Origin of the sequence: Specibacter cremeus (assembly GCF_003946885.1) — a bacterium.
GTDB lineage: Bacteria > Actinomycetota > Actinomycetes > Actinomycetales > Micrococcaceae > Specibacter > Specibacter cremeus.
Map to the genome: position 1 here is coordinate 1 of NZ_RWKQ01000024.1, position 56,942 is coordinate 56,942.

The 56,942-nt window shown below is 68.5% G+C and carries 50 protein-coding genes, 4 tRNA genes and 1 riboswitch (1 of these 55 running past the window's edge); of the genes, 12 read left to right on the forward strand and 42 right to left on the reverse strand.

The features are described from left to right. Positions 1-79 precede the first annotated feature (79 nt). From EJC77_RS10755 to EJC77_RS10840, 18 genes are all read right to left on the reverse strand, one after another. On the reverse strand, positions 80-793 hold the full coding sequence (locus tag EJC77_RS10755) for a hypothetical protein (protein ID WP_125612465.1): 714 nt from the start codon (positions 791-793) through the stop codon (positions 80-82). Positions 794-930: 137 nt separating this feature from the next. Next, complete coding sequence (locus EJC77_RS10760; protein WP_240630121.1) at positions 931-2,652, reverse strand: UvrD-helicase domain-containing protein; 1,722 nt, start codon at positions 2,650-2,652, stop codon at positions 931-933. A 12-nt stretch (positions 2,653-2,664) separates the two neighbouring features. Beyond that, complete coding sequence (locus EJC77_RS10765; protein WP_125612569.1) at positions 2,665-4,524, reverse strand: ATP-dependent nuclease; 1,860 nt, start codon at positions 4,522-4,524, stop codon at positions 2,665-2,667. A 4-nt stretch (positions 4,525-4,528) separates the two neighbouring features. Further along, positions 4,529-4,729 (reverse strand): type I restriction enzyme endonuclease domain-containing protein, encoded by a 201-nt coding sequence (locus tag EJC77_RS21350; protein WP_125612571.1) that lies wholly within the window; start codon positions 4,727-4,729, stop codon positions 4,529-4,531. After that, a tRNA-Ala gene (locus EJC77_RS10775) sits at positions 4,690-4,765 on the reverse strand. The genes EJC77_RS21350 and EJC77_RS10775 overlap by 40 nt, the downstream gene beginning before the upstream one ends. Position 4,766: 1 nt before the next feature. Then, a tRNA-Ala gene (locus tag EJC77_RS10780) sits at positions 4,767-4,839 on the reverse strand. 124 nt (positions 4,840-4,963) lie between these two features. Further along, positions 4,964-5,725: a histidine phosphatase family protein gene (locus EJC77_RS10785; RefSeq protein WP_240630113.1), complete on the reverse strand. Its 762-nt coding sequence runs from the start codon at positions 5,723-5,725 to the stop codon at positions 4,964-4,966. Further along, entirely contained in the window at positions 5,722-6,111 is a 390-nt protein-coding gene (gene rsfS, locus EJC77_RS10790) for a ribosome silencing factor (RefSeq protein ID WP_125612469.1), read from the reverse strand. The genes EJC77_RS10785 and rsfS overlap by 4 nt, the downstream gene beginning before the upstream one ends. A gap of 24 nt (positions 6,112-6,135) precedes the next feature. Continuing rightward, on the reverse strand, positions 6,136-7,830 hold the full coding sequence (locus EJC77_RS10795; RefSeq protein WP_125612471.1) for a hypothetical protein: 1,695 nt from the start codon (positions 7,828-7,830) through the stop codon (positions 6,136-6,138). A gap of 7 nt (positions 7,831-7,837) precedes the next feature. Next, entirely contained in the window at positions 7,838-8,533 is a 696-nt protein-coding gene (gene nadD, locus EJC77_RS10800) for a nicotinate-nucleotide adenylyltransferase (RefSeq protein WP_125612473.1), read from the reverse strand. Continuing rightward, the gene (locus EJC77_RS10805; RefSeq protein WP_125612475.1) at positions 8,496-8,744 is read right to left on the reverse strand and encodes a hypothetical protein; all 249 of its coding nucleotides are present in this window, start codon (positions 8,742-8,744) and stop codon (positions 8,496-8,498) included. The genes nadD and EJC77_RS10805 overlap by 38 nt, the downstream gene beginning before the upstream one ends. A gap of 58 nt (positions 8,745-8,802) precedes the next feature. Further along, positions 8,803-10,110, reverse strand: coding sequence for a glutamate-5-semialdehyde dehydrogenase (locus EJC77_RS10810; RefSeq protein WP_125612477.1), 1,308 nt, complete (start codon positions 10,108-10,110; stop codon positions 8,803-8,805). A 126-nt stretch (positions 10,111-10,236) separates the two neighbouring features. Then, the gene (gene proB / locus EJC77_RS10815; RefSeq protein WP_125612479.1) at positions 10,237-11,367 is read right to left on the reverse strand and encodes a glutamate 5-kinase; all 1,131 of its coding nucleotides are present in this window, start codon (positions 11,365-11,367) and stop codon (positions 10,237-10,239) included. Continuing rightward, on the reverse strand, positions 11,357-12,964 hold the full coding sequence (gene obgE / locus EJC77_RS10820; RefSeq protein WP_125612481.1) for a GTPase ObgE: 1,608 nt from the start codon (positions 12,962-12,964) through the stop codon (positions 11,357-11,359). The genes proB and obgE overlap by 11 nt, the downstream gene beginning before the upstream one ends. Before the next feature lie 105 nt (positions 12,965-13,069). Next, positions 13,070-13,327: a 50S ribosomal protein L27 gene (gene rpmA / locus EJC77_RS10825; protein WP_125612483.1), complete on the reverse strand. Its 258-nt coding sequence runs from the start codon at positions 13,325-13,327 to the stop codon at positions 13,070-13,072. 65 nt (positions 13,328-13,392) lie between these two features. Then, complete coding sequence (rplU, locus tag EJC77_RS10830) at positions 13,393-13,701, reverse strand: 50S ribosomal protein L21 (protein ID WP_125612575.1); 309 nt, start codon at positions 13,699-13,701, stop codon at positions 13,393-13,395. A gap of 356 nt (positions 13,702-14,057) precedes the next feature. Beyond that, positions 14,058-15,569: a bifunctional hydroxymethylpyrimidine kinase/phosphomethylpyrimidine kinase gene (locus tag EJC77_RS10835; RefSeq protein ID WP_240630119.1), complete on the reverse strand. Its 1,512-nt coding sequence runs from the start codon at positions 15,567-15,569 to the stop codon at positions 14,058-14,060. Beyond that, positions 15,564-15,662, reverse strand: a riboswitch (TPP riboswitch). (Overlaps the previous gene by 6 nt.) Positions 15,663-15,934: 272 nt before the next feature. Further along, positions 15,935-19,486 (reverse strand): Rne/Rng family ribonuclease, encoded by a 3,552-nt coding sequence (locus tag EJC77_RS10840; RefSeq protein ID WP_125612485.1) that lies wholly within the window; start codon positions 19,484-19,486, stop codon positions 15,935-15,937. A 378-nt stretch (positions 19,487-19,864) separates the two neighbouring features. Between EJC77_RS10840 and EJC77_RS10845 the strand changes: the two genes are divergently transcribed. Further along, positions 19,865-20,518 carry a vitamin K epoxide reductase family protein gene (locus EJC77_RS10845; RefSeq protein ID WP_125612487.1) on the forward strand — a complete coding sequence of 218 codons (654 nt, stop codon included), beginning with the start codon at positions 19,865-19,867 and terminating at the stop codon, positions 20,516-20,518. Positions 20,519-20,624: 106 nt separating this feature from the next. Here EJC77_RS10845 and ndk read toward each other — a convergent pair whose 3' ends face one another. The 7 genes from ndk to EJC77_RS10880 form a co-directional block, all read right to left on the reverse strand. Further along, the gene (gene ndk, locus EJC77_RS10850) at positions 20,625-21,041 is read right to left on the reverse strand and encodes a nucleoside-diphosphate kinase (protein ID WP_125612489.1); all 417 of its coding nucleotides are present in this window, start codon (positions 21,039-21,041) and stop codon (positions 20,625-20,627) included. A gap of 61 nt (positions 21,042-21,102) precedes the next feature. After that, complete coding sequence (locus EJC77_RS10855; RefSeq protein ID WP_125612491.1) at positions 21,103-21,855, reverse strand: maleylpyruvate isomerase family mycothiol-dependent enzyme; 753 nt, start codon at positions 21,853-21,855, stop codon at positions 21,103-21,105. A 252-nt stretch (positions 21,856-22,107) separates the two neighbouring features. Continuing rightward, a complete protein-coding gene (locus EJC77_RS10860; protein ID WP_125612493.1) occupies positions 22,108-22,536 on the reverse strand; it encodes a DUF4233 domain-containing protein in 429 nt (142 codons plus the stop codon). Positions 22,537-22,538: 2 nt separating this feature from the next. Continuing rightward, on the reverse strand, positions 22,539-23,936 hold the full coding sequence (locus tag EJC77_RS10865; protein ID WP_125612495.1) for a bifunctional folylpolyglutamate synthase/dihydrofolate synthase: 1,398 nt from the start codon (positions 23,934-23,936) through the stop codon (positions 22,539-22,541). Continuing rightward, positions 23,933-27,301, reverse strand: a complete 3,369-nt coding sequence (ileS, locus tag EJC77_RS10870; protein ID WP_125612497.1) for an isoleucine--tRNA ligase — start codon at positions 27,299-27,301, stop codon at positions 23,933-23,935. The genes EJC77_RS10865 and ileS overlap by 4 nt, the downstream gene beginning before the upstream one ends. A gap of 408 nt (positions 27,302-27,709) precedes the next feature. Further along, entirely contained in the window at positions 27,710-28,492 is a 783-nt protein-coding gene (locus tag EJC77_RS10875) for an SDR family oxidoreductase (RefSeq protein WP_125612499.1), read from the reverse strand. A gap of 4 nt (positions 28,493-28,496) precedes the next feature. Further along, the gene (locus tag EJC77_RS10880) at positions 28,497-28,853 is read right to left on the reverse strand and encodes a DUF488 domain-containing protein (RefSeq protein ID WP_125612501.1); all 357 of its coding nucleotides are present in this window, start codon (positions 28,851-28,853) and stop codon (positions 28,497-28,499) included. Between the two features lie 37 nt (positions 28,854-28,890). Here EJC77_RS10880 and gluQRS point away from each other — a divergent pair, with 37 nt between their 5' ends. Both gluQRS and valS read left to right on the forward strand, forming a co-directional pair. Next, positions 28,891-29,802 carry a tRNA glutamyl-Q(34) synthetase GluQRS gene (gene gluQRS, locus EJC77_RS10885; RefSeq protein WP_125612503.1) on the forward strand — a complete coding sequence of 304 codons (912 nt, stop codon included), beginning with the start codon at positions 28,891-28,893 and terminating at the stop codon, positions 29,800-29,802. Positions 29,803-29,814: 12 nt separating this feature from the next. Next, positions 29,815-32,433 carry a valine--tRNA ligase gene (gene valS / locus EJC77_RS10890; protein ID WP_125612505.1) on the forward strand — a complete coding sequence of 873 codons (2,619 nt, stop codon included), beginning with the start codon at positions 29,815-29,817 and terminating at the stop codon, positions 32,431-32,433. 396 nt (positions 32,434-32,829) lie between these two features. On the opposite strand, the gene EJC77_RS10895 is transcribed toward valS, so the two are convergent. The 6 genes from EJC77_RS10895 to EJC77_RS10920 all read right to left on the reverse strand — a co-directional run bounded on the left by EJC77_RS10895 (position 32,830) and on the right by EJC77_RS10920 (position 38,184). After that, positions 32,830-33,459 (reverse strand): mycothiol-dependent nitroreductase Rv2466c family protein, encoded by a 630-nt coding sequence (locus EJC77_RS10895; RefSeq protein WP_125612507.1) that lies wholly within the window; start codon positions 33,457-33,459, stop codon positions 32,830-32,832. A 69-nt stretch (positions 33,460-33,528) separates the two neighbouring features. Beyond that, complete coding sequence (gene clpX, locus EJC77_RS10900; protein WP_125612509.1) at positions 33,529-34,815, reverse strand: ATP-dependent Clp protease ATP-binding subunit ClpX; 1,287 nt, start codon at positions 34,813-34,815, stop codon at positions 33,529-33,531. 222 nt (positions 34,816-35,037) lie between these two features. After that, positions 35,038-35,709: an ATP-dependent Clp protease proteolytic subunit gene (locus tag EJC77_RS10905; protein ID WP_125612511.1), complete on the reverse strand. Its 672-nt coding sequence runs from the start codon at positions 35,707-35,709 to the stop codon at positions 35,038-35,040. Between the two features lie 33 nt (positions 35,710-35,742). Next, positions 35,743-36,363: an ATP-dependent Clp protease proteolytic subunit gene (locus EJC77_RS10910; protein ID WP_125612513.1), complete on the reverse strand. Its 621-nt coding sequence runs from the start codon at positions 36,361-36,363 to the stop codon at positions 35,743-35,745. A gap of 270 nt (positions 36,364-36,633) precedes the next feature. Further along, on the reverse strand, positions 36,634-38,022 hold the full coding sequence (gene tig / locus EJC77_RS10915) for a trigger factor (RefSeq protein WP_125612515.1): 1,389 nt from the start codon (positions 38,020-38,022) through the stop codon (positions 36,634-36,636). A gap of 89 nt (positions 38,023-38,111) precedes the next feature. After that, positions 38,112-38,184, reverse strand: a tRNA-Pro gene (locus EJC77_RS10920). 162 nt (positions 38,185-38,346) lie between these two features. Between EJC77_RS10920 and EJC77_RS10925 the strand changes: the two genes are divergently transcribed. Continuing rightward, a tRNA-Gly gene (locus EJC77_RS10925) sits at positions 38,347-38,420 on the forward strand. 88 nt (positions 38,421-38,508) lie between these two features. On the opposite strand, the gene EJC77_RS10930 is transcribed toward EJC77_RS10925, so the two are convergent. The 3 genes from EJC77_RS10930 to EJC77_RS10940 all read right to left on the reverse strand — a co-directional run bounded on the left by EJC77_RS10930 (position 38,509) and on the right by EJC77_RS10940 (position 40,923). Then, positions 38,509-39,390 carry an Fpg/Nei family DNA glycosylase gene (locus tag EJC77_RS10930; RefSeq protein ID WP_125612517.1) on the reverse strand — a complete coding sequence of 294 codons (882 nt, stop codon included), beginning with the start codon at positions 39,388-39,390 and terminating at the stop codon, positions 38,509-38,511. 3 nt (positions 39,391-39,393) lie between these two features. Next, positions 39,394-39,873 (reverse strand): ribose-5-phosphate isomerase, encoded by a 480-nt coding sequence (locus EJC77_RS10935; RefSeq protein WP_125612519.1) that lies wholly within the window; start codon positions 39,871-39,873, stop codon positions 39,394-39,396. Between the two features lie 69 nt (positions 39,874-39,942). Next, positions 39,943-40,923: a hypothetical protein gene (locus EJC77_RS10940; protein WP_125612521.1), complete on the reverse strand. Its 981-nt coding sequence runs from the start codon at positions 40,921-40,923 to the stop codon at positions 39,943-39,945. Positions 40,924-41,175: 252 nt separating this feature from the next. Between EJC77_RS10940 and pepN the strand changes: the two genes are divergently transcribed. The 5 genes from pepN to EJC77_RS10965 all read left to right on the forward strand — a co-directional run bounded on the left by pepN (position 41,176) and on the right by EJC77_RS10965 (position 46,427). Next, the gene (gene pepN / locus EJC77_RS10945) at positions 41,176-43,737 is read left to right on the forward strand and encodes an aminopeptidase N (RefSeq protein WP_240630127.1); all 2,562 of its coding nucleotides are present in this window, start codon (positions 41,176-41,178) and stop codon (positions 43,735-43,737) included. A gap of 113 nt (positions 43,738-43,850) precedes the next feature. Then, positions 43,851-44,669 (forward strand): SGNH/GDSL hydrolase family protein, encoded by an 819-nt coding sequence (locus EJC77_RS10950; protein ID WP_125612525.1) that lies wholly within the window; start codon positions 43,851-43,853, stop codon positions 44,667-44,669. Positions 44,670-44,692: 23 nt separating this feature from the next. After that, positions 44,693-45,163 (forward strand): OsmC family protein, encoded by a 471-nt coding sequence (locus tag EJC77_RS10955; protein WP_125612527.1) that lies wholly within the window; start codon positions 44,693-44,695, stop codon positions 45,161-45,163. A 29-nt stretch (positions 45,164-45,192) separates the two neighbouring features. Next, on the forward strand, positions 45,193-45,795 hold the full coding sequence (locus tag EJC77_RS10960) for a mechanosensitive ion channel family protein (RefSeq protein WP_125612529.1): 603 nt from the start codon (positions 45,193-45,195) through the stop codon (positions 45,793-45,795). Between the two features lie 239 nt (positions 45,796-46,034). After that, complete coding sequence (locus EJC77_RS10965) at positions 46,035-46,427, forward strand: globin (protein ID WP_240630130.1); 393 nt, start codon at positions 46,035-46,037, stop codon at positions 46,425-46,427. Between the two features lie 162 nt (positions 46,428-46,589). Here EJC77_RS10965 and EJC77_RS10970 read toward each other — a convergent pair whose 3' ends face one another. After that, on the reverse strand, positions 46,590-47,270 hold the full coding sequence (locus EJC77_RS10970) for a DUF8185 domain-containing protein (protein ID WP_125612534.1): 681 nt from the start codon (positions 47,268-47,270) through the stop codon (positions 46,590-46,592). After that, positions 47,270-47,788 carry an acyl-CoA thioesterase gene (locus EJC77_RS10975; protein WP_125612536.1) on the reverse strand — a complete coding sequence of 173 codons (519 nt, stop codon included), beginning with the start codon at positions 47,786-47,788 and terminating at the stop codon, positions 47,270-47,272. Before EJC77_RS10975 ends, EJC77_RS10970 begins: the two co-directional genes overlap by 1 nt. A gap of 114 nt (positions 47,789-47,902) precedes the next feature. On the opposite strand from EJC77_RS10975, the gene EJC77_RS10980 reads away from it, so the two are divergent. After that, the gene (locus EJC77_RS10980) at positions 47,903-48,811 is read left to right on the forward strand and encodes an acyl-CoA thioesterase (protein ID WP_125612538.1); all 909 of its coding nucleotides are present in this window, start codon (positions 47,903-47,905) and stop codon (positions 48,809-48,811) included. Between the two features lie 192 nt (positions 48,812-49,003). Here EJC77_RS10980 and ettA read toward each other — a convergent pair whose 3' ends face one another. Continuing rightward, entirely contained in the window at positions 49,004-50,686 is a 1,683-nt protein-coding gene (gene ettA, locus EJC77_RS10985; RefSeq protein WP_125612540.1) for an energy-dependent translational throttle protein EttA, read from the reverse strand. 73 nt (positions 50,687-50,759) lie between these two features. Beyond that, complete coding sequence (locus tag EJC77_RS10990; RefSeq protein WP_125612542.1) at positions 50,760-51,266, reverse strand: DUF6993 domain-containing protein; 507 nt, start codon at positions 51,264-51,266, stop codon at positions 50,760-50,762. Between the two features lie 127 nt (positions 51,267-51,393). Here EJC77_RS10990 and EJC77_RS10995 point away from each other — a divergent pair, with 127 nt between their 5' ends. Then, positions 51,394-51,861, forward strand: coding sequence for a hypothetical protein (locus tag EJC77_RS10995; RefSeq protein WP_125612544.1), 468 nt, complete (start codon positions 51,394-51,396; stop codon positions 51,859-51,861). Between the two features lie 33 nt (positions 51,862-51,894). Here the strand turns inward: EJC77_RS10995 and ssb are convergent, their stop codons facing one another. Continuing rightward, positions 51,895-52,515 (reverse strand): single-stranded DNA-binding protein, encoded by a 621-nt coding sequence (ssb, locus tag EJC77_RS11000; protein ID WP_164520384.1) that lies wholly within the window; start codon positions 52,513-52,515, stop codon positions 51,895-51,897. Between the two features lie 527 nt (positions 52,516-53,042). Between ssb and EJC77_RS11005 the strand changes: the two genes are divergently transcribed. Then, positions 53,043-53,348 (forward strand): carboxymuconolactone decarboxylase family protein, encoded by a 306-nt coding sequence (locus tag EJC77_RS11005; RefSeq protein ID WP_125612548.1) that lies wholly within the window; start codon positions 53,043-53,045, stop codon positions 53,346-53,348. Positions 53,349-53,480: 132 nt separating this feature from the next. Here EJC77_RS11005 and EJC77_RS11010 read toward each other — a convergent pair whose 3' ends face one another. The 3 genes in view from EJC77_RS11010 to EJC77_RS11020 are tightly spaced (at most 22 nt apart) and all read right to left on the reverse strand, a layout consistent with a single transcriptional unit that may run on beyond the window. Beyond that, positions 53,481-54,203: an SRPBCC family protein gene (locus tag EJC77_RS11010; protein ID WP_125612550.1), complete on the reverse strand. Its 723-nt coding sequence runs from the start codon at positions 54,201-54,203 to the stop codon at positions 53,481-53,483. Positions 54,204-54,225: 22 nt separating this feature from the next. Beyond that, positions 54,226-55,080, reverse strand: coding sequence for an FAD binding domain-containing protein (locus tag EJC77_RS11015; RefSeq protein ID WP_125612551.1), 855 nt, complete (start codon positions 55,078-55,080; stop codon positions 54,226-54,228). Further along, positions 55,077-56,942: the 3' portion of a xanthine dehydrogenase family protein molybdopterin-binding subunit gene (locus EJC77_RS11020; protein ID WP_125612553.1), read on the reverse strand. It continues 504 nt past the right edge of the window; the window shows 1,866 of its 2,370 coding nt (coding positions 505-2,370); its start codon lies off the right edge, out of view — the gene reads right to left on this strand; its stop codon occupies positions 55,077-55,079. Before EJC77_RS11020 ends, EJC77_RS11015 begins: the two co-directional genes overlap by 4 nt.

The following is a 56,942-nucleotide window of genomic DNA, read 5'->3' on the forward strand; positions in this document are numbered from 1 at the left end:
GACCGCCGAATCCATCCTCGAAAAAGTCAACCGCGGCCGCGTCGCACTTCAAGCCGCCAAGCAAAACTGAGACACTACACTAGTTGAACTGGAAATCGCGGTAAGAGCTGCGCACGTTGAAGCGACGACCATCTTTCCTGCGCTGGAGATAGCCAGCGATCGTGTCGATGTCGTTCGGTCGCATTCCGAGCTCACGGCACTTGGCTCGCACCTGCTCAACAGTGATCGGCACCCATCGATCCGGACGGTTCATCATGTCCGCCTTGAGCTTGTCCTCCTCGTTCCACTTCAACCCCGAAGAGTAGCCCGCCGCCATGCTGGCGACGTAATCGAGGATCCCCTCAACGCCGTTGGGCAGCGATTCACTTGCGCCCGGTCCTTCTGCTTCAGCGGCGGGCTGCACTGCGTGACCGTTGAAGAGCTGGACGGGGTTGGCCTCGCTGATCCACTCAGCAGTATCCTGATCGTCCCACTCGATGACAACGAGCGCATCCGCTCCGACGTCCCAGAGGTCGTTCAGGTGCTGGCGGTCTGGCCAGGCGTAGAGCACTCGATGTCCAGAGCGCGAACCGGTCGAGAATCCACGCCAGCTCAGGTGCATGACTCGCGGATCCGCCACCAGTCTCTTGAGGCTCGCGCCATCGAAGTCCTTCCGCGGGGTCACCACCACGATCGAACCGCCAGACTGGTCAAGCAACCACTTGATAGCGCGCGCGTTCTGAGGTTCGCGTGAAGTCTCACCCTCACTGAGCCGAGAGACCGCCACAGGGTAGGGGTAGCTGTCAGATGACATCGTGTTCCTCTTTCACTCGTGGTTGATGCTCTGACGGTACAGGCGACTTCCGACATCCAATCCCGATCCAGCGCCGGGTCATGCTGCCTGGATCGATGATTCACGGTGCCACCGCCCGCTGACCAGCTTCGCGATATCTACGCGGATGCTGATACTCCCTCTTGATAGACGAGAGCCGGAGCACCCTGGGGGCGAATGAGCGCGACTCGGTGCCGTGCACGTGTAATGCCGACCCGAAGCAGGCGGCGTGCTGCCGCCCTATCAGCTTTAGTATCGTTCTCGCGGAAAAAGCTGCCCTGGAATTGCCCTTCAACAAGCAGGACACCGTCGAATTCCTTACCTTTCGCTTTGTGGATGGTCATGAGCATGCAGCCTCTGGGATCACGATGATCGGACTGGAGTTTACCTACCTCAAGCGCCCGGCGCACGAGATCGATGGCGGATCCATAGCTACCGCGTCGATCCCACGCCGAAGCGAGGCGGCTACCAATCTCGTCGGTAGCACGGAACAGCCGAACAAACTTGGCGTTCGACAAGAGGTCAGACAGGTCTTTTCCGGCGTCGAGTAGATCACGCGCCTGAAGCCAATCTCTGGACGGGTCGCCTTGTAGCTTCAATCCGTTCTCGCAAGCAGCAGTGAGAACTTTGGTGCTGGTCAGGCGCGGCTTCTCGCCACCGCGAGCTCGCTCTGCAGCCGTTCTATATTTTTCGCTGGCTTCCCGGGCGGACTTGCTCGGGTTCGATGCGTTCTTCGCGTCGAAGTAGTTTGCGATTCGGTCGAATGTCTGGCCGAGCGCGGCATCTTTTGGCTGCCCTGGCCATTCCAGGATAGAAGCTACAACCAGCGCGGCGGCGGCGGTGAGATCGGCGTCCCAGAGGACGTCGTGATCGACGGGCTTGATCGTCTTCTTTTGGTAGGTATGTTCCTGCCCAAGAATCGTTGATAGCTGCCCCACGAGTAGGTTGGTCCGTGCGAGCACGACAACTGACGGGTGTGCGATGCCTGCTTTGCGCAGCGAAGAGAACATCCAGATAACTCCCGCGTGCACAGTGCTGTCAAAGGCTTTACCCCAGTAGAGATGCGTGGTTACGTCCTTCGTTTCTGGAAGAGGACGGTTGGTGAGGACCGCGTTGGCGTATTGCAGGATGCCCGCGTCTGGGCTTCGGTGGTTCTCCCCGGTGAGGTCAAACTCGGCAAGGCTGAGGTGTGCACGTAGTTGGTTGAGGCGCTCCGGATCTACCCGGTCGTCGTAGTCGAAGATCCGCTGATCAGGATCGGCCAGGAATACCGTCTTCGACCGCTCCGAAAGCGCTTTAACGAGCGCCCACTGTGCGTCGTCAGTGTCCTGAAACTCGTCCAAGATGATCACTGGGTACTTATTCGCGATCAGGGATGCAACCGATGTAGCGCTCGTGACCAACCGGGCAGCAGCCTCAGCGAAATGACTGAACACGTAACGACCTTCGTCGCAAGCAAGTCGTTCGGCCTCGACATCCCAATTTCCTTCGAACGAGGCCTTCGCCAGATTCTCCTCGCCGGGATAGATGATGCGAGGGGTGTGTCCCGTAAGCAGGCGACCATGAGCTCGCAAGATATCCAACGCGAACGCATGGTAGGTGCGGACAGCAATCTGACGTCGCTCTTCGGAACGCAAGATGTCCTTGCAGCGGATCTCGACCTGTCGAACAGCGGCACGGGAGAAGCTAATGAAGAGGATCTCCTGACCGGGCTGTAGATCAGGAAGCATCGCTTGAGCCTTCAAGAGCGACAGCGTGGTCTTCCCGGAACCAGGCCCTCCTAGCACCAGTACCGGGCAGTCATGGCTGAGGGCACCCTGAGCCGTCTCAGAGAGCTGCATCTCCACGAGGGCCTACTCCTCTGGCTCCGCAGAGGCTGACTGCATTGCATGACTCTCATCGTCCAAGGCGAGTTCGGCTTCTGCGCTGAGCTGCTCATCGATAACGAGAAGGGCGTCCCGAATGAAGGCCGGCAGATCGGCTTCAGACTGACACTGGTCGATGAGGATGCCCGTGTATCCGAAGCCGAAGTTATCCCCCTTGCGAGCCTTCAGTACTTTTGCCGCGACACTAGCCAGATCGGCATCGGAAACATGGCCAGCCTCATAGGGGCAGTTGGCCGGGTAATCGTCGCGTTGTACGACTTCGTCAAGGAAGCTTCGTAGCACTCGCGCAGGAACCTGCTTCACAAGGATCTGCTCGATACCTAGCTCTGGCGATTCCCAGAACTCGTCAAAGACCTTCATATTTTCGGCGGCATCCGCTGGGTCGGGCGCGTTCGGCTGATCTCGCATGCCGTATACCCGCTTGCCGAGTGACTTGAAGATCGGTCCGAACTTCGGAGCTTCACGGTCATTGCCTGCGTTAAAGAGGGAAACCCCAGTGAGGTCAATATGTGAGTATCCATCGTGGAATCGTTCAAGCGCGGACGACACTGCCTCCACCGTGACCAGTTCCGTCTGCCCCTCGAGAACGAACACAGCACGGCTCAGAATCGCCTCAGCGAACTGGCGGCGCTGCGCACGATACGTCTTGGGCTTCACGTTCGTGGTGTCAATGGGGGTGCCCGTGAAGGACTCGCCGTCACGGGAGAGAATGACTACGTTCTCCGGGTCGAACTGCTCGATGACGTACGGCGAGTGCGACGTGACGATCGATTGGCCCATTTGCTGCACGACGTACTTCGTGACTCGCCGCTGGGTGTGGGGCGGGAGCGCGATCTCCGGTTCCTCCATCACGAAGATGACCGATTGGTCCTCCTTGAGGTCCGCGATGATCGTGAGCAGCGCAAAGACCAGCAGGTTGATAGAGCCAGTGCCTTGCTTGGCGAACGGCACCGAGTGATTGCTTGGCTGGGTAGCAACGAAAAGCCTGACAACTTCGCGCAGGTGTTCACGTGTGAGATCTGATGCAAAGAAGGCTGCCGAGTTATCTCCGGGAGCCAGGTTGACGAACTTGCCGAGACGCGTGCGGATATTTTCTCGAATGCTCTTGAGCTGCTCGATTTCTCCGATCGCGGGGTCAAGATCTTTCAGCGCGCCAAGTGCATCACTCCACATTTCAGCGGCTCCCTCACCACCGAGCCGGAGGATGGTGTCGAGCAGGGAACCACGCTGCATACTGAGCGCTCGCGACCCGGTGCGTAGGGCGCGGAGGTAGACGAATCCGCAGAGGCGCTTGTGTGCGCGGGTGAACGCTGCCCGGCCTTCTCCGAGCGATGTGCGTTCTTCATCGTCGAGTTCGTCCAGTTCAGGAACCGGATGGTCGAAGAACGTTTCACCTACGAAGTCGTCTTCTTCACGGTCGTAGCGCCCGATGAAGATGACGGGGAGCGCCCAGACCGTTCCCTCGTCATCAGCGGCCTGGAGACCGCCGGATTCCTCGTCAACGAAGGAGAGCGTGGTGTCGTCCCATCGCCGGAGATGCTGGAAGAAACGGAGCAGCTGTTCGTTGGAAAGGTCCGTCAGAACAGCTCGAACACCGATCTCTCGTGGGTTTTCGGCATCACTCAGGTAGTCACCGTGAGTAAAATCATGCTCGTCGATAACCGGACGACGGTACATACGTTCCGGTCCCAACACCAGTTCAAGCGCTTCACAAACCGTCGATTTGCCGATGTTGTTCCCGCCAACCAGCAGCGTGTGCCGCTGGAAGACGACACGCCCTGTCGCAACGCCACGAAAGTTTTCGATCTCGAGTACTCTCACACGCATTCCGCTACGCCCCCGTTCCATTCGCAGCAAACAGCTCCGCCTGTTCCAGCACCAACTCGATCGCTTTTGCCTCGGCATCCGGTGGGTAGTCATAGCGGGCAAGCAAGCGGCGAACCTTGGACCGCATTGCCGCACGAACTGAGTCCTTAAGGTTCCAGTCAATCGTGGTGGAGGTAAGGGGATTCGAACCCCTGACCTTCTGCATGCCATGCAGACGCGCTACCAACTGCGCCATACCCCCGTGGAGCTGAGGGGACTCGAACCCCTGACCCCCTGCATGCCATGCAGGTGCGCTACCAGCTGCGCCACAGCCCCTCACAGTTGCCCGGTCCGGTGTTCGCGGCCGGAGCAACTTGTCTATCTTATGACACGATAAACGCCGCTGCCAAATCGAGTCCCACACGACCGCCGCCGCTCCCGGACGGGGCCGCACAAGCCCCTATCCGCCGGGCGTTTCGGCCAGTTCCTCGGGCAGCTCGTAGGGGTCCGGCAGGGTGCCCACATTGTGCTCCAGCAGCCGCCAGGCCACGGAACCGTCAAGGACAGGCTCGATTTCCTCGACCACGGACCAGTGGCAGTTCGACAACCCGGACAGCGACCGCCACAGCGGCGCCGGCAACCCTAACAACTGCGCCAGCCCCACCCGGGATGAGCCGCCGTGCGTGGCCACGACGAGCGATCCGCCGGCGGGCAAGGCGGCGACGGCCTCGGAGACCGCCTCAATCATGCGTCCGGCAACCTCCACGCGCGTCTCTCCCCCGCCGGCCCGCGAGGTCGGATCGTCCCGCTGCCACAGCCGGACACCGGCGGGGTAGCGCTCCTGGAGTTCCGTGAAGGACAGCCCCTCCCACGCACCCCCGTTGGTCTCGCGCAGCCGGGCATCCTCATACACATGTTGACCGGTCAAGCCGGCCAGCGCGCCCGCCGTGTCCCGTGCGCGGCGCAGGTCGGAACTCATGATGCGCACGTGGCCCGCCCACGCGCCCGGCCGGTCCGTATGCCGCCCGTGGTGGTCGGCCAAATGGCCGGCAAGCAGCCGCGCCGCGCGTGCCGCCTGGCGGGCGCCGACGTCGTTCAACGGTATGTCCGTCTGGCCCTGGAACCGGCCGGCCGCGTTCCAGTCCGTCTGGCCGTGCCGCCAAAAGACAACCCGCCGGCGGAGGCCGGCGGGTTGTTCACTCAGCGGCGACGCCACCGTCACCCGGCAGCCCCGGCGGACGGCTTGGCATCCTCGAGCTCCAGGTCGATGACCGGGCAGTCCGCCCACAGCCGCTCAAGGGCGTAGAAGATGCGATCCTCCGTGTGTTGGACGTGCACCACCACATCGACGTAGTCCAGCAGCACCCAGCGGCCCTCGGACCGGCCCTCGCGGCGCACGGGCCGCCGCCCCTGCTTCAGCAGCTCCTCCTCGATGCCGTCCACTATCGCGTTGACCTGGCGCTCCGACTGGGCGGAGGCGATGAAGAACACGTCCGTGATGGCCAGCCGTTCGCTGACGTCCAGGGCGATGATGTCCTCGGCAAGCTTGTCCGATGCGGCCTTCGCCGCGGTCCGTGCCAGCTCGATCGACGTTTCGGTTGCAGTCATGAATATCCTTTGATTGGTTGCCCGCTAGTGGGCCAAGGCAGTGATGATGAATATGATTCCGGCGACCAGCGCCGCCCCGCCGACCACGACCGAGCCCCACTGCACCAGCAGGTTGCGTTGCGAGCGCCCCAACCCGGCCGTGACCGCGTCCAGCGGTTCGATCCCCAGGGCGTTGTCCGCCGGCAGTGGCGGCATCTGGGACCGCATCGGTTCCGGCCGCCCGGCGTCCGCACCGGGCGCAACCGTGCGCGGCTTCCCGGCAGGCACCGTCTGCACCACCTCGGCGGCCCGCTTGAGCGTGTGGCCATGGCTGCCCGTCACCGGCTTCTTCACGTTGGTCTTCAGGGCGGCGTCAAACGCGTCGGCCAACGGTCCCGACGCCCCTGACGGCCGTGCCGACAACCTGGACGACGGCGGGCCCGACTTCGCGGCGCGGCCCGCCTCCCCCGTGACGCGGGGACGCGCGGTGCGGGCCACCGGCAGTTGGCGCGACTGCGGCCTGGCCACGACGGGAACATGCGACGTGCCCGGGGGCCGCAGCACCGGCCGGTCCACGCCGGGGACGTCGACGAATTCCAACGGCGTCACCATGGCCAGGTTGTTCACGGCCGTCGGATCACTGCCCGGCTTGCGGGTGCTGGCGCTCTCCCGCGCCAGCCGCTCCCGGGCCTGCGCCCGCTCATTGAGGATGGCGGCACGTTCGGCAAGCGCACGGGCCTCAGCGAGGGCCTTGAGCTCCTCCGCCGTGGGCGTGGCAACCGGGATGGTCACGGACACCGGGTGGTAGGCCCCGCCCGGCACGAGCGCGGGCTTGGCCCCCGCGGCCGGAGGGGCGCCGGCGCCGGCTTTGGCGGCTCCCCCGACCGGACCGGCCCCGGCGGCCGGCAGCACCGGAAGCGACCCGGCATGCGTGGCCGAATGATGTTCCACGGCGGCGGGGGCATCGGGGCGGGCGCCGGCGGCACGCCGCCCCTGCCGGGCGCGTCCGGCCGGCGGTTCCGCCTCGGCCGGCGCACTCGAACCGGCCACAGGTCTTGGGGTGGGCCCGGCCGCCTCGGCGGTTGGGACCGGTCCGGCGGGAACGCGGGTCACCGGGACACTCGGCGCCGCGGCGGGCGCCGGCGAAACGGCGGGTGCCGGCGAAACGGCTGGCGCCGATGGAACAGCGGGCACGGCCGGAACCGTCGCCGCGGCGGGAACGATCGGGACGCGCCCCGTTGGCGGAACAATCTGCACCCGTCCGGTGGCCGGGGAGGCCGCATTCGCGGGCGGGACCACGGGGTTGACGCTGGTGATGGGCGCCCTGTCGGCCTCCAGCTGCGCCTGGCGCAGCGCACGCCTGGACGGCAGCGGCTCCTCTTCCCCGGCGGGTTCGGCCAGCTCCTTGTAGGCGCGCAACGCGGCCCGGTCCCTGGCCCGAGTCTGCGATGACCGTTCGCGCGCCACCTGCGCGCCGTCGTCGTTCCGGATGGGCTGGGCCGACTCCGGCACCGCCGGAGCGGGAGCCGATTGCGGCGGCACGATCGCCGGCACGTCCGGCGGTGTCGCGGCGACCCGGCGGCTGCGGCGCAACGATTCCGCGCCTCCGGCAGCCGGTGAGGTGTTTTCGGGCGAGCCGGAGGAGGGCGTGGCGGGGTGGCCCCCACCGCTGCCCTGTTGGTCCGTCACGGCCGACCGCATCTGCCTGCGGCTGCGAATCGGCTCCGAATCCTCACTCATCAACTACTCATTCAGTACTAGTCGTAACCGGCAGGTTGGTCCCCACCGCGCTTGCGGGATCCTGGTACAGGCCGTACTTGGCGATGTATTGCACCACGCCGTCGGGCACCAGGTACCAGACGGGGTTTGCCTCACGGACGCGCCGACGGCAGTCCGTCGACGAAATCGCCATGGCCGGGACCTCCAACAAACTTACGTCGGAGCGGCCCAGGTCGTCGAGCACGTGACCCGGGCGCGTCACACCGACAAAGTGCGCCAGGTTCCAGAGCTCCTCGTTGTCCTTCCACGACATGATCTGGGCCATGGCGTCCGCGCCCGTGATGAAGAACAGGTCCGCTTCCGGGCGACTGCGGCGCAGGTCGCGCAGCGTGTCGATCGTGAACGTCGGCCCCGGCCGGTCGATGTCGACACGGCTGACGGTGAACCGGGGGTTCGCCGCAGTCGCGATGACCGTCATCAGGTACCGGTGCTCGGCCGGGCTGACCAGCCGGCTCGACTTCTGCCACGGCTCGCCCGTCGGGACGAACACGACCTCGTCCAGGTCGAACACGGCGGCCACCTCGCTGGCGGCGACCAGGTGCCCGTGGTGGATTGGATCAAAGGTGCCACCCATCACCCCGACGCGAAGACGGGCGCCTTCCGGTGAAGGCGCCCGATCAGCAGTCCTAATGATTGGAGACTGCCTGGCCCTGGCCGTGGTCATGCTTGTTGGTGTGCTGGCGGTGCGGGTCGGAATGCTCCGTCGTGGCCTCGTGGCGGTTGCCCAGGTTGGAGAACGAGAACGTGATGAACGCCAGGAACAGGAAGATCGCCAGCATGGTTGCGCCGATGACGAACGGCGGCGCGATCAGCGGCCACGGCTCCTCGTGCACGGCCTCGGCGGCACTTACGACGGCGGCTAGCTGGGTCAGCATGTCATCTCCCCTTGGGTACGTTGCAAAGAATCCCTCTAATGGTACGTGGAAGCGCCGGTCAGGCGCGAACCTGCCCCTCGCCCTGCACGATCCACTTGGTCGTGGTCAGTTCGGTCAGGCCCATCGGTCCGCGGGCGTGCAGCTTCTGCGTGGAGATGCCGACCTCCGCGCCGAGCCCGAGCTGGCCGCCGTCGGTGAACCGGGTGCTGGCGTTGACCATGACCGCCGCCGAGTCGATCTCGGCGATGAACCGTTCGGCGTTGGCCAGGTCGTTCGTCACGATGGCCTCCGTATGGCCGGTGCTCCAGCGGCGGATGTGCGCCACGGCCTCGTCGAGGGAGTCGACCATGTGCACGGCCAGGTCCAGGTCCATGTATTCGGTGGCCCAGTCATGGTCGGTCGCCGGGGTGCTGGGCAGATCGGCCGGCAGGGCGGCACGGATGCGCTCGTCCACGTGCAGCCGAACCCCGGCGCCCGCCAATGCGGCGGCGACGGCGGGCAGCACGGAGCAGTCCTTGTTGACCAGCAGCGTCTCGACGGTGTTGCACACGCTGGGCCGCTGGGTCTTGGCATTGAGCAGGATGTCCACGCTCATCTGCTCGGCCGCGGACGCGTCCAGGTAGACGTGCACGTTGCCCTCACCGGTCTCGATCACGGGGACGGTCGAGTTGTTCAGCACCGTCTGGATCAGGTCGCGACCGCCCCGGGGAATGAGCACGTCGACCCGGCCGCGGGCACGCATGAGCACGTTGGCGCCCGCACGGCCGTAGTCGTCCACGGACTGCACGGCGTTCCGCGGCAGCCCGACGGATTCGAGGGCGTCCTGCAGGATCGCCACGAGCGCCTTGTTGGTGTGCGCCGCGGCCGAGCCGCCGCGCAGGATGACGGCGTTGCCGCTCTTCAGCGCCAGTCCGGCGATGTCGACGGTGACGTTGGGCCGGGCCTCGTAGATGGCGGCCACGACGCCCAGGGGGACGTTGACCTGGCGCATGCGCAGCCCGTTCGGCAGGGTTTGGCCTCGCACCACGGTGCCCACCGGGTCCGGTTGACCGGCCAGGTTCTCCAAGGCCGCGACGAGGCCGGCGACCCGCTCGGCGCTGAGCGTCAAGCGGTCCAGCAGTGCCGCCGTCGTGCCGTTGGCGCGCCCAGCGGCGACGTCCTCGGCATTGGCGGCCAGGATGGTGTCCTGGTGGGCGGTGAGCGCGTGGGCGATGGCCAGCAGGCCGGCATCCTTGAGTGCGCGGTTGGCGCGCGCCATCGGCCGGGACGCCTCGCGGGCGGCATCGGCAATGGCGTGGACGGCGTGCTCGGTGTCGTGGGCGGCAGCGTCGTCTTTGGCAGCGTCGTCAACGGTTTGGGCGGTCATGGTCCAATTCTAGGCCACCCGGTGATTGAGCCTGTCAGTGATCGGGTCTCGCTCCCCAGCCGCTCCCCACCCTCGCAAGCTCGGCCGGGGCCCCTCGCGGCCGTGGGCCCAAGCTCGACCACCGGGTCACGTGCCGATCAGCACGAGGTCGTCGACGTGGACCACCTCGCGCTCGAACTGGCGGCCCAGTTCCCTGGCCAGCTCCTTCGTGGAGCGGCCCAGCATCTGCGGCAGGTCGTCCGCGGTGTAGTTGACCAGGCCGTGCGCGATCACGGACCCGGCCGCATCCGCGATCTCCACCGCGTCGCCGGCGTCGAACGTACCGCGCACCTCCGTGATGCCGGCCGGCAGCAGCGACTTGTGCCGTTCCCGCACGGCCCGGACGGCGCCGTCGTCGAGCACCAGCCGGCCGCGGATGTCGGCCAGGTGCGCCAGCCACAGCATGCGCACCGGCTGACGGGCGCCATTGATGCTGAACCAGGTTCCCACGTCCGCACCACCCAGCGCGGCGGCCGCATTCGCCGTGGACGTGACAAGTGCCGGGATGCCGGTCTCCGCGGCGATCATGGCGGCATGCACCTTGGTGGCCATGCCGCCGGTGCCGACCCCGGCCTTGCCGGCGCTGCCGATGACGACACCCTCCAGGTCCTCCGGCGAGCCGACCCGGCTGATGCGCCGCGCGCCCTGCCGCGGCGGGCCGTCGTACAGTGCGTCCACGTCCGAGAGCAGCACCAGCGCGTCGGCCTTGACCAGGTGGGCGACAAGCGCGGCCAGCCGGTCGTTGTCGCCGAACCGGATCTCGTGGGTGGCCACGGTGTCGTTCTCATTGACGATGGGCACCACGCCCAGGTGCAGCAACCGTTCCAGCGCCCTGTGCGCGTTCACGTGCTGCGTGCGCCGGGCCAGGTCCTCGGCCGTCAGCAGGACCTGCGACACGGTGACCCCGTGGCCGCTGAACGCCGCGTTGTAGTTGGCCATCAGCAGCCCCTGGCCGACGCTCGCGGCGGCCTGCTGCGTGGCCAGATCGTGGGGCCGCTTGGCCAGGCCCAGCGGGGAGAGCCCGGCGGCGATGGCGCCCGAGGACACCAGGATCACCTCGGTGCCGGCGAGCCGGCGGGCGGCCAGCACGTCCACCAGGGCCACCATGGCCGGCTCGGAGATGCCGCCCTCGACGGAGGTGAGCGACGACGAGCCGACCTTGACGACGATGCGGGAGGCGCGGGCCAGGTCGGCCCGGTCCCGGATCTCAGGATTCATCGTCGGCGCCCAGCTCCGCGGCCGCCAGCTCCTCTGCGAGGGCTTGCGCCTTGGGCTTGTTCTTCCGGTTCGTCGACTCGGTCCAGATGCCCGCCTTGCGCTCGGCCTCGAGCTCGTCCCGGGCGGCGGCCTTCGCGGCACGGCGGTCCTGCTGCTCCTCGCGCTTCTGGACGCGGGTGGGGCGCTCGCCCAGGTCGGCGATGCGCAGGTCGGTGCCACGCGGGCCGGCCAGGTTCTCGGCGCCGCCCATCATGGTCGGCTCCCAGTCGAACACCATGCCGTCATCCTCGCCGATGACGACGGTGTCGCCGGGCTTGGCGCCGACCTTGAACAGCTTCGCCTCCACGCCGAGCTTGTTCAACCGGTCACCGAGGTAGCCGATGGCCTCCTCGTTCGTGAAGTCCGTCTGCATGACCCATTTCTCGGGCTTGTCGCCGAGGACCCGGAACAGCGGCTCCAGGTTCTTCTCCTCGCGGCGGATGGTGAACCCGGCCTCGTTGACGGCGCGCGGCCGCAGGACGGGCGGGGCCACCTTCGGCGGGGCCGCCCGCAACTCGGCGCGGGCCTCCCTGACGATCTCGGCCATGGCGAAGCCGAGCTGGCGTAGCCCCTCGTGGCTGGCGGCGGAGACGGCGAAGACCTTGTACCCGCGGGATTCCAGATCGGTCCGGACGAACTCGGCCATGTCCCGGCCGTCCGGCGTGTCGACCTTGTTCAACGCCACGAGCCGGGGCCGCGCGTTGAGGGGGACGACGTCGCCGTCAACGCCGGCGTAGCTCATGTCCACGGCGTAACGGTCCAGTTCGGCCTCGATGACGGCCAAGTCGCCGAGCGGGTCGCGATCGGCCTCGAGCGTGGCACAGTCGAGCACGTGGACCAGCGCGGCGCAGCGTTCCACGTGCCGCAGGAAGTTGTGTCCCAGGCCCTTGCCCTCGCTGGCGCCCTCGATCAGGCCCGGCACGTCCGCGATGGTGAAACGCACGTCGCCGGCCTCCACGACACCGAGGTTGGGCACGAGCGTGGTGAACGGGTAGTCGGCAATCTTGGGGCGGGCGGCGGACATGGCCGCGATCAGGCTCGACTTGCCCGCGGACGGGAAGCCGACCAGCGCGATGTCCGCGATGGACTTGAGTTCCAGCACGACGTCCCGCGCGTCGCCAGGGATGCCGAGCAGGGCGAAGCCGGGCGCCTTGCGCTTCTGCGAGGACAGGGTCGAATTGCCCAGCCCGCCCTGGCCGCCGGCGGCGGCAATGTACTCCGAGCCCTCGCCGACCAGGTCGGCCAGCACTTCCCCGGACTTCGTCTTGACAACCGTGCCGTCGGGGACGGGCAATATCAGCGTCTCCCCCACCTTGCCGTTGCGCCAGTCGCCCATGCCGGGGCCGCCGTTGCCGGCGTGCCGGTGCGGTGCGTGATGGTAGTCGAGCAGCGTCGTGGTCTGCGAGCTGACACGCAGGATGACGTCGCCGCCGTCGCCGCCGTTGCCGCCGTCGGGCCCGCCGAGCGGCTTGAACTTCTCGCGTTTGACCGAGACGCAGCCATGGCCGCCTGTCCCGCCGGATACGTGCAAAACCACCCGGTCCACAAAGCTGGCCAATGAAATCTCCTTGCAATTGATGATGCCTGCCCCCAGTCTAGTGGGGCAGCTTAAACACCAGTGGAGCGGGCCGTGCGGCCCGCTCCACTGGATGAATCTAGATTGCTACTGCGCAGCCGCGACGATGTTCACGACGCGGCGGCCACGGGCGGTGCCGAATTGGACGGCGCCGGCCTCGAGGGCGAACAGCGTGTCGTCGCCGCCACGCCCCACACCCTTGCCAGGGTGGAAGTGCGTGCCGCGCTGGCGGACCAGGATCTCGCCGGCGTTGACCGACTGGCCGCCGAAGCGCTTCACGCCGAGGCGCTGTGCGTTGGAATCACGACCGTTGCGAGTGGAGCTCGCGCCCTTTTTATGTGCCATTTGAAATGCCTACCTTTTTGATGACGACGAACGGATCGACTGAATTGCCACTAGCCGGTCGGCTACTAGGCGATCGAGGTGATCTTGACCTTCGAGAGCTCCTGGCGGTGGCCCTGGCGCTTCTTGTAGCCGGTCTTGTTCTTGAACTTCTGGATGACGATCTTCGGTCCACGAAGATCCTCCAGCTTCTCGGCCGTAACCTTGACCTTGGCCAGGTCCGCGGCGGCGGAGGTGATCGTCTCACCATCAACCAGGAGCAAAGCGGGCAGCTCAAGGGTGCTGCCGACTCCACCGGGAACGCGGTTCATGGTCACGTAGTCTCCGACGGAAACCTTCTCTTGGCGGCCGCCTGCGCGGACAATCGCGTACACCACTGGGGAACTCACTTCTCTCGACGTTGTTACAAAGTTTATCTGCCGGCGCCTGTCATGATGACTGCGTGTCAGGATGACGAATTCCGGCCGTGCCCAGCCCGCAACCATGAATGGAATTGCCTGGCCGGCCACACATGTGCCTCAACGCCGTGGACCTCAATGGGGTTCTACCAAGGAGTGATTGCCCTGTGTTGGCGTAAGCACCGAAGAACAAGAATACGCTAAATCACGCTTCGGCCGCAAATGAGGCAGGCTCCCCGGCAAGCCGAAGGAACCGTGCAGGTCAACACTACACGGCCCGGCCGCGCCCGCCGCATGACGCGCCGGTGCGGCCCGGCGCGGCCCCGTGGCGTTAATCACGACCCGCCCGGCGCCGCGTGCCGGCGCGGCGCGTCGAAGAACTCCAGCTCGAACCGCGAGGAATGCGTGAACGCCTGGCGCATGCGGTCGCGGTCGTCCGCCGAGCCGCGCCGGGCCGCCGCGTCCAGGATGCCGATGGCCGTGCGGGTCGCCTCGGCGAACGCGTCGTCGGCGTACGTGTCCAGCCAGGACCCGTACGGGTGGCCGCCCTCCGGATGGGCGGCCCGGTACTCGGCGTGCAACACCGCCCCGACGTCCGAGTACAGCCAGTAGCAGGGCAGCACGGCCGCGACGACCTCGCCGTAACTGCCCATCGCCGCCACCGCCAGGAGGTGGTCGACGTAGGCCTTCGTCACCGGACCCTGCACCAGCCCGGCGCCCGGGCCGCCCGGCGTGTCGCCGAGCCATGATTTGTGCAGCGCCAGCTCGACCTCGAGGCAGTTCAGCGCCCCGCCGGCCCAGAACCGCTGCTCGGCGTCGGTGGGGGCCAACTGGCCGGCCCGGGCCAGCACGCGCGAATACGCGTTCAGGTACAGGGCGTCCTGGCCGAGATAGTACTCAAACGCGCCGCGGTCCAGTGTGCCGTCGGCCAGGGACTTGATGAACGGCAACTCGAAAATGCCGTCACGGATGCCGCCAATGCCGTCCCACAGTTCGCGGCTGAACTCGTCACCGGCCGGGGCCGCGCTCGCCCACAGGGCGTGGAAATGGTTGACGGGGCCGTGCCCGTGCCCGACCTCGAGCTCCGCCGACGTCGCCAGCGCACCGGTGAGCCACGTCTTGGCGGTGCGCACCGCCGTCGTCCATTCCCCCACGCGTGCCTGGACAGTCGCCACCGCGGCGGACAGCGAGCAGCCGGTGCCGTGCGTGTTGCGGGTGTCGACGCGCGCGGCCGGGAATTCCTGCACCGAGCCGTCCGGGGCGACCAGCGCGTCGGGGCATTGGTCGCCGGTGAGGTGGCCGCCCTTCACCAGGACCCGCACGTCGGCGCCGACCGCCAACTGTTTGCCCTGCTCCAGCGCCTCCTCCCAGGTGGCCGCCTCGGGTGTGCCCAGCAGCGCGGCGAGCTCGGGCAGGTTGGGTGTGACCAGGTGGACGTGCCGCAGCAGCCCGCCCAGGGCCGCCTCCGCCTCCGGCGCCAGCAGCCGGTCGCCGCTGGTGGCCACCATGACCGGGTCAAGCACGACGACGGCGGGCCGGGTTTTCGCGAGCCAGTCGCCGACCGCGCGCATCACCGCCGCGTCCGGGAGCATGCCGATCTTCACGGCATCGACGCTGATGTCGTCGCTGATCGCCTCAAGTTGCCGGGTGAGGAAGTCGGCGGGCGGGACGTGGACGGCGCGCACGCCCTGCGTGTTCTGCGCGGTCAACGCGGTGACGGCGGCCATGCCGTAACCGCCCTGGGCGGCAATGGATTTCAGGTCCGCCTGGATGCCGGCGCCGCCGGACGGGTCGGAGCCGGCGATGCTGAGCACATGCGGGACGGAGTTCATGGGCGTGGAAATCATGGGTGCGGACATCCCTTCGCCGGTGCTAGCCGGACAGGTTCAACGGGTCTTTTCTCAGCCGGACCGTCTGTCGCGGCACCCCGTGTCGTTGGCAAGCTTAACGCGAAAGCGCCCCGGCCGTCGAACTTGTCCAGGATCTCGACAGGCTCGATCACCGCCTGCGGTGATTGAGCTTGGGGCCACGGCCGCGAGGGGCCCCGCCCGAGCTTGCGAGGGCGGGGAGCGGCTGGGGAGCGAAATCACCCCGGGTCTCGACAAGCTCGACCACCGCCCCGGTGATTGAGCTTGTCGAAATCACCGGCAGGGTCTCGACAAGCTCGACCACCGACAAGCTCGACCACCGGCGGGCCCGCCCACCGGGACTCCTAGAGATCGGCGGCCGGCACCCCGACACCGAGGATGATCGGCGCGTCCGCCGCCGGCTTCCTCACGGCAGCCGGCGTGGGCGCCGCGCTGCTGTGCTGCACGGATGGCTGGGCGGTCCCCCGTGCCGGGCCCCGGCCGCCGTCGGCGCCGACCTCAACGGCCGTGTCGGCACCGCCTTGGGCGCTCCTGGCGCTGCGGTTGCGGCGGCCATGGCGTGACCGCGAACGGGAGGAGTCGGCGGAAGCCTGCTCGTCGCCATGGCCGGGTGCGCCGGCCAGCTGGTCGAGTGCCTGCGTCAGGTCGGCCAGGACCGCGGCCTTGTCGAGCGTCGCGGCTGACTCGTGCTGGTGGCCGCGGGGCAGCTCGATCCGCTCCCCGCCCAGTGACAGGGTGGCCAGATCGCCCAGCGTCGTCGGCAACGGCTGCACCGGCGGGACCTCCACGACCGGTTCGGCGGCGTCTGGAGCCGGCGCCGTGCCGTGCCGGCCACTGTCGTGCTGGTCGGCGTCATGGTGATCGGGGTCGTGGTGCGCCGCGGCGGCCGCGGCCGCAATGTTCGCGAACGCGGCACGGGCCGCACTGGCCTTCTCCGCGCTGCCCTCGTCGATCGACGCGGGCTGGACGGTCGACGCGACCGCGGTCTCCTCCGCCGCATTCTGGTTGCGGGCGTTGCGGTTGCGCTTGCGTTCACTGCGCGTGGACCGGTTGGCGGGGCGCTCATTGTCGCGGTGCCCGTCATGCCGGACCTGGGCGTGGTGCGCGTCGGCCGCCACGGTGTTGGCGCGCCGGTGCTCCACGGGGACGTCTTGCGTGACCACGCCGCGGCCGGCGCAGGTCTCGCACTGCTCGCCGAACACCTCGAGCAGGCCGGTTCCCATGCGCTTGCGGGTCATCTGGATCAGGCCCAGGCTGGTCACCTCGGCGACCTGGTGCTTGGTCCGGTCCCGGCCCAGGCACTCGACGAGCCGGCGCAGCACCAGGTCGCGGTTGGATTCGAGCACCATGTCGATGAAGTCGATGACGATGATGCCGCCGATGTCGCGCAGCCTCAGCTGGCGTACGACCTCCTCGGCCGCCTCCAGGTTGTTCTTCGTGACGGTTTCCTCGAGGTTGCCGCCGGAGCCGGTGAACTTGCCGGTGTTGACGTCGACCACGGTCATGGCCTCGGTGCGGTCAATGACGAGGGAGCCGCCGGAGGGCAGGAACACCTTCCGTTCCAGGGCCTTGGCGATCTGTTCGTCGATGCGATGTGAGGCGAAGATGTCCTCGTCCTTCGTCCACTTCTCGAGCCGGTCCAGCAGGTCCGGGGCCACGTACGTCACGTACGCCTCGATGGTGTCCCACGCCTCGTCGCCGGAGACGATCAGCTTGGAGAAGTCCTCGTTGAACACGTCCCGGACCACCTTGATGGTCAGGTCCGGTTCGCCGTACAGCATCTCCGGGGCCAGCGTCTTCGTGGACGTGGCCCGGGAGTTGATGCCCTCCCACTGGGCACGCAGCCGGTTGATGTCGTTGGTCAGCTCCTCCTCGCTGGCACCCTCGGCGGCGGTGCGCACGATGACGCCGGCGTCCTGGGGCAGGTGGTCCTTGAGGACGCGCTTGAGCCGGTTGCGTTCGACGTCGGGCAGCTTGCGGGAGATGCCGGTCATCGAGCCGCCGGGCACGTACACCAGGTAGCGGCCGGGCAGCGACACCTGGCTGGTCAGCCGGGCGCCCTTGTGGCCGACCGGGTCCTTGGTGACCTGGACGAGCACGGTGTCGCCGGACTTGAGCGCATTCTCGATGCGGCGCGGCTGGCCGTTGAGCTTGGCCGCGTCCCAGTTGACCTCGCCGGCGTACAGCACGGCGTTGCGGCCACGCCCGATGTCCACGAACGCCGCCTCCATGCTCGGCAGCACGTTCTGGACCTTGCCCAGGTAGACGTTGCCGATCAGTGAATCCTGCTGCGTCTTCGACACGAAGTGCTCGGCGAGGACGCCGTCCTCCAGCACGCCGATCTGGATGCGGTTGTCGCGCTGGCGGACCACCATGACGCGGTCCACGGATTCGCGCCGGGCCAGGAACTCGGCCTCGGTGATGACGGTGCGGCGGCGGCCGGAGTCGCGGGAATCGCGGCGCCGCTGCTTCTTCGCCTCCAGGCGGGTGGAACCGCGCAGGCTGGTCACCCGGTTCGACGCGATCAACGACGAATCCGCCGGGGTGCGCGGCGCGCGCACCTTCGTGACCGTGTTGGGCGGGTCCTCGTCGGTGCCGCCGGTCAATTCCAGGTCCGCCTCGCCGCGGCGCCGGCGCCGACGACGCCGGGACGTCACCCCGTCGTTGTCCGTCGCGTTCGCCTCGCCGTCACCGGTGGGCTCGGCGTCGCCGTCGGCTTCATCGCCACCGGCCGGGCGGCTGCGCCGGCCGCGGTTGCGGCCGCGGCGCCTCCGGCCCCCCTCGGCCGTCTCGTCCTCGGCTTCCGTTTCTTCGGCTCCGGTTTCCTCCCCGCCGGACACCGCCGGCACCGGCACGGCCAGGCTCAGGTCCGGCGCCTGGAACAGGACCGAGATCCCGGCGGCCGGGGCCTGGAACAACGCCTCGGCGGCGGGCATGGCGTCGGTGCTCGCCTGGGTGGTCGCCTGGGCGGTCGCGCCCTCGGTTGCCGGTTCCCCTATTGCCGGTTCCCCTGTCACCGGTTCGCCGGTGGGACCGTCGCCGGAGGTCACAAGCGGCGCGGCCGTGTCCCGGACTTCCTCCTGGGCCTCCGCGGCCTGCTTGCGACGGCGGGCCGGGGCCTTCCGGGCCGGCTTGGCCGGGGCTTCGGCCGCCTCCGCGCCGGCGTCCGCGAGTGCGGTGGGTGCCGGGGTCTGGACTTCCGCGGACGCCGCGCTCGCCCCGGTGGCGTCCGCCGTGGCCGTGGCGGTGGCGCGACGGCGCGTCGTGCGTTTCACGGGGGCCTTGGCTGCCGGCACCTCCGCGGTTTCGGGTGCGCCGGCGGTCGGGGATTCGACGGCGGCCGTGGCTACGGCGGAGGTGGCACGGCGCCGCGGGGCCCGCTTGGCGGGTGCCTTGGCCGGTGTCTCGTCCACTGACTCGATCACTTTCTCGACCGGGAGCGTCGCCGCGGCGGAGTTCTCCGCCGGGGATGCGCCGGCCGGGGCCTCGGCCGGAGCCTCGGCGACTGGCTCCGCAACGGCGGTGGCACGACGCCGGGTCGTGCGCGTGGCCGGTTTCGTTGCGACGGGCTCTGTTTGAACAGGCGTGTCGGTGGCCGTGTCGGCGCTGGCGACGGGCGCCGGGCTGGCCACGGCGGCGGTGGCACGACGTCGCGGGGCCCGCTTGGCGGGGGCCTTGGCCGGAGTCCCGGCGGCGTCCGCATCGTTCGGCGTTGCCACGGGGGCTGCCGGTGCCGGCGCGGACTCGGCCGCGGCACTCCTGGTGCCGGCGCGGCGGGTGCGCGTCGATTTCTTGGGGGCCGCGGTGGCGGCGCCGACGGCGTCGGCGGGTACCGGCGTCGTGCTTGTTGCTGCAGCGTCCGCTGCCGGTGCTGTGGTGGGCTGGTCTTTATCCATTTGTGGTGTCACTCCGGCCCCCGGTACGCCGCCACATCCGACGCCCCGGAGGGCTAATTTGCCAAGACCCGCGGGCCTTGGCGGAAGTCGTCTTAATACCTCCCGGGCGGCACCATCAGGTGGGTGCGCCAGCACCGGGCGGGCAATGGTGCGCATTCTCCCGCGTACGCGGCGGCTGCCCGGCGGATAGCGCTCACGGCGCGTCGTCGCCGGCAGGCCCGAGAGCGTGCCATTGGACCGGAGCACGCATGTGGATCGTTCTCCAGCCAAGATCATTGTCTCACACACGCCCCCGCCGGTCCTGGAAGCTCACACGGTGTGCCAGTGCCGCCGCGCTACAATCGGGAAACAATCACCCCCGCGAACAGTGAGGCGAGCATGCCCAAGTCCAGCGTTGCCCCGAGTACCGTGCCCCACGGCCCGGACGCGGCCGAAGCGAAAATGACGCTGTTGGCGCGGCACCGGCCGTATGCCTGGCTCCTGCTGGCCACGGGTGTGGTCGCCTGGCTGGCCTCCGGTGCGCTCGTGCTGGACCGGCTTGAACTGTACAAGAACCCCAACGCGTCGCTGAGCTGCAACTTCAACACGTGGATCTCCTGCGGCGACGTGATGAAAACGCAGCAAGCCGAACTGCTCGGCTTCCCCAACCCGTTCATCGGGATCGTCGGGTTCGCCGTGATCATCACCACGGCCGTGGTGATGCTGGCCGGCGCCCGGCTGGCCCGCTGGTATTGGATCGGGTTGCAGATCGGCATCACGCTCGGCATGGCCCTGGTGTGCTGGTTCTGGTTTGAGGCCCTCTACGTCATCACGATCCTGTGCCCCTATTGCATGGTCGTCTGGGCCATGATGATCCCCCTCTTCGTGTTCACCACCGTGCGCAACCTCAGCCACGGCGTGATCCCCGCGCCGGCCGGGTTGACGCGGTTCGCGGGCGAATGGGCGTGGGTCATCGCGGGGCTCGGCTACCTGGCCGTCATCGCCACGATCTTCTTCCGTTTCATGCACCTGATCATCCCCAGCAACGCGTGACTCCGCACCGGGGTATTGGGCCGACCGACTTCGGGGCACGTTGATTCTTCGGTAGGTGTGGGTGCTGGAACCCAACACCCACACCTGGCGAAGAATCAAGGATCGGTCAGCCGAACCAGATGCCGATCTCACGCTCGGCGGATTCGACCGAATCGGAGCCGTGCACCAGGTTCTGCTGGACCTTCAGGCCCCAGTCGCGGCCGAAGTCGCCGCGGATGGTGCCCGGCAGCGCCGTGGTCGGGTCGGTGGCGCCGGCCATGGCGCGGAACCCCTCGATGGCGCGGTGCCCCTCGAAGATCGCGGCGACGACGGCGCCGGAGAGCATGAACTCGAGGAGCGGCTCGTAGAACGGCTTGCCGGCGTGCTCCGCGTAGTGGGCCTCGAGCTGCTCACGGGTCGCTTTGGTCTTCTTCAGCTCGGCCAGCGTGTAGCCCTTGGCCTCCACGCGGGCCAGGATCGCTCCGGACAGGTTGCGGGCGACGCCGTCGGGCTTGATGAGGACGAGGGTGCGCTCAGGGCTCACGGATGCTCCTTGAAGTTGGGGAAGTTCGGCGGGCCGCGGCGAGCCGGGACCACCCCCCAGTTTACTGGGTGGCAAGCACCAACCTGGCACGCAGCTCGGCCACGGCGTCCGGGTCACCGGTGCCGGCGGGCAGCGGGCCGCGCCCCCACAGCCACAGTAACGTCGTCCCGGGCGCGCCGGAGACCGTGGCCGCAGCCTCCGCCCGGGAATCGCGCTCCAGCGTGACGTCGGCCGGATTCAGCGTCACGCTCCAGCGGTGCCCGGCGCTCTCCACGGCGACCACGGCCCCGGAGGCGCTCCCGACCACCTCGTCCGCCCAATCCCCGGCCAACATGAGGGCCAGCACCTCGTCGATGCCGTCCACGGCCAAGTCCGGACGCACCGGCCCGGCACGGCCCACGGCACTCTCCACATCGTGCCGGTGCACGGCCGTCTCGTGCGCCATCCGTCGCAGCCAGAACCCGACGGTCTGGTCCGCCGGCCACCACGTCGCCGCAGGATCCCGGGGGTCGTGGGCGTCGAATTGCGCCACCAGCTGGTCATGGCAGTTGTCCAGCACGTCCACCGCTGGACGTTCACGCAACCAGGCCGGCGGCCAGTCGGCGCCGGGCATCACCCCGGTGCGGATCGACTTCGCCTTGTGCAGGTAGACCTGGGCCACGTGCCGCACCACGTCCGCACCGGTCCAGCCCGGGCACGCCGGCACGGGACTGTCCAGGGCTCCCGGGGCCAGCAGCCGCAACCGGGCGAAGTCGGCGTCAAAACAGGCACGGTAGGCGGGGAAGGACAGGGCCAACGGGTACGTCTCGGTCATGCTGCCACGCTAGGCCGGGCGTGGCTGCGGCGCAACGGTCCCGAGTCTCGACAGGCTCGACCACCGGGTCTCGGTGATTGAGCTTGTCGAAATCGGGTCTCGCTCCCCAGCCGCTCCCCACCCTCGCAAGCTCGGGCGGGGCCCCTCGCGGCCGTGGGCCCAGGCTCGACCACCGGCNAGGCCCGGGTCTCGACAGGCTCGACCACCGGGTCACGGGGTCTCGACAAGCTCGACCACCGGGGCGCCGGAGGGTCAGGCTTCTTCCGGGTGCGCGGCCTCCCACGCGGCCTGTTCCCGCTCGCGGACCACGTTTTCCCGGTCGATGCGGCCGCCGGCGCGCAACCCGTACCACCACGTGATGGCGAACAGGAGGCCGATGACGAACATGGTCGGTTCCAGGAACCCGCTGGTGATGAGCAGCAGTTGCAGGATCCAGCCGAGCGCCGGCCCCCACTTCTTCGCCATGAAGGCGCAGGACACGACGAACGCGACGGCAAGCGCGATCCCCACGGTCAGGAACACCACGTTCTTGTCGTGCAGCCCGAACAGCGCCAGCGCCGCGAAAAACACCACGAAGGCCTCCAGGCCGAGCACGGTCGAGGCGAACATCACTTTCGTGGAACGACGCTTCTTCGGCATGCCCGGTTGCCACTCGCGTTGGGCGCGGGTCAGCTTGGCCATGGTCAATTGCCTCCCTTGTCCCCGGGTTCACCGGGCAACTCCGCCGACCGTCCCAGCAGGATCCGGGCCTCGGCCACGAGCGTGATCGATCCGGTGACCAGGACGGCCCCGGCCAGGTCGTTGTTGGCCTCGGCGCGTTCGATCGCCCACTCGAGGGCGTCGTCGAGCTTCTCGGCGACGTGCACGTCGTCCTCCTGCCAGCCCAGCTCCACGGCCATCTCCGCGAGGTCGGCGGCCGGGATGGCGCGGGGGGATGTGGACCGGGTCAGGCACAGTTCCTCGGCGTCCTCGCCGTACGATTCACGGATCTGGCGCAGGATCTCCTCGGCATCCTTCTCGGCCAGGATGCCGAGGACGATCACAAGCTTGCTGATCGAGAACGCCTCCTGCAGCGCGGCGGCGCTGGCGGCGATGCCGGCCGGGTTGTGGGCGGCATCCACGACGACGGTCGGAGCCGTGCGCAGCACCTCGAGCCGGCCCGGCGAGGACGCGTTGGCGAATCCCTCGCGGACCAGGTCGATGTTCAGTTCCTTCTCCCCGCCGCCGAGGAACGCCTCGAGCGCGGCCAGGGCGACGGCGGCGTTCTCCGCCTGGTGTTCGCCGTGCAGCGGCAGCTGGATGTCGGGGTACCGCCCGGCCAGCCCCCGCAGGGTGACAAGCTGGCCGCCGACGGCCACCCGGCGCGACTCGACGCCGAACTCGACGCCCTCGAAACGGAACTCGGCGTGCTTGTCCCGCGCCGTCTCGAGCAGCACCTGGGCGGCGTCCACGGGCTGGGCGGCGCTGACCAGGAAGGCGCCCTCCTTGATGATGCCGGCCTTCTCCAGCGCGATGTCACCGGTCGTGTCGCCGAGCAGGTCGGTGTGGTCCAGGGAGATCGGCGTGACGACGGCGACCTGCCCGTCGCCGACGTTCGTGGCGTCGGTGATGCCGCCCAGGCCCACCTCCAGCACGGCCACGTCGACGGGCTCGTCCGCGAAGACGGCGAACGCCAGGATGGTCAGGCACTCGAAGTAGGTGAGCCGCTGTTCGCCGGCGGCTTCCAGCTCCGCGTCGACGATCTGCAGGTACGGGCGGATCTCGTCCCAGTTGCGCACGAACGTCTCGTCGGACACCGGCGCCCCGTCGATGCTGATGCGCTCGGTCACCTTGGTCAGGTGCGGGCTGGTGTACCGGCCGGTGCGCAGCCCGTGGGCGAGCAGGCCGGATTCGATCATGCGGGCCGTGGACGTCTTGCCGTTGGTGCCGGTGATGTGGATGATCGGGTACGCCTTGTTCGGCTCGCCGAGGATGTCCATGGCCCGGAACAGCGGGGCCAGGCGCGGCTCCATCTTGTTCTCCGGCGCCCGGCCGAGCAGTTCGGCGTAGACGCTTGCCACGGAAAATTCGTCATGGCTCATTTGGCTGCCATCCTTTCGACCGTGATGGTGGTCTCGACGTCACCGGGGAGCAGTTCCAGCACCACGGTAAGGGTCTCGGTCTTGACGAGTTCGGCGTTGGCGTGCAGCGCGTCCACCACGTCCTGCGGGGCCGAGATGATGGTCCGGATGCGGTCGGTGACGTTCAGCCCGGCGTCCTTGCGGGCCGACTGGACGGCGCGGACCAGGTCGCGTGCCGTGCCCTCGGCCTCCAGTTCGGGTGTCACCTCGGTGTTGAGCACCACGAAGCCGCCGCCGGGCAGCAGCGCCACCGCGGCAGCACCGCCGTCGTCCGTCGCCGCCACGACCGTCTCCAGCGTGTACTCGCCCTCCCGCAGCTCCAGGCCGCCGGCCGTGACGACGCCGTCGGTCTCGGACCAGTCGCCGGACTTGGCACCCTTGATGGCCTGCTGGACGTTCTTGCCCAGGCGCGGGCCGGCCGCACGGGCGTTGACGACGAGCTTCTGGGTGATGCCGAACTCTTCCAGCGAGGCGTCCGCGGCGTCGACGAGCGTCACCGTGCGGATGTTCAGTTCGTCGGCGACGACGCCGGCGCCGCCGTCGAGCGCGGCGGCGTCGGCGGTCACGATGGTCAGTTCCTGCAGCGGCAGGCGCACGCGCAGCTTGGCCGCCTTGCGCAGGCTGGAGCCGGTGGAACAGATCTGCCGGATCCGGTCCATCCGGGCCACGAGGGCGTCATTCGGCACGAACAGGTCGGCGTTCGGCCACTCCGTCAGGTGCACGGAGCGCCCCCCGGTCAGCCCGCGCCAGATCTCCTCGGAGACGAGGGGCAGCAGCGGGGCGGCCACCCGGGCCACCGTCTCCAGCGCCGTGTAGAGGGCGTCGAACGCGTCGGCGGACTCGTCGAAGAAACGCTGCCGGCTGCGGCGGACGTACCAGTTGGTGAGCATGTCCAGGTAGTTGCGCAGCGCGTCGCAGGCGCCGGAGACGTCGTACGCGTCCAACAGCCGTGTCACCGAGCGCACCAGCTCACCCGTGTTCGCCATCAGGTATTCGTCCAGCGGGTCGGTGTACCCGTCGAAGCGCAGAACTGCTTCATAGCCGGTGGCATGGCCGGTCCCGGCGTTGGCCGAGTTGGCGTACAGCGTGAAGAAGCTGTACACGTTCCACAGCGGCAGGATGACCTGGCGGACGCCGTCGCGGATGCCCTGCTCGGTGACGATCAGGTTCCCGCCGCGCAGGATCGGGCTGGACATGAGGAACCAGCGCATGGCGTCGGAGCCGTCACGGTCCAGCACCTCGGAGACGTCCGGGTAGTTCTGCAGCGACTTGGACATCTTCTGCCCGTCGGAGCCGAGCACGACGCCGTGGCTGATGACGTTGCGGAACGCCGGGCGGTCGAACAGCGCCGTGGCCAGGATGTGCAGCGTGTAGAACCAGCCGCGCGTCTGGCCGATGTACTCGACGATGAAGTCGCCTGGGTTGTGGTGGTCGAACCAGTCCTGGGACTCGAACGGGTAGTGCACCTGGGCGTACGGCATCGAGCCGGAGTCGAACCAGACATCCAGCACGTCCTCGACCCGGCGCATGGTCGACTGGCCCTCCTCGGGCGTGCGCGGGTCGTCCGGGTTGGGCCGGATCAGCTCGTCGATGAAGGGCCGGTGCAGGTCCGGCTGGCCCGCATGGTTGAGCGGCAGCCGGCCGAAATCGGCCTCCAGCTCGGCCAGCGAACCGTACACGTCGGTCCGCGGGTATTCGGGATCGTCGGACTGCCATACCGGGATGGGGCTGCCCCAATACCGGTTGCGGCTGATTGACCAGTCGCGGGCGTTCGCCAGCCATTTGCCGAACTGGCCGTCCTTGACGTTCTCCGGGATCCAGTTGATCTGCTGGTTCAGTTCGACCATGCGGTCCTTGATCTTCGTGACCTCCACGTACCAGGACGAGATGGCGCGGTAGATCAGCGGCGTGCGGCACCGCCAGCAGTGCGGGTAGCTGTGCTCGTAGCTGGCCTGGCGCAGCAGCCGGCCGGCCGTGCGCAGCACACCGGTGATGGTCTTGTTCGCGTCGAACACGTGCACGCCGGCGATCGCGGCCAGCGGCGCGGCGCCGTCGACGGGCGTGGCGAACAGCGGCAGGAACTTCGCCCCCTCGTCCACGGACAGCACCACGGGGATGCCGTTGGCCTCGCAGATGGCCTGGTCCTCCTCGCCGTAGGCGGGGGCCTGGTGGACGATGCCGGTGCCGTCGGTCGTCGTGACGTAGTCGGCGACGAGGATCTGCCACGCGTTCTCCGTGCCGTACTTCTCGGCGTCGGCGAAGTAGTGCCACAGCGGCTCGTAGCGCAGGCCGGCCAGGTCGGCGCCCGCGTAGGTGGCGGTGACAGCCTCGGCGGCGGTGGCCGCGTCCTCATAGCCCAGGTCCTTCGCATGGGCGGCCAGCAGGTCGGAGGCGAGCAGGAACCGCGGAACGGTGGTTGAGCCGGCCGGACCCCCTGTGGTTTCGGCAGGCTCAACCACCGAGGTCCCGTGGGGGCCGGCGGGTACGACGACGTAGCTCACCTCGGGCCCGACGGCGAGGGCTTGGTTGGTGGGCAGGGTCCACGGCGTGGTCGTCCAGGCCAGGGCGTTCACGCCGGCCAGTTCGGCGGCCAGCGGGTTGGCCTCCCGGCCGTCGAACGGTTCGGCGAGCAGCGGGAACGTGACCGTGACGGTCTGGTCCTGGCGCATCTTGTAGACGTCGTCGTCCATGCGCAGCTCGTGGTTGGACAGCGGCGTCTCATCCTTCCAGCAGTATGGCAGCACGCGGAAGCCCTGGTAGGTCAGGCCCTTCTCGTGCAGCTGCTTGAAGGCCCAGATGACCGATTCCATGTACTCGACGTTGAGCGTCTTGTAGTCGTTCTTGAAGTCGACCCACCGTGCTTGGCGGGTGACGTACTCCTGCCATTCGCCGGTGTATTTCATGACGGAGGCGCGGCAGGCGTCATTGAACTTGTCGATGCCCATGGCCTCGATCTGCTTCTTGTCCGTCATGCCCAGCTGTTTCATGGCCTCGAGTTCGGCCGGCAGCCCGTGCGTGTCCCAGCCGAAGCGGCGTTCCACCCGCTTGCCGCGCTGCGTCTGGTACCGGCCCACGATGTCCTTGACGTAGCCGGTGAGCAGGTGCCCGTAGTGGGGAAGGCCGTTGGCGAAGGGCGGGCCGTCGTAGAACACGAACTCGTTCGTGCCGTCGGCGCCGGCGTCGCGGCGGTCGATGCTCTCGGCGAAGGTGCCGTCCTCGGACCAGTACTTGAGGACGCGTTCCTCGATCTCGGGGAAGCGCACGGACGCGGGAACGTGGCTGGAGCCGGCGTGGTGGGCGGCGGACGCCTTCGGGTACTGGGTCATCTCATCATCCTGGTCGTTCGTTGCATAGGACACGGATGCAAGGACGGCCTGCGGCCGCGGTACCACCTCGCTTGCCGCACCCGTCGCCGGGGCGGCCGCTTATTGACTGCTGTGACGGGCTTACCCGTCCGGTTCTACCGGCGCCTGATTCGCTGGCGCGTTCTTCCGGAAGCTCGCCGGTGATGGCCGGGTCGGTGCTTGTGCTCCCATTCTACGGGATCCGGGCCCGGACATTACTCCCAGACGGAGTCCTTCGCCGGCGCCTGCTCGATGACGTGCTGGATGCGCTCGAGGGTTGGCCACATGTCGGTGGTCGAGCCCCGTCGAGACCCCGGATTTCGACGGTGCTCAATCACCGGCCCCGGATTTCGACGGCGCTCAATCACCGGCCCCGGATTTCGACGGGGCTCAATCACCGGCGGATGCGCGGATGATCTTGTGCGCGGCCGCCTGGGCGACCGGCCGGACGACGATCTCGTCAAGGTTCACGTGGTGCGGGGCGTTCACGGCGTAGGCGATGATGTCGGCCACGTCCGCGGCCGTGAGCGGTTCGGCCACGCCGGAATACACGGCGTCGGCCGACGCCCGGTCGCCGCCGAGCCGGTGCAGCGAGAATTCCTCGGTGCGCACCAACCCGGGCAGCACCTCGATGACGCGCAGGTTGTTGCCGACCTCCTCCAGGCGCAGCGCCTGGGTCATGGCCCGCTGCGCTGCCTTGGCGGCGTTGTAGCCGGCGCCGCCCTCGTAGCTGACCAGCGCGGCGAAGCTGGTCAGGTTCAGCACGGTGCCGTTGCGCCCGGCCCGCAGCATGGGCAGGAACGCCTTGGTGAGCTTCATGGTGCCCAGGACGTTCACCCGGTACATCCAGTCCCAGTCGTCGGCGTCCGCCTCGGCCACAGGGTCCACGCCGCGCGCGCCACCGGAAATGTTGACCAGCGTATCGATGCCGCCGCCGGCGGTGACGGCCGCGACCAGGGCGGCGACGTCGTCGTCGTTCGTGATGTCCGCGGGGACGGCGAGCGCGCCGGTCTCCGCTGCCAGTGCGGCGAGCCGGTCGGCGCGGCGGGCGACGGCGTACACCGTCCAGCCCGTGGCGGCCAGGGCGCGCACGGTGGCGTCGCCGATGCCGGTGGAGGCTCCGGTGACGACGGCACGCTTCGCGGGGACGGGGGTGGTGGAACTATCAGCCATGCCCTTAATCTAGCGCGGGATTGGTGCCATTGATGAAGTCGAGCAACACGGCGGCCTGGTTCAGATGCGGGTCCTTGGCCCCGTAGAGGAGGACCACCGCCTCGTGCTCGGCGGCGAGCGTCCTGATCTCGGCCACGGCCGGGTTGTCCGCCAGTTCGGCACGGTAATCCCGTTGGAACACGGCAAACCGCTCGGCCCGGTGGTCAAACGCGTTGCGCACCCCGGCACTCGGCCCGGCCTCCTTGAGCCACACGTCCACGCGGTCCCTGGCAATGCCCCTGGGCCACAGCCTGTCCACCAGGACCCGCAACTCACCGGGTTCGGTCTCCTCATACACACGGGCAATTCGTAGACGTCCCATGGCCGCATCCTAGCCCCGAACTTGTTAACATGTGCGGGTGCAGCTCACTCCCGGCGCCGGCCGCTTCGCGCCCTCCCCCAGCGGCGACCTCCACGTGGGCAACCTGCGCACGGCCGTCCTCGCCTGGTTGTTCGCGCGCAGCACCGGACGGGCCTTCCTGCTGCGCGTGGAGGACCTGGACCGGGTCCGGGCCCGCGCCGAGCAGCGGCAACTGGCGGACCTTGCCGCCCTGGGCCTGGATTGGGACGGCCCGGTCGAGCGGCAGTCCGAACGCGGGCCGCTGTACCTGGACGCGCTGGCCCGGCTGCAGGCGGCGGGACTCGTGTTCGAATGCTTCTGCACCCGTCGCGACATCGCGGGGGCCGCCTCCGCACCGCACGGGTCCGTCGCCACCTACCCGGGCACGTGCCGTCACCTCACGGACGCCGAACGCGACGACAGGCGCCGGCAGCGGCCACCGGCCCTGCGGCTGCGTGCCGGGGGTGGCCCCGTCACAGTCCACGACGCGCTGAACGGCGACTACACGGGGCCGGCCGACGACGTTGTGCTACGCCGCAACGACGGCGCCGTCGCGTACAACCTGGCCGTCGTCGTCGACGACGCCGCCCAGGGCATCGACCAGGTGGTGCGCGGCGACGACCTGCTGCCGTCCAGTCCCGCCCAGGCGCGGCTGGCCCGGCTGCTGGGCCTGCCCCCGGTCGGTTATGCGCACGTGCCGCTGGCCCTGGGCCGCGCGGGCCGCCGCCTGGCCAAGCGCGACGGCGCGGTGACGCTGACGGACCTGGCCGCGACCGGCGTCGTGCCTGCTACCGTGCGCGACGTGATCCTCGATTCACTCGGGCTGCCCGCCGGGCCGCTGACCCACGCCCTGGCCGCATTCGACCCGGGCGCGCTGCCGCGGGCGCCATGGACGGTGACGGCGGAAACGTTCGCCGCGCGCATCTCATGAAAGAATTGGGCCATGGCTGAACATTTCCCGGGTACAGACACGCCCGCCCCCACCCCGACCACCGTTCCCGACAAGCCGGCCCTGGAGGGCCTGGAATCGTCGCTGACGCGCCGCTGGCTCGCCGAAGGCACGTACAAGTTCGACCACGAGACGACCCGCGAGGCCGTCTACTCGATCGACACTCCCCCGCCCACGGCCTCCGGTTCGCTGCATGTGGGGCACATGTTCTCCTACACCCAGACCGACGTGCTGGCCCGCTTCCAGCGCATGAACGGCAAGAACGTGTTCTACCCGATGGGTTGGGACGACAACGGCCTGCCCACCGAGCGCCGCGTGCAGAACTACTTCGGCGTGCGCTGCGACCCGACGGTCCCCTACGACGCCGACTACCGCCCGCCGGGCACGCCCGCCAAGAACCAGCGCGACTGGGACGCCGTCTCGCGCCGCAACTTCATCGAGCTGTGCGAGGAACTGGCCGTCGAGGACGAGTTGGTCTTCGAGCACCTGTTCCAGACCCTGGGCCTGTCCGTCGACTGGCAGCTGACCTACCGCACCATCGACCACGCGTCCCGCGCCGCCTCGCAGCGCGGCTTCCTGGACAACCTGGCCGCCGGGAACGCGTACATGGCCGAGGCGCCCACGCTGTGGGATGTCACGTTCCGCACGGCCGTGGCGCAGGCCGAGCTCGAGGACCGGGAGATGCCCGGCGCCTACTACCGGTACCCGTTGTTCGCCGAGGACGGCACGAAGGTGTACATCGAGACGACCCGCCCGGAACTGCTCGCCGCCTGTGCCGCGCTCGTGGCCAACCCGGACGACGAACGCTACCGGCCGCTGTTCGGCAAGAAGGTCACCTCCCCGCTGTTCGGCGTCGAGGTGGAGGTGAAGGCGCACCCGCTGGCCAAGGCGGACAAGGGCTCCGGCATCGCCATGGTGTGCACGTTCGGCGACCTGACCGACGTCACCTGGTGGCGGGAGCTGCAACTGCCCACGCGCGCCATCATCGGCCGTGACGGCCGTGTCCTGGCCGACACCCCCGACTGGATCACGACCGAGGCGGGCCGGGCCAACTACGCCCTCATCGCCGGCAAGACCGTGTTCAGCGCCAAGGAGGGCGTGGCCGCGATGCTCGCCGAGGCCGGCCTGCTCGACGGCGAGCCCAAGAAGATCATGCACCCCGTGAACTTCTACGAGAAGGGCGACAAGCCGCTCGAGGTCGTCACGTCCCGCCAGTGGTACATCCGCAACGGCGGCCGCGACGAGGACCGCCGGGAACGGCTGATCGGCCGGGGCCGGGAGATCGACTTCCACCCCGCGTTCATGCGCTCGCGCTACGAAAACTGGATCGCCGGGCTGAACGGTGACTGGCTGGTCTCCCGGCAGCGTTTCTTCGGTGTGCCGATCCCCGTCTGGTACCCGCTGGACGCCGCCGGCGAACCCGACCACGACCACCCGATCCTGCCCACCCACGACCTGCTGCCCGTCGACCCGGCCGCCGACCCGGCCCCCGGCTACACGGAGGAGCAGCGCAACCAGCCGGGCGGCTTCGTCGGCGACGCCGACGTGCTCGACACGTGGGCGACGTCGTCGCTGACCCCGCAGATCGTGGGCGGCTGGGGCCGCGACACCGACCTGTTCGCGAAGGTCTACCCGTTCGACCTGCGCCCGCAGGGGCACGACATCATCCGGACGTGGCTGTTCTCCTCGGTGGTGCGGGCCGACGCCCTGCAGGGCTCCGCCCCGTGGCGGCATGCCGCCCTGTCCGGCTGGATCCTGGACCCGGACCGGAAGAAAATGTCCAAGTCGAAGGGCAACGTCGTGGTCCCCACGGACGTGCTCGACGAGTTCGGCGCCGACGCCGTGCGCTACTGGGCGGCCTCCGCCAAGCTGGGAGCGGACACCGCGTACGAGGTGGCGCAGATGAAGATCGGCCGCCGCCTGGCCATCAAGCTGCTGAACGCGTCGAAGTTCGTGCTCAACCTGGGCGCCACGGACGCGAACGTGCTCGCCGGTTCTTCGTCGGCCGCGACCAACCCCTTGGACCGTGCGTTGCTGGCGCAACTGGCCGACGTCGTCGACCAAGCCACCGCCGCCTTTGAAAACTATGACTACGCCCGCGCCCTGCAGGTCACCGAGAGCTTCTTCTGGCAGTTCACGGACGACTACGTCGAGCTGATCAAGGACCGTGCCTACGGTGCCGCCGGCGACGACGAACAGGCCTCCGTGCTGGCCACGCTGGCCACGACACTGGATTCGCTGCTGCGCCTGTTCGCCCCGTTCCTGCCGTTCGCCACCGAAGAGGTGTGGAGCTGGTGGCGGACCGGTTCGGTGCACCGTGCCGCATGGCCGGTCGCCCTGGCGTCCGACGGGGACACGGCCCTGTTGCCGACCGTGGGCACCGCCCTCAGCGGCATCCGCAAGGCCAAGTCCGAGGCGAAGGTGAAGCAGCGCACCCGGGTGATCTCCGCCGTCGTGACCGCCCCCGAGGCGCAGGCCGGGCAGCTGGCCGCCGGGCTGGGCGACCTGAAGGCCGCCGCGAACGCCGTGGACATCACCGTGGTGGTGGGCGGTTCCGACATCGTCGTCAGCGATGTGGAGCTGGCACCGGCGGAGGAACCCGCCCAAGCGTAGCCGGGCGCTGGTCGAGCCCGTGCCGGTGGTCGAGCCCGTCGAGACCCGGGCAAAGGGGAAGCCCCATCAGCGTTTCGCCGTTGGTGGGGCTTCGACTTTCGGCCGCTGGGTGACACTTCGCGGTCTAGCGGACTCCGCCGACGTTCAGGTCGTCCTGCCGTGTCACCGGCAGCCAGTTCCGCTTGCTCCGAGTTCCTGCCAATGGCAGCGTCTCAATCAGTCACTGCATGCGGTTCTGTCACTGAATCTTTGGTGTCCCTATGCCCTTTCCCGAAGGATTGGGTAAGAACAATTCTCGCGCTGCCGGCCATCACAAACAAGGGGCTGCGCCGAACTACATGGGAGTAATTCGGTGCAGCCCCGTGCCTGGTGGCCGGTCTCGTCAGCCGAACCGTCTCAGTCGAATCGCGGGGACTCCGTGCGGCTGCGCTTGATCTCGAAGAAGTAGGGGAATCCGGCCAGCGTGGTGGTGGCGTCCCACAGCTTGCCGGCCTCCTCGCCTCGCGGGATGCGCGTGATCACTGGTCCGAAGAACGCGGTGCCGTTGAATGCGACGACGGGGGTGCCGACGTCCTGGCCCACCTTGCTGATGCCCTCGTCGTGGCTGGCACGGAGCACGTCGTCGTACGCATCGGTGTCGGCGGCCCGGGCCAGCGAGGCCGGCAGGCCCACGGCGGCCAGGGCCTTGTCGATGACCACGGGGTAGTCCTTGATGCCCTCGTGGTGGATCAGTGTGCCCATGGCGTCGTAGAGCGGCTTGATGACCGCATTGCCATGCTCCTGGGCGGCCGCGATGATCACGCGCACGGGGCCCCACGCCCGGTCATTGAACGCCCGGTAATCCTCGGGCAGGTCCCTGCCCTCGTTGAGGACGGAAAGGCTCATGACGTGCCAGTCGACGCTGATGTTGCGGACGGTCTCCACCTCCCCGATCCAGCGGGACGTGGCCCAGGCGAACGGGCAGGCGGGGTCGAACCAGAAGTCGGCCTTGGCGGGGGCCGTTGAAACGTGTGCAGTTGAGGACATTGAAGTCTCCTTTCAAATGGCACAACGACGACCGGTGTGCCGGGCATTCCCGGCGGCACGGGGATCTTGCTAGGCGGACTTGTTGCGTCGCTTGGCCACCACGTCGTGCGGGATCAGCGTGGGCGCGGCGACCCGGTTGACGACGTCGGCCGTGACCACGACCGTGGCGATGTCCTCGCGGCTGGGCAGGTCGAACATGACCGGCAGCAGCACTTCCTCCATGATGGCCCGCAGTCCGCGGGCGCCGGTCCCGCGCGCCAGGGCGAGGTCGGCGATGGCGTCCAGCGCGTCATCCTCGAAGACCAGCTCCACGCCGTCCAGGTGGAACATCTTCTGGTATTGCTTGACCAGCGCGTTCTTCGGCTCGTTGAGGATTTGGATCAGGGCCGGGCGGTCCAACTGCGTGACGGTCGTGATGACGGGCAGCCGGCCAATGAATTCCGGGATGAGCCCGAACTTCAGCAGGTCCTCCGGCATGACGTCGGCGTAGCTGGCCTCCTCCTGCTTGAGCGCGCTGAGCGGCGCCCCGAACCCGATGCCTTTCTTCCCCGCGCGGGAACCGATGATCTCCTCCAGCCCGGCAAACGCCCCGGCCACGATGAACAGCACGTTGGTCGTGTCGATCTGGATGAATTCCTGATGCGGGTGCTTGCGCCCGCCCTGCGGCGGCACGGATGCCACGGTGCCCTCGAGGATCTTCAGCAGGGCCTGTTGCACGCCCTCACCCGACACGTCGCGGGTGATGGACGGGTTCTCGCTCTTGCGCGAGATCTTGTCGATCTCGTCGATGTAGATGATGCCCTGTTCGGCCTTCTTGACGTCGTAGTCGGCGGCCTGGATGAGCTTGAGCAGGATGTTCTCGACGTCCTCGCCCACGTAGCCGGCCTCCGTCAGGGCGGTCGCATCGGCCGCGGCAAACGGGACGTTCAGGCGCCGGGCCAGTGTCTGCGCCAGGTACGTCTTGCCGCAGCCGGTGGGCCCGATCAGCAAGATGTTGGACTTGGCGATCTCAACATCCTCATGGATGCCGCCGGCGACCTTGGCGCTCTTGACCCCGTGCCCCGACTGGATGCGCTTGTAATGGTTGTACACGGCGACGGCGAGGGAACGCTTGGCCGGTTCCTGCCCGATGACGTATTCCTGCAGGAAATCGAAGATCTCACGGGGCTTGGGCAGCTCGAAACCGTCGATCTCGGCGACCTCGGCGAGCTCCTCGTCGATGATCTCGTTGCACAGCTCGATGCACTCGTCGCAGATGTAGACCCCGGGTCCGGCGATCAATTTGCGGACCTGTTTTTGGCTTTTGCCGCAAAAGGAACACTTCAACAAGTCGGTGCTTTCGCCCATTCGAGCCATGTGTGCATCCTTCCATAGCCAACCGCCGTGCACGTGCGTCCTGTTTCAACTCTAGGGCACAAGTGCGACAACATCGGGAACCCGGGCGCCGGGACGGGAAACTTTTCGTTCCCCGCCCCGACCGGCAAGTGGGTGGGCCCACAGCTCCGAGGGAGGGCGTGGGTGGGCCCACGCCGGCGAGGGACCCGCTGCGAGCTTGCGAGCAGTGGGAGCCGGTGGGGACTAGCGGCTGATTGCCTGCGGTTTGATCTTGCGGGAATCCAGGACCTCGTCGACCAGGCCGTAGGCCAGCGCCTCGTCCGCGGTCAGGAACTTGTCGCGCTCGATGTCGGCGCGCACCTCCTCGACGGAGCGGTTGGAGTGCTTGGACCAGGTCTGCTCCAGCCATTCGCGCATGCGCAGCACCTCGCGTGCCTGGATCTCCAGGTCGGAGGCCTGCCCGCCCTGGCCGCCGGAGAGGGCCGGCTGGTGGATCATGACCGTGCTGTTCGGCAGTGCCAGCCGCTTGCCCGGGGCGCCGGCCGCCAGCAGCACGGCGGCCGCGGACGCCGCCATGCCCAGGCACACGGTCTGGATCTCGGGGCGGATGAACTGCATGGTGTCATAGATGGCCGTCATGGCCGTGAACGAACCACCCGGCGAGTTGATGTACATGGTGATGTCGCGGTCCGGGTCGGTCGCCTCGAGGACCAGCAGCTGGGCCATGACGTCGTCGGCGGACGCGTCGTCAACCTGCACGCCGAGGAAGATGATGCGGTCCTCGAACAGCTTCGTGTACGGGTCCTGGCGCTTGAAGCCGTAGGGCGTGCGCTCCTCGAACTGGGGAAGGACGTAGCGGCTGGTCGGAACGTGCGCGGCCTGGCCCTGGGGGTGCAATCCTTGGGGGTAAAACATTCTCGTTGCTCCAAACTTCGTCGTCAAAGACCGTTACTTGGCGTTCGTTCCGCCGCCGCCGGACACCGATCCGGCGTGCGCGCTGATCTTGTCGAAGAACCCGTATTCGAGGGCCTCCTCCGCCGTGAACCACTTGTCACGGTCGTTGTCCTTCAGGATCGTCTCCACGGACTGGCCGGTTTGGTCGGCCGTGAGTTCGGCCATGACCTTCTTCATGTGCAGGATCAGCTCGGCCTGGATCTTGATGTCGGAGGCCGTGCCGCCGATGCCGCCGGAGGGCTGGTGCATCAGGATGCGGGCGTTGGGCGTCGCGTAGCGCTTGCCCTTCGTGCCGGAGGAGAGCAGGAACTGGCCCATGGAGGCGGCCAGCCCGGTGGCGACGGTGACGACGTCGTTCGGGATGAACTGGATCGTGTCGTAGATGGCCATGCCCGCGGTGACGGAGCCGCCCGGGGAGTTGATGTAAAGGTAGATGTCCTTTTCCGGGTCCTCCGCCGACAGGAGCAGCAGCTGGGAGCAGATCGCGTTGGCGTTCTCGTCCCGCACCTCCGAGCCAAGCCAGATGATGCGTTCCTTGAGGAGCCGGTTGTAGATGTAGTCGTCCCTGCCGGCCGGGTCGACACTGGCCATCGTCGGGGTCGTATGCTGTGCCATGGTGCTTGCCTCTCCTTGTTCGCTACTTGGACAGTAGCCGTTTTCGCGCCCGATTTACTCCCGGAAACGCTGCTGTTCGCTTTAGGCGCACCGGCACCGGGTCGCCTGCATCGTCGTCGGTTCCGGACATGCGGAAGGCCGCCGCCGTCCCCTCCGGTGAGGGGTCGGCGGCGGCCTTGGCAGGAACGACGGCGGCACGCGGCCGGCGTGGGTGGGCCCACAGGCGCGAGGGCCCCTGGCCGAGGTACGAGGCCAGGGAGCGCCTAGGGATTAGAAGCGGACGGCGGCCGGATCGTCGGAGGCCGGGGCGGCGGTCTCCTCGGCTTCAACGCTCGCCTCGGTCTCGGCGGCCTCTCCGGCCTCCTCACCCTGGTCCACGGAGACGAAGTCCGTCAGGTCGACGGCCTCACCCTTCGAGTCGGTGACGACGGCCTTGCCCAGCACGACGGCCAGGGCCTTGCGGCGGCGCACCTCGCCGACGATCATCGAGACCTGGTTGGAGGAATCGAGCATCTGGGCGAACTGGTTGGGGTCCATGCCGTACTGGCCGGCGGTGGAGACGATGTAGTCGATCAGTTCGGCCTGGCTGACGCCGACCTCTTCCTTGTCGGCGATGGCGTCGAGGATCAGCTCGTTGCGGAAGGCCCGCTCGGTGTTCTCCTTGACCTCGGCCCGGTGTTCGTCGGTGTCGTGGTCCTCACCGTGGGCGTTCTCCGGGCGGAAGTGCTGCTCGAGCTGCTCTTCGATGACGGATGCGGGAACCGGGACCTCGACCAGCTCGACGAGCTTGTCCAGGACCAGGTCGCGGGCCTCGACGCCCTGCTCGACGTTCTTGGCGTTGGCGGCCTGCTTGGCCAGGTCCGCGCGCAGTTCCTCGATGGTGTCGAATTCGCTGGCCAGCTGGGCGAAGTCGTCGTTGGCCTCGGGCAGCTCGCGCTCCTTGACGGCCTTGACCTTGACGGTGACCTGGGCGTTCTCGCCGGCGTGCTCGCCGCCGGCCAGCTTCGTCTCGAAGATGGCCTCCTCGTCGGCGGACAGGCCGGTGGCGGCCTCGTCCAGGCCGTCGAGCATGTTGCCGGAGCCGATCTGGTAGGACAGGTCGGCGGCGGTGTCGACCTCCTCGCCGTCGATCTTGGCGGCGATGTCGAGTGTGATGAAGTCACCGTCGGCGGCGGGGCGCTCGACGGCCTTCAGCGTGCCGAAGCGGCCGCGCAGCTCGTCGAGGGCCTTCTGGGTGTCCTCGTCGGCAACCTCGACGGCGGCGACCTCGACGGCGATGCCGGCGTAGTCGGGCAGTTCGATGGTCGGGCGGATGTCGACCTCGACCTGGAACTTCAGCTCGCCCTCGGCGGCGTCCGGGGCCGGGGCCTCGGTGATCTCGACCTCGGGGCGGCTCAGCGGGAAGATGCCGGCCTCGGCGACCGCCCGCTGGTACCAGCCGTTCAGGCCCTCGTTGATGGCGGTCTCCAGGACGTAGCCACGGCCGACGCGCTGGTCGATCAGGCGGTTCGGGACCTTGCCCTTGCGGAAGCCAGGCACCTGGACCTGCGCGGAAATCGTCTTGTAAGCCTCGTCAATGCTGGGCTTCAATTCCTCATGGGATACCTCAACGTTGAGCTTCACCCGGGTGGGCGTGAGGTTTTCGACGGCGCTCTTCACAGCGTGGTACTCCTGATGGTCTGGTTAGCGGATATTCGACACCAGCACATGGGCAGTCACTGACCAAACGTGAACCGGATAATGCTGCGTCGGGGCGACAGGACTCGAACCTGCGGTCTCCTGCTCCCAAAGCAGGCGCGCTAGCCACTACGCTACGCCCCGTAGTGCCCGCAATAGTCTATGGCCTTGGGTCGGCAGTTGCACAATTGCGGCCATTGTCACACGCGTGCCCGCGGGTCGCAGGTGATTTGCCGGCGACTGGGCCGGTTGCTAGTATCGAGGAGTTGTCCGGCCTGTGGTTGCTCAAATCAGTGCCGGAAATCCGGGGGCGTAGCTTAATGGCAAAGCCTCAGTCTTCCAAACTGATTACGCGGGTTCGATTCCCGTCGCCCCCTCCACGTTCGGCCCCATCCAATGATCAATAGATATGGGTGCGGCGATGGCGCACCCCGACCTATCGATCACTCGATCCGCTGGCCCCGCCGATCAACCGCCTTGGCAGCCCGGGCACCAGTACAGTTTCCGCGCCGCCAGTTCGGTCATGGCGATGGGGGTGCCGCAGCGCCGGCAGGGCAGCCCGGCTCGCTTGTACACATAGTGGGCATCCTCCACCGGGACCGGCGTGGCGCTCCACCGCCCGGGCAGCGTCGTGATGATGCGCCCGTCCCGCACGCCGTCCGCCATGACGGTGGCGATGTCGGCCCAGAGCGCGGCCGCCGCCTCGACGGACAGCCGGCGCCCGGCCAGCCACGGGTCCAGGGCCTGCCGGAACAGCACCTCGGCCCGGTACACGTTCCCGACGCCGGCCAGCACCTCCTGCTTCATCAGCTGGACGCCGATCCCCGTGCCGGAGACACGGATGCGCCGGGTGAACTCCGCCGCATCGCCGGGGGCGTTGTGCAACGGGTCGGGCCCCAACTTCGCCCGGACGGCCCGGGCCTCCGGCACGGTCAGCACCTCACAGGCCGTCGGCCCGCGCAGGTCGGCCCAGCCATGCTCGGAGACGAGCCGGACGCGCACGGCGCCCTTGGGCTCCGGCGGACCGGCGTAATCCCCGTCACCGACGCCGCCGAGCTCCTGCTCGCCGATGCGGCGGGGCGCGCCGATGCTCGAGGCCCCGGTGAACGTTTCATCGCCGCCGAAATCCCACGCCCCGTACAGGCCCAGGTGCACGCGCAGGACCAGGTCGTTGGCGAAGTGCAGGAACAGTTGCTTGCCGTGGGCCTCGGCACGCTCCAGCACGTACCCGTCCAGGCGGGCGGCGCCGGCGGTGAACTTTCCCTGGGGGCTGGTCACGGCCAGCCGGCTGCCGGCGAACACGTCGCCGAACTGCCGGGCCAGCCGGTGGACGGAATGACCTTCGGGCATGCGCTACGCGACGACCTCGCCGCTGGTCTCGTACGCGGCGATCTTGCCGATGCGGCGCACATGCCGTTCGGCGTTGCTGAACGGTTCGGCCAGGAACGCCTCGATGATCCCGGTGGCCTCCTCGAGGGAGTGCTGCCGGCCGCCGACGGCCACCACGTTCGCGTCATTGTGCTCGCGGGCCAGCCTGGCGGTCTCCAGGTTCCAGGCCAGGGCCGCGCGCACCCCCTTGACCTTGTTCGCGGCAATCTGCTCGCCGTTGCCGGACCCACCCAGCACGATGCCCAGCGCGTCCACGCCGGCGGCCCGGTCGGCGACGACGGCGAGCGCGGCGTTGATGCAGAACGACGGGTAGTCGTCCTCGGCGTCGTATTCCTGCGGCCCGTGGTCGATCATCTCGTACCCCTTGGCGGCGAGCGCGGTGATCAGGTGGGCGCTGAGCTCCATGCCGGCGTGGTCGGTGGCAATGTGGACGCGGATGGTCATGGCTAGTCCAATCGGGTGAGGGAGAAGTGCTTTCAAGCCTACAAGCTCCGGCGCACGGGCACCGAGCCGCTACTTCTCCTGCGGCGCCTTCCCGGCCCGCCGGTTGAGGATCGCCGCGGCCGCGTCGGCGACGTCGAGGTCCGGGGCGCCGATGGCAAGGGAGCGCCCGCCGTCGAGTCGCAGGACGACGGCGGCGCCCGAGGACGCGAGGAACGTCGCCGACCCGTCGTGCTTGCGCAGGCCCCAGCCGCCATAGTCGCGGGCGGCGACGTCCAGTGAGACGGCAGCGACGACGTCGGTGCTGGGCACGGTGATGACGGGGACCACCCCGGCCAGCTTCACGGACACCCCCTCACGGTCGACGCCCACCAGGGCGCTCAGGAACCCGACCACGAAGACGGCCGCGACCGTCGCGGCGAGCAGCAGCCATGGGGTCAGGACGGACAACAGGGCGCCCGGGAACACGCCGCACAGCAGGATCATCGTGATCACGGTGCCGCGGGGGCGGGTCCAGTACTCCAGCCGGTCGGCGGCCGCCTGGGGGTTGTGGTCGGATTCCAGTGCACGTTCGAACGCGGCGTCGTCGGCCGGCGTCCACTGCTCGTCCGGCTTGAAGGTCATGGCCAGCACCACACCCAGGGCGACGGCCGCGCCGCAGCCGGTGGCAAGCACCTGCAGGTCGACGCGTTGGGGTGGCAGCCCCGGGCCCCCGGTCTGCCCGACCATGGCGGCGCCGAACAAGGAGCACAGGGCCAGCTGGACCGTCATGGACAGGCCCAGCAGGATGCGGCGCAGCTGCCGGGGAAGCACGGTGCGCGCCGCCTGGGTGCCGATGCCGGCACCAACCCCGGCCACGACGATCCCGCCGACCGGCAGGTACACGCCGACCGGCAGCGGATTGCCGCCCACGGGCAGCACGACGCCGTGCGGCAGCCCGCCGGCCAGGAACAGGCCGGAAATGACGAACGCGATGGCCAGCGCCACCGGGAACCCGATGGCGAACGCCAGCGCCCGCCTGTCGACCCTGCGGTAGAGCCGTTCCCCGGTCATCCGCGCCCGCGGTCCCGTGGCCGCCCCCGGTCCCCCATGCTCGCCCCCTGTGATGTTGTGTCCCGTGCTTGCTTCCACCCTCCCGCATCGCATCGCCCAGTTCAACTGCCGCGGGCCGCTTCGACCGGTCGCCTCCCCCGGCCACCCGGCCAACCGAATGGTGCAAGAATGTCAGCAACAGGGGCGGCGCCAGTGCATCTGGGGGCGGCGCCCCACCCCCGAAACCAAAAGGAAGGTACCACAGTGCCAGGCATCAACCTGACCCGCGCCGAAGCCATCGATCGAAGCGCCGTCCTGGACGTCCAAAGCTACGACGTCACCCTCGACCTGACCCGGTCGGAAGCCACCTTTGCCTCCACCACGACGGTGACGTTCAGCGCGACGGAGGGTTCGTCGTCGTTCATTGACGCGATCACCGCCGCGGTCCACACGGTGACGCTCAACGGCGTCGTGCTGGACCCGGCGCAGGTGTCCGACGGTGTGCGCATCCAGCTGCCGAACCTGGCCGCGCACAACGTCCTCACCGTCGAGGCCGACGCGCTGTTCATGAACACCGGCGAGGGGTTGCACCGCTTCGTGGACCCGGTGGACGGGGAGGTCTACCTGTACTCGCAGTTCGAGGTCCCGGACAGTCGGCGCATGTTCGCCGTGTTCGAACAGCCCGACCAGAAGGCCACGTTCACGTTCCACGTCACGGCCCCGTCGCACTGGGACGTCATCTCCAACTCCCCCACCCCGTCCCCGGTTCCCGCCGGTGGTGACAACGGGGAGGGGAAGTCCACCTGGCATTTCGAGCCGACGGCCCGCATCTCCTCCTATGTCACCGCGCTGGTGGCCGGACCCTATGAATCGGTACGCGGCGAGCTGACCAGTTCGGACGGGCGGACCATCCCGCTGGGCGTGTTCGCGCGCAAGTCGCTCATGCAGTACATGGACGCGGAGAACGTGTTCGAGCTGACCCGGCAGGGCTTCGAGTTCTTCGAGGCGCAGTTCGGCACCCCCTACCCGTTCGCGAAGTACGACCAGCTGTTCGTGCCCGAGTTCAACGCCGGCGCCATGGAGAACGCCGGCGCCGTGACGTTCCTGGAGTCGTACGTGTTCCGCTCCAAGGTGCCCGACGCCATGGTGGAGCGGCGCGCCATCACCATCCTGCACGAGCTGGCGCACATGTGGTTCGGCGACCTCGTCACGATGCGCTGGTGGAACGACCTGTGGCTTAACGAGTCGTTCGCCGAGTTCATGTCCACGCTGGCGGCGGCCGAGAACACGAAGTACGTGGACTCGTGGACCACGTTCTCCTCACTCGAGAAGAGCTGGGCGTACCGGCAGGACCAGTTGCCGTCCACGCACCCGATCAAGGCCGAGATCACGGACCTGGAGGACGTGCTCGTCAACTTCGACGGCATCACGTACGCCAAGGGCGCCTCCGTGCTGCGCCAGCTCGTGGCCTGGGTGGGCCAGGAGCAGTTCATGGCCGGCGTGCGCAGCTACTTCGCCAAGCACGCCTGGGGCAACACGGAGCTCACCGACCTCATGGTGGAACTGGAGAAGGCCAGCGGGCGGGACCTGGCCGACTGGTCGGAGAAATGGCTGGAAACGGCCGGCGTCAACGCGTTCGCCCCCGAGCTGTCCGTGGACGACGACGGCGTCATCACCTCGTTCGCCATCCTCCAGACGGCGGTGGCCGAGCACCCGACGCTGCGCCCGCACCGTGCGGCCGTGGGCTTCTACGACCCCGCCGCCGACGGGCCGGACGCCGGCAAGCTGGTGCGCACCCACCGCGTGGAACTCGACGTGGACGGCGCCCGCACCGACGTGCCCGAGCTGGTGGGCCTGGCCCGTCCGGCGCTGATCCTGGTCAATGACGACGACCTCGCCTACGCGAAGATCCGGCTGGATGAGGTGTCCCTGGCCACGGCCACGGCGCACCTGAAGGACTTCCGCGACTCGCTGCCGCGCACGCTGGTCTCCGCCTCGGCCTGGGATGCCGCCCGCGACGGCGAGACGCCGGCCCGCGCCTACGTCGGGCTGGTGTTGGCGAACATCGCCTACGAGACGGACTCCACGGTCATCACGGTGCTGCTGCGCCAGCTGGCCACGGCGCTGCAGTTCTATGTGGCACCCGAGTACCGCCAGGCGGTGTCGGTCGAGGCCGCGGACACGCTGTGGACGCTGGCCAGCGGCGCGGCGGCCGGCTCCGACGCCCAGTTGCAGTTCCTGAAGGCGTTCGCGCTGCACGCGCAGACGGCGGCCCAGCTGGACACGGTCGCATCCGTGTTCGACCGCTCGGCCGCGCTCGACGGGCTGGACATCGACCAGGACCTGCGCTGGGAGCTGCTGACCTCGCTCGTGGCCGGCGGCCGGCTCGATGCGGCCGGGATCGACGCCGAACTGGCCGCCGACAACACGCAGACCGGGCAGCTGGCGGCCGCCGCCGCCCGGGCGGCCATCCCCACACCGGCGGCCAAGGCGGCGACCTGGGCGGCCGTCGTCGTCCGCGGCGAGATGCCCAACGCGGCCCAGCGGGCGGCCATCACCGGTTTCATGCGGGTGTGGGACACGGCGCTGATCGAACCGTACGTGGGCAAGTACTTCGGCGAGATCCGCCGCGTCTGGGCGGAGAAGTCGCACGAGATCAGCTCGACGATCGTGACCGGGCTGTTCCCGTCGCTGCTCGTGTCGCAAGAGACGCTCGCCGCCACGGACGCGTTCCTGGCCGAGCTCGGCGAGGAGACCCCCGCGCTGCGCCGGCTCGTCGTCGAGAGCCGTGACGGCGTGGTGCGGGCGCTGAAGGCCCAGGCCGCCGACAAGTAGACCGACAAGTAAGGCGCAGAAGCGCACCGAATTCCCCGGAAATCGGTGCGCTTCTGCACCCTGGTTTCGCCGGAAGCCTTTTGTACCAATGCGTTCCGGAGTACCTTCAAGGCATGAAACGGCACCAATACAAGGTTTTCGCTGCCCGCACCGGTGCAGCCGCGCTCGTGTCACTGGGACTTGTCGCCGGCTTCGCCGGGGCCCCCGCGATGGCCGAATCGGCCACCCAGACCCTCACCTACACGGTGTTGGGCGACTCCTACTCCGCGGGCTCCGGCGGCGGCGGCGAGTCCGGCCCCTGCCGGCAAAGCCCGCACGGCTACGGCAACGACGTCGCGGCAGACACCGGTGCGGCCCTGACGGTCCTGGCCTGCTACGGCGCCACCACGGACCAGGTGCGGACCAGCCAGGTCCCGAACATGCCGGCCGGGACGAAGCTGGTCACCCTCACCGTGGGCGGCAACGACGTCGGCACCGGCACCGTTGCCGCCGCCTGTGTCAGCGCCCCGAAGTCGTCCGCGTGCACGGCGGCGGTGGCCAACGCCCTGTACCAGATGACGCGGCTGCCCACGAAAATCTCGGCCCTGGTGAAGGCCGTCAAGGCGAAGGCGCCGCGGGCCAGGGTGGTGTTCCTCGGGTACCCGCACCTGTTTGAGCCCTCGAACATGGTGGCCGCCGGGTATCCGGCCGACCAGGTGGCGGCAGCCAGGACCATCAACACCGCCACCGACCTGCTGGACGGCGTGATCGGCGTCGGCGCCTTGACCAACGGTGCGTCATTCGTCTCCGTCACGCGGGCGTTTGCCGGCCACGGCATCCCGTCGGCCAGTCCGTGGCTGATCTCGCCGCTCCAACCCAGCCCGTTCCCGTTCCACCCGAACGCGACCGGCTACCGCCACGGCTACGCGGCGACACTTGAGGCCGCCCTGTAGCCCCCGTTGGCTACACTGGCCCCATGACGGGCAACGAGCACCACTACCAGGTCGGCGTCTTCTGGACGGGCAACCGCGGCACCGGGACATCCGGCTACAAGGAGTACGGCCGTGACCACTCGGTCACGGCCGAGGGCCTGCCGGTGCTGCTCGGCTCCGCCGACCGGACGTTCCACGGCGACCGGGAACGGTGGAACCCCGAACTGCTGCTCGTGACCGCGCTGTCGCAGTGTCACATGCTCTCCTACCTGCACGTTGCCGTGAACCATGGGGTCGTCGTCACGGACTATGAGGACACCGCCACGGGCACCATGGTGCTGAACGCCGACGGCAGCGGCCAGTTCGTCTCCGTCACGCTGCACCCGCAGATCACGGTGGCCGACCCCGCCCAGGGCGAGCTCGCGCTGGGGCTGCATGCGGAGGCGGCCCGGAAGTGCTTCATCGCCCGCAGCGTCAACTTCCCGGTCCACCACGAACCGGGCCTGCGCGGCTAGGACCCTGCTCGCCACGCTACGGTTAATGCATGGAGTCCGTCCCGAACCCGTTCCTTGATCACCTGCTGGATGCCGGCATCCGCGTCGGCATCGGTGTCGTCGTCTGGCTGGTCGGCCACTACGCCATTCGCATCCTGGTGAGCCGCGCCGGCGTGGAACACGGGTTCCTGCGGCACAAGCGGCTGCAGTGGGCCATGCCGGTGCTGCGCAAGCTCGACAACGAACGCCGCGTCCAACGCGCCGAGACCATCGGGTCGCTGCTGAACTCCGTGTTGACCGTGGTGATCGTCATCGTGGTCGGGTCCTACGTGCTGCTGGCGTTCAACGTGAACATCGCGCCGCTGCTGACCAGCATCGGCGTGCTCGGCATTGCCATCGGCTTCGGCTGCCAGCAGCTGGTCCGCGACTTCCTGGCCGGCATCTTCATCACCCTGGAGGACCAGTACGGGATAGGCGACGTCATCGTCACCAGCGAGGTCGTCGGTGAGGTCGAGTCCGTGGGACTGCGCATCACCCGGGTCCGCGGCGAGGACGGCACCATCTGGTACCTGCGCAACGGGGAGATCCTACGGCTCGGGAACAGGTCGCAGGGCGATTACGTTCCCCCGGAAGGGGAACCCGCCGAATCCTGAACCCGGCCCCAAGTCCGCCGGCCGCACACCGCCACGAATGAAAGCAGTCAATGACCGCCACCGACCAGCCCACCCCCGGACGCGCCGAGGGGTTTGACCCGACACCCTCGGCCATCAACGCCAGCGGGCGCATCCCGATCCCGTCCCGGTTCGGCGAGCCCCTGGCGCACATCCTGCCGATCCCCGTCCGCCAGGGCCGGCCGGTCGACGCGCCGCCGGCCGAGGAACCTTCCGGGCCCGTGCCGGCCGACGATTTCGAGGGCTCGTTCTACGGGCAGGTCGGCGGCCACGAGACGTTCCGGAAGATCGTGCACGTTTTCTACCAAGGCGTGGCCGCCGACCCGCTGCTGCGCGCCATGTATCCGGAAGAGGACCTGGCCCCGGCCGAGCGCCGTATGCTCATGTTCCTCGAACAGTACTGGGGCGGCCCGCGCACGTATCTGGAGGAACGCGGCCACCCGCGGCTGCGCATGCGCCACATCCCGTTCGCCGTGACCCCCGAGGCGCGCGACCACTGGCTGGCGGCCATGCGTGCCGGGGTGGAGGCGGCCGGACTGTCCCCGCTGCACGAGGCCACGCTGTGGGACTATCTGGAACGGGCGGCGCACTCGCTGGTCAACACGGGCGACTGAGGGGTGAGACCCGCGGGTCTCGACAAGCTCGACCACCGGTGATTGAGCCTGTCCTTCGGTGATTGAGCCTGTCGAAATCGGGGTCTCGACAAGCTCGACCACCGGTGATTGAGCCTGTCGAAATCGGGTCTCGACAAGCTCGACCACCGTCTGGGTGGCGGATTACAGGACGGCGGTGGGGCGCACCAGCACGTGGCCGCGCGGCGTGGACAGCCGCAGCCAGCGGTTCGAGCGGAACACGGCCCCGGTCTCGCCCGGCGCCACGAAGCCGAGCGCGTAGGCCGCGAAGGCCGCACCGGCCGGCACGGCAGTAGTGGCCACATCCCCGTCGAGCCCGTCCAGTGGCCGCCCCCACACCGCCGCGCGCACATTGTTGACCAGCAGCTGCCCCGGATTCACCGGGATGGTCTGGCCGATCTGCCGCACACCGTCGCGGGCCGCCTTGATGAGCACATCGGCCCCGACGGTGGCGACCTCTTCCCACCCGCCGCGCGGGGCGCTGACGGCCGCCCAGGACTCGTTGAGCGTCATCGGCGGAACCGGCAGCGCCGTCTCGTCCTCGCCCATGCGTGCCAGCCGGTCGGCCACCGAGGCCAGGCTGACGGTAACGTCTATGTCCGCCGGCGCCGCCAACGCCATGGTGCGCAACCCCAGGATCGTGGGTGTGCCCTCGCCGAGCAGCTTCGCCCGCATCACGCACACGTACGCGGCGAGAACGGGACCGGCCCCCTGGAGCCGGATGCCGCCGTCGTCCGCGGTCCGCGCGCGCGTGACGAAGGTGCGCAGGTCGGCGACGGTCCCCGCATCGGCGAGGACCAGTTCCCCGGTGGTCGTGATCGCCATCAGCACACCCCTTCCAGGGCGGGCACGACGGCGGCTGCCGCGGCAGGGCGGCGACGGAACGGCACGTCGTCGCCGAGCCAGGTCGCCAGGGCGTGCCGTTGGGCGTCGGTGAGCCGGACCGGGCGGCCCGTGCTGCGCGAGACAAGCACCATGGCGGTGGAGGCCTGTGCGTAGACCGTGGCGCCGTCCCGCTCGGCCACCGTGCAGCCGAAGTCAAAGCTGGAGCCGCCGATCCGGGTGACCCAGATGTTCGCGAACACGGGGGCGGGACGGAATTCGATGGGATGCAGGTACTCGATCTCATGACGGGCCACCAGCGTGAACGTGTCCGCGTCCAGGAGCCGCTGGAATGTGCCGGTCGCGTCGGTGCCTGGGCCGGCCGAATCCCCGAGCGGCGTGTGCGTGAGCTGGACGCGCGCGTCCTCCAGGTACTGCAGGAAGACCACGTTGTTCACGTGCCCGTAGGCGTCGATGTCGCCGAAGCGCACCTGGAGGGGGATCTGGATAGCCGTTGCCATGCCCCCATCTTCGCAAACCCGGGAAACAGCCACCAATCGGCGCGGCCGCCGCCGGCCGGGTGGGCCGCCGGCCCCCGGTTGTAGCGGCGACCGGCGGACACATAGAGTCACACCATGACATCGAATTCCGCCGACGCCACGCCGATGGAGACCCTGTTGGGACTCCTTGACCTCTCCGCCGCCGACGGCGCGAAGACCGGCGAGGACATCTTCGTGGGGCTGGGCCAGGAGGGCTCGTCCCGCGCACGGCTGTTCGGCGGGCAGGTGCTGGCCCAGTCCGTGATCGCCGCGGGCCGCACGGTCGACCCGGAGCGCCCGATCCACTCGATGCACGGGTACTTCCTGCGTCCCGGCGACGCGGGGGCACCGATCACGTTCGGAGTCGAACGGCTGCGTGACGGGCGGTCGTTCTCGGCCCGGCGCGTGCACGCCTACCAGGACGGGACACCGATCCTGTCCATGATCGCCTCCTTCCAGACACCGGATGTGGGTCTGGAGCACCAGGCGCAGATGCCGGAGGGCGTGCCCGGGCCCGACGACGTGCCGACGGCCGCCGACATTCTCGGCGGCATCGACCATCCCGTGGCCCGGGAATGGGCGTACGGCCGCCCGTTCGACGTCCGGCACGTGGGCGAGAGCATCTACCTGTCCGTCGACGGGGAGCGCGTGGCGCACCAGGCCGTGTGGGTGAAGACGCTCACGGCCATGCCGGACGACCCGGCCGTGCACTGTGCCGCGCTCGCGTATGTCAGTGACTACACGCTGCTGGAGCCGTCGCTGCGCCGGCACGGCGTCAACTGGATCACGCCGGGGTTGAGCATCGCCAGTCTGGACCACGCCATGTGGTGGCACCGCCCGGTCCGGGTCGACGAGTGGCTGCTGTACGTGGCCGTCTCCCCCAGCGCGTCCGGTGCGCGGGGGCTGAACATGGGCCGCTTCTTCAGCCGGGACGGCGTCCTGGTGGCCTCGACGGCGCAGGAGGGCATGATCCGGTTGCCGGCGGGGACGGTCGGGGTTTCCTAGCCCACGGTGATCGAGCCTGTCGAGATCGCCCCCGGGTCTCGACAAGCTCGACCACCGGACGCGGTGATTGAGCCTGTCGAAATCAACCCCGGTCTCGACAAGCTCGACCACCGGACGCGGTGATTGAGCCTGTCGAAATCAACCCCGGTCTCGACAAGCTCGACCAGCGAAGCTCGACCAGCGCGGCTGGGGTCAGCCGCGGGTCAGGCGGCGGTGCGTGACGCGGTGCGGACGGGCCGCCTCCACGCCGAGACGTTCGACCTTGTTGGCTTCGTAGGAATCGAAGTTGCCCTCGAACCAGTACCAGTTCGCCGGATTCTCCTCGGTGCCCTCGTAGGCGAGGATGTGGGTGGCGACGCGGTCCAGGAACCAACGGTCGTGGGAGACGACGACGGCGCAGCCGGGGAACTCGAGCAGTGCGTTCTCCAAGCTGCCGAGCGTTTCGACGTCCAGGTCGTTGGTGGGCTCGTCAAGGAGCAGCAGGTTGCCGCCCTGTTTGAGCGTGAGGGCCAGGTTCAGCCGGTTCCGCTCACCGCCGGAGAGCACCCCGGCCTTCTTCTGCTGGTCCGGCCCCTTGAAGCCGAACGCGGCGACGTAGGCGCGTGAGGGCATCTCGACGTGGCCGACCTGGATGTAGTCGAGCCCGTCGGAGACGACCTCCCACAGCGTCTTCTCCGGGTCGATGCCGCCGCGGCTCTGGTCGGCGTAGGAGATCTTGACCGATTCGCCGATCTTCAGCTCTCCACCGTCGAGCGGTTCGATGCCCACGATCGTCTTGAACAACGTGGTCTTGCCGACGCCGTTCGGGCCGATGACCCCGACGATGCCGTTGCGCGGCAACGTGAACGACAGCCCGTCGATGAGGGTGCGGTCCTCGAAGCTCTTCTGCAGGTTCGAGGCCTCCAAGACCACGCCGCCGAGCCGCGGTCCCGGCGGGATCTGGATCTCTTCGAAATCGAGCTTGCGGGTGCGGTCCGCCTCGGCGGCCATCTCCTCGTAACGGGCCAGACGGGCCTTGGACTTGGTCTGGCGGCCCTTGGCGTTGGAGCGCACCCACTCCAGTTCCTCGGTCAGGCGCTTGGCCATCTTGGCGTCCTTCTTGCCCTGGACCTCCAAGCGGGCGCGCTTCTTCTCCAGGTAGGTGGAGTAGTTGCCCTCATACGGGTACAGGTGCCCGCGGTCCACTTCGGCGATCCACTGGGCCACGTGGTCCAGGAAGTACCGGTCGTGGGTGACAGCCAATACGGCGCCCGGGTAGTTGGTCAGGTGCTGTTCGAGCCACAGGACGCTTTCGGCGTCGAGATGGTTGGTGGGCTCGTCGAGCAGCAACAGGTCCGGCTTCTGCAGCAGCAGCTTGCACAGGGCCACGCGGCGGCGCTCACCGCCCGAGAGCACTGTGACGTCCGCATCACCCGGGGGGCAGCGCAACGCGTCCATGGCCTGCTCGAGCTGGGAGTCCAGGTCCCAGGCGTCGGCGGCGTCGATGGCCTCCTGCAGCTTGCCCATTTCCTCGAGCAGCGCGTCGTAGTCCGCGTCCGGGTTGGCCATCTCCTCGGAGATCGCATTGAAGCGTTCGATCTTGCCGTGGATCTCGGCGACGCCCTCCTGGACGTTGCCCAGGACCGTCTTCTCCTCGTTCAGCGGCGGCTCCTGCAGCAGGATGCCGACCGTGTAGCCGGGGCTCAGGCGCGCCTCGCCGTTGGAGGGGGTGTCGAGCCCGGCCATGATCTTCAAGATGGTGGACTTACCGGCGCCGTTGGGACCCACGACGCCGATCTTCGCGCCCGGGTAGAACGACATGCTTACGTCGTCAAGGATGAGTTTGTCGCCAACGGCCTTGCGGGCCTTGGACATCGTGTAGATAAATTCCGCCATGCTCCAAGGCTAGTGGGTTGCGGCCCATATCTCATATTTGTCAGGGGTGGGGCCCCGCGCCCGAGGGCCCCATTCAGCGCTGGTCTCCGACGAAGCAGCGCCCGGAGTCGAGCACCGGCAGCGTCGTCACGTGCACGGCCCCGGCGCGCACCTGCCCGATGACGCAGACGCGGTCGACGACGGCGGCCCCCTCGACCGCGTCGACGGCCAGTCCCGTCGGAGTCTTGTCGATGGACACCTCGACCGTGTTCGCGTCGGCGCCCGCGCCGGCGAAGGCGCTCCGCAGTTGGTCCCGGCTGGGTGCGGCGACCTGCTTGCCGAGGGCGGTCAACGCGGTCGTCAACTTTGCGGCGTAGGCCTGCGCCGGCGTCGTCGGCTTTGCCGCCTGGTTGGCGGAGGCTGCGGCCGACGCCAGCGGGCCTCCGACCGGATTTTCGGCCGGGTTTTCAGTCGGGTTTTCGGCGCGGATGGCTGGCGGCGCCAGCGCGGAGCAGCCGGTGAACGCCAGCGAAGCGGTCAGCACGGCGGCAGCCACCGCGGCCCGTGCGGGGCCGGGTGCGGCACGTCGAAGCGGGATCACGACTTCATTCTGCCATGGCAGCCCCCTCCACTTCGGCCCGCACGAACCGGCCTGCGGCGTGTACAGATGCCCGCGCAACTGGGAAAATTGGGCAACAGCAGCTCACGGACAGCGGTGGGAGCAGATCATGAGCCAGGAACCGACAACCCGTCAACAGCTCTCCGACCTCATCGCCTCCCGCCGTGCCGACCTGAAGGCGTTCCTGGCCCGCACCAGGCCGCGGCGGAACCGGCTGGCCGGCCTGAGCATAGTCGGCAGCACGCTCGCGGCTGCGTTTACGGTTGGGCCGGGGGTCGGCGGCACCCGCTTCACTGAAGGCGTTCAGAACGTGTTCTCGCTGGGCAGCGACTCGATCGTCTGGCGGGTCCTGTGCCTGGCCGCCGTGGTCCTCTCGGTGGTTGCCGCCCTGGCCACGAGTTTCGCCAACTCGCGCGGCATCGCGGCCCAGGTGACCGCCGCGGAGGCCTGCAATGCCGAGCTGGACGGGTTGGAGACGGCGCTGGCTTTCGGGCACATGCGCATCGACGACGCCGTGGGACTGTACCGGCAATACGTGGCCAAGGTACCGTTCGTCGACGAGGCCGGCGGGCGCTGAGCGGCCGCCGGCGCCTCCCCGGTTGTCGCACCCCTAGAATGGGGCCCCCTCCGTCATCAGTTCGCCCGTTTCCCTGTCGACCTTTTCCTCGTCGTTCGTTGCGCCGTCCGTTGCGTCGTCCGCGTCATCGTCGACCTCATCATTGGCGTCCACTCCGGCCCCGGCGGACGCACCCATCCCCACCGGGCCGCCAACGGGGACATGCCCGGGAGCCGGGGCGCCCGTGGTGACGCCGACGTGTCCGTTCGTGCCGCCGTCGTTCGCGTTGGTGGCGTTGGCACCATCCTGGCGCTGCGCCGTGTTGCGCAGGTAGTGCGCCGTGCCGAAGAGCAGGTCGGGTCCGACCGACTCGGCCTCGATGTCGACGCTGGTGCCGGTGCGGCCATCCTCCTTGGCCCAGTTGTTCACGCGCAGCCGGCCGACCAAGACGATCCGGTCACCCCTGTGGATGCTCGACGCGGCGTTCTGGGCGAGGATCCGGAACATCGAGACGCTGAACCAGTTCGTGGCCCCGTCCACCCATTGGTTGGTGGTGCGGTCCAGCCGGCGTTCCGTCGAGCCCATGCGGAACGTGCCCATGGGGATGCCGTTTTGGGTGTTGCGCAGTTCCACGTTGGTGCTGGCGAATCCGCGAATGGTGATCGTGTCGGTCATCTGTCTGCCTTCCTTGGGCGCCTTGCGGCGGGAGTCGATTGACTCAAGGAAACGGCACGCGGGCTGGTTCGGCCAGTGGCCTTGCGCCGCCTGTGGACGGCGCCTGTGGCGGCACCCGATGTGGAGGAGTGGACGGCCTGCCATCGGCTGTGGGTGGCCCGGTGCTTCGCGCCTGCCCTTGCCGGCATGGCGCTGGCTTGGAACCAGGGCGACTGCACCGTGGTGCGAGACTCTGGCGTCACAAACGGTGAGACGATCCACGGGGCCAGTCTGCTCCAAGACGGGGCGCCTTGCCCCGAGTAGGCAGCGGAAATCTGGGGCGAAAAACAGGACCTCCGCCCCATGCCGCTCGCCCGGTTGCGGCCGTACGATCCCTGTATTACGCAAAGGCAGGGCGCCATTGCTGGATCAATGGGCATGCGCCGCTTCGAGCTGGTGACTCTCGCCGCGGCCCTGGGACTTGGATCAGGCACTGCCGGCTGGCCCACGGCAACAAGTCACTGAAATTCCTTGGCGAAGAGGAATTGGTGTGGATTGCATGGGACTACCACGATGCCGGTCTTTCCGAGGCCGACGTGGCGATGATGGAATTCGCCCAGAAGCTCAGCACCAATGCCGCCGCCATGACCGACGCCGATGGCCTGCGCCTGCGCGACGTCGGCTTCGGAGACAGGGAGATCGTCGATATCGCCCTGGCCGCCGCGGCACGCAACTACCTCAGCCGGGTACTGCAGGCACTGGACGTTGACGTCGACGTTCCGCCCGGTCTCAGCGGGGTCCTTCGCCAGGCCTTGTTCGAACCTCTCGGAGCCCAGGAAACCGTTGCCGGCTGATCACCGACTGGCAATGCATGGGGCGACAGGACGGCATATCCGCCGGGCGGGAATCGAACCCGCGACCACGTGAATCGCCGGTGCCGCAGGTCATCGGTTGACGCGAGATGCACGTTGTCCTGCCCAGCGCGGCTACCGACGCCGGCGAGCCAGCCAGACGACAAGGGCCAGCACGGCGGCGCCGAGGATCGCGGGCCCGAAACGGCGCACCAGCACGGGCCACATGGTCGAGCCGAGGTCCAATGCGGCCGCCGGGACCGCCTGGGCTGCGGGTTTGGCCGCCGGCGCGGAAGACGCCGCAGCGGCCGGGCCCGTGGTTGCGGGCCCGGCGTCGCCCGGCGCTTCGGCCGAGCCCGGCACTTCGGCGTCGCGCGGCGCTTCGTGGGACATGCCGGTGTCCTGCTGGGCCTCCCCGCCGGCGGCCTTGCCGATCACGCACTGGACAAATTGGGCCAGCAATTTGTCGGAGATGTCCTGGATGACGCCGCGGCCGAATTGCGCCGGCTTGCCGGTGACGTTCATGTCGGTGGTCACGTCGACGGAGGTACCCTCGCCGTCGGGTGCCAGCACGGCGGTCACTGTGGCGCCCGCCGTGCCATTGCCGCGCTTGTCCTTCCCCGTCGCCGCAATGACCACGGTGTGCGAGTCCTCGTTGCGTTCAAGGAATTCTCCGGTGCCGGTGTAGATCATGGCGATCGGCCCGAGCTTGACCTTGACCGTTCCGGTGAACTGGTCGCCACTGACGGACGTCAGGGTCGCGCCCGGGAAACAGGGGGCGATGTCTTCCAACTGGTTGAAGGAATGCCAGGTGTCCTCCAGCGAACTGGGGACCACGAAGTGATGTTTGAGTTCCACGTCTTCCTCCCGCCGCGTTCCGCTAGAGCCCCGCGGCCGCGATGACCGCCCGCCTGGTCAAAACCTCGGCCAGATGGCGCCGGTAGGCCGCGTCGCCGTTGAGGTCGCTGGCCGGATCGGTTCCCTCGGCCGCATGCACGCTGGCGGCGGCGATCGCGTCCCGGGTCATCGGAGCCCCCGCCAGCGCCTGTTCGACGGCCGTGGCGCGCACGGGCGTGCTGGCCATATTGGTCAACCCGATCCGGGCCTCGGCGATGGTCCCGCCCTCCACCCGGACCATCGCGGCCACCGCGACGATGGACCATTGCTGGGCCACCCGGGTGAACTTCTCGTAGTGGGCGCCCCAGCCGGTGTACTTCGGCACCCGTATATGGGTCAGGATCTCGCCATCGGCGACGGCGGTGGTGAAGTAGCCCTGGAAGAAGTCCGCTGCGCCCACCCGGCGTTCCCCGGCCGGGCCGGCCAGGATGAACGTCGCGTCCGCGGCCAGCACCGGCGCGGGCAGGTCGCCCGCGGGGTCGGCGTGCACCAGGGCGCCGCCGAATGTGCCGCGGTGGCGGACCTGCGGATCAGCCACCGTCGCCGCGGCCTTGGCCAGCAACGGCAGGTGGGTGGCAATCAGCGAGTCGGTGGCCACCTGGTGGTGCGGCGTCATGGCGCCGATCAGCAGGGCATCGCCGTCGTCGCGCACCCCGGACAGCTCGCCGATCCGGCCCAGGTCGATCACCATCGCCGGGTCGGCCAGGCGCAGCTTCATCACAGGGATGAGGCTTTGGCCCCCGGCCAGCAACTTCACGTCGTCGCCGGCGGCGGCCAGCAGGTCCAGCGCCTCCGCCACGGTGGCGGGCGCGGCGTAGTCGAATGCGCTCGGGATCATTGCACACCTCCGGTCGTTTTGGCTTCTTCAAGGGCGGCCCACACACGGGACGGCGAACAGGGCATCTTGATGTCCTTCACGCCCAGGTGCCGCACCGCGTCCAGCACGCCGTTGACAATGGCGGGCGTCGAGGCGATGGTTCCCGCCTCCCCGACCCCCTTGACACCGAGCTGGTTGGTGGTCGACGGCGTCTGCGTGCGCCCCGTCGTGTAGTGCGGCAGATCCGGTGCACTGGGCACCAGGTAGTCCACAAATGAGCCCGTGACGAGGGTGCCGGCCTCGTCGTAGACGGCTTCCTCGTAAAGCGCCTGCGCGATTCCCTGGGCCAAGCCGCCGTGCACCTGGCCCTCCACGATCAGCGGATTGACCACGACTCCGACGTCGTCCACGCAGACATACTTGCGGATCGAGACCCGTCCGGTCTCGGTGTCCACCTCGATGGCGGCCAGATGGGTGCCGTGCGGGTAGGAGAAATTCTGCGGGTCGAAGGTGGCGTCCGAATCCAGGTTGGGTTCGAACCCGTCCGGCAGGTTGTGCGCCGCAAAGGTCGCCAGGGCGATCTCGCCGAGCGAGGTCGACTGGTCGGTGCCCTTGACGCTGAACTTGCCGTCCGTGAATTCGAGGTCCTCCTCGCTGGCCTCCATGAGATGGGCGGCCACCACCTTGGCCTTCTCGATCACCTTGTCCGCAGCGGCGAGCACCGCCATGCCCCCGACGACAAGGGATCGTGAGCCGTAGGTGTCCATGCCCCGTTGGGAAACCTGGGTGTCCCCGTGCAGCACCTCGACGTTTTCGAACGGCACGCCCAGCTTGTCCGCCACAAGCTGGCTCCAGGCCGTCTCGTGGCCCTGGCCGTGGGGGGAAACCCCGGTGACCACCTCGACGTTGCCGGAGGGAAGCACCCGCACCTGGGCGTGTTCCCAGCCGCCGGCGCCGTAGCTGAGCGCACCGAGCACACGGGACGGCGCCAAGCCACACATTTCGGTGAAGGTGGAGATGCCGATGCCCAGCTGGACGGTGTCGTTCGTTTCGCGGCGCCGGGCCTGCTCGGCCCGGAGCGCATCGTAGTCGAAGAGTTCCAGCGCCTTCGCCGTCGCCGCCTCGTAGTTGCCGCTGTCGTACTCGAGCCCGGCCACCGTGGTGAACGGGAATTCGTCGTGCTTGATCCAGTTCTTCTCCCGCAGCTCCAGCGGGTCCATGCCGAGTTCGACGGCGAGTTCGTCCATCATCCGCTCGATCGCGAAGGTGGCCTCGGGCCGGCCTGCGCCGCGGTAGGCGCCGGTCCACGCCTTGTTGGTGAAGATGTTGTTGCATTCCAGGCGGTATGCCGGGAACTTGTAGATGGCGTTGTACATGAACGCGCCCAGGATCGGGATGCCCGAGCCGATCAGGCCCAGGTAGGCGCCCATGTCCGCCAGCAGGTTGACGTCCAGCCCGGTGACGATCCCCTCCTTCGTGGCCGAGAGCTTCAGCCGCTGCACCTGGGCCCGGCCGTGGTGGCCCGCCTGCAGGGATTCGCTGCGGGTCTCGGTGTACTTGCACGGCTTGCCGACCCGGCGGGCCGCCATGAGCGTGATGAACTCCTCCGGGGTCACCGTCAGCTTGCCGCCAAAACCGCCGCCCACATCGGGGGCGATCACGCGCACCTTGCTTTCCGGGATACCCAGCGTCAACGCCAGCATCAGCCGTACGATGTGCGGGACCTGGGTGGACGTCCACATGGTGATTTGCTCGCTCGTGGGGTCGACGACGATTGAGCGCGGCTCCATGAACGCCGGGATGAGGCGCTGCTGGTAGAAGGTGCGCTCGATGAGCACCTCGGCGTTGTCCAGCGCCTCACGGATCGGCTTGCCCGTGCCGGC

Bases quoted from the DNA above. Each gene is read 5' to 3' on its own strand.
- EJC77_RS10755 (WP_125612465.1), bottom strand. From the start codon at position 793: ATGTCATCTGACAGCTACCCCTACCCTGTGGCGGTCTCTCGGCTCAGT.
- EJC77_RS10760 (WP_240630121.1), bottom strand. From the start codon at position 2,652: ATGCAGCTCTCTGAGACGGCTCAGGGTGCCCTCAGCCATGACTGCCCG.
- EJC77_RS10765 (WP_125612569.1), bottom strand. From the start codon at position 4,524: ATGCGTGTGAGAGTACTCGAGATCGAAAACTTTCGTGGCGTTGCGACA.
- EJC77_RS21350 (WP_125612571.1), bottom strand. From the start codon at position 4,729: ATGCAGAAGGTCAGGGGTTCGAATCCCCTTACCTCCACCACGATTGAC.
- rsfS (WP_125612469.1), bottom strand. From the start codon at position 6,111: ATGACTGCAACCGAAACGTCGATCGAGCTGGCACGGACCGCGGCGAAG.
- EJC77_RS10795 (WP_125612471.1), bottom strand. From the start codon at position 7,830: ATGAGTGAGGATTCGGAGCCGATTCGCAGCCGCAGGCAGATGCGGTCG.
- nadD (WP_125612473.1), bottom strand. From the start codon at position 8,533: ATGACCACGGCCAGGGCCAGGCAGTCTCCAATCATTAGGACTGCTGAT.
- EJC77_RS10805 (WP_125612475.1), bottom strand. From the start codon at position 8,744: ATGCTGACCCAGCTAGCCGCCGTCGTAAGTGCCGCCGAGGCCGTGCAC.
- EJC77_RS10810 (WP_125612477.1), bottom strand. From the start codon at position 10,110: ATGACCGCCCAAACCGTTGACGACGCTGCCAAAGACGACGCTGCCGCC.
- proB (WP_125612479.1), bottom strand. From the start codon at position 11,367: ATGAATCCTGAGATCCGGGACCGGGCCGACCTGGCCCGCGCCTCCCGC.
- rpmA (WP_125612483.1), bottom strand. From the start codon at position 13,327: ATGGCACATAAAAAGGGCGCGAGCTCCACTCGCAACGGTCGTGATTCC.
- EJC77_RS10835 (WP_240630119.1), bottom strand. From the start codon at position 15,569: ATGATTTCCACGCCCATGAACTCCGTCCCGCATGTGCTCAGCATCGCC.
- EJC77_RS10840 (WP_125612485.1), bottom strand. From the start codon at position 19,486: ATGGATAAAGACCAGCCCACCACAGCACCGGCAGCGGACGCTGCAGCA.
- EJC77_RS10845 (WP_125612487.1), top strand. From the start codon at position 19,865: ATGCCCAAGTCCAGCGTTGCCCCGAGTACCGTGCCCCACGGCCCGGAC.
- EJC77_RS10855 (WP_125612491.1), bottom strand. From the start codon at position 21,855: ATGACCGAGACGTACCCGTTGGCCCTGTCCTTCCCCGCCTACCGTGCC.
- EJC77_RS10860 (WP_125612493.1), bottom strand. From the start codon at position 22,536: ATGGCCAAGCTGACCCGCGCCCAACGCGAGTGGCAACCGGGCATGCCG.
- EJC77_RS10865 (WP_125612495.1), bottom strand. From the start codon at position 23,936: ATGAGCCATGACGAATTTTCCGTGGCAAGCGTCTACGCCGAACTGCTC.
- ileS (WP_125612497.1), bottom strand. From the start codon at position 27,301: ATGACCCAGTACCCGAAGGCGTCCGCCGCCCACCACGCCGGCTCCAGC.
- EJC77_RS10875 (WP_125612499.1), bottom strand. From the start codon at position 28,492: ATGGCTGATAGTTCCACCACCCCCGTCCCCGCGAAGCGTGCCGTCGTC.
- EJC77_RS10880 (WP_125612501.1), bottom strand. From the start codon at position 28,853: ATGGGACGTCTACGAATTGCCCGTGTGTATGAGGAGACCGAACCCGGT.
- valS (WP_125612505.1), top strand. From the start codon at position 29,815: ATGGCTGAACATTTCCCGGGTACAGACACGCCCGCCCCCACCCCGACC.
- EJC77_RS10895 (WP_125612507.1), bottom strand. From the start codon at position 33,459: ATGTCCTCAACTGCACACGTTTCAACGGCCCCCGCCAAGGCCGACTTC.
- clpX (WP_125612509.1), bottom strand. From the start codon at position 34,815: ATGGCTCGAATGGGCGAAAGCACCGACTTGTTGAAGTGTTCCTTTTGC.
- EJC77_RS10905 (WP_125612511.1), bottom strand. From the start codon at position 35,709: ATGTTTTACCCCCAAGGATTGCACCCCCAGGGCCAGGCCGCGCACGTT.
- EJC77_RS10910 (WP_125612513.1), bottom strand. From the start codon at position 36,363: ATGGCACAGCATACGACCCCGACGATGGCCAGTGTCGACCCGGCCGGC.
- EJC77_RS10930 (WP_125612517.1), bottom strand. From the start codon at position 39,390: ATGCCCGAAGGTCATTCCGTCCACCGGCTGGCCCGGCAGTTCGGCGAC.
- EJC77_RS10935 (WP_125612519.1), bottom strand. From the start codon at position 39,873: ATGACCATCCGCGTCCACATTGCCACCGACCACGCCGGCATGGAGCTC.
- EJC77_RS10940 (WP_125612521.1), bottom strand. From the start codon at position 40,923: ATGACCGGGGAACGGCTCTACCGCAGGGTCGACAGGCGGGCGCTGGCG.
- EJC77_RS10950 (WP_125612525.1), top strand. From the start codon at position 43,851: ATGAAACGGCACCAATACAAGGTTTTCGCTGCCCGCACCGGTGCAGCC.
- EJC77_RS10955 (WP_125612527.1), top strand. From the start codon at position 44,693: ATGACGGGCAACGAGCACCACTACCAGGTCGGCGTCTTCTGGACGGGC.
- EJC77_RS10960 (WP_125612529.1), top strand. From the start codon at position 45,193: ATGGAGTCCGTCCCGAACCCGTTCCTTGATCACCTGCTGGATGCCGGC.
- EJC77_RS10970 (WP_125612534.1), bottom strand. From the start codon at position 47,270: ATGGCGATCACGACCACCGGGGAACTGGTCCTCGCCGATGCGGGGACC.
- EJC77_RS10975 (WP_125612536.1), bottom strand. From the start codon at position 47,788: ATGGCAACGGCTATCCAGATCCCCCTCCAGGTGCGCTTCGGCGACATC.
- EJC77_RS10980 (WP_125612538.1), top strand. From the start codon at position 47,903: ATGACATCGAATTCCGCCGACGCCACGCCGATGGAGACCCTGTTGGGA.
- ettA (WP_125612540.1), bottom strand. From the start codon at position 50,686: ATGGCGGAATTTATCTACACGATGTCCAAGGCCCGCAAGGCCGTTGGC.
- EJC77_RS10995 (WP_125612544.1), top strand. From the start codon at position 51,394: ATGAGCCAGGAACCGACAACCCGTCAACAGCTCTCCGACCTCATCGCC.
- ssb (WP_164520384.1), bottom strand. From the start codon at position 52,515: ATGACCGACACGATCACCATTCGCGGATTCGCCAGCACCAACGTGGAA.
- EJC77_RS11015 (WP_125612551.1), bottom strand. From the start codon at position 55,080: ATGATCCCGAGCGCATTCGACTACGCCGCGCCCGCCACCGTGGCGGAG.